Here is a 56,998-nt window from a genome sequence, read left to right as displayed (position 1 = left end):
GGGTCTCGGGTGATGCGCTGGCCTATACGGGCTGGCTGCTGATCGCGGCGGCGGTGTTCTACGTGCCCGTGGCCCTCGGCCTGCGAGGTCGGCAGGTGATTCCGCGCGGAGCGCGGGTCTGGGGGACCGGGTTGATCGCGGGGGCGTTTTCCTTCGCGGCCTACGGGATCGTCGTCTGGGCGCTGGGGCAGGCCCCCATCGCGCTGGTGGCGGCCTTGCGGGAAACCTCGATCCTGTTTGCAGTGGGCCTGGGCATCGTCGTCTTCAAGGAACGCCTGACCCGCGCAAAGCTGTCGGCCGCCGTCCTGATCGTGGCCGGGGTGATCCTGACCCGGATCTAGCGCCGGAAGACGGCAAAGGCGGCAGAGGCGCCCCATCCCGCCGCAATGGCGAGCGCCAAGCTGAGCAGGCCGTAGAACACCGATTGCGTCTGCGACATCTCGTAGAGCCATTGTTCGATCCCGACCTTCTGGACGGGGATCTTGGCGCTCGCCTCGTCGATGGGCCGCCCGTCGCGCGTAAGGAAGATCCGGGCCGTGTAATCGCCCTCGGGTAAGTTGGCAGGCAGTTCGAAGGAGACGCGGAAGAGAGTCTCTTCCTGCAGATCGACGGCTCCGATGCGCGACTGATACAGGTCCTGCCGCTCTTTGATGCGGATCAGCGCCTCGGTGAAGGCGGTGCTGTCCTCCACCCGCGCCCCGACCGAGCGGATCGCGCGGGGTAGGGTGATCGAATTGCGCAGATCCTCGACGTCGCGCAGGACCTCCCGCAGGGGGGCGGAGGTGGCGACGGCGTAGAAGGCGGGGGCGGTGTCGACCTCGACCTCGTCCACGTTGACCCAGATACCCATGCGGCGGGCCTTGCGGTAGACGGTGACCGGCAGATCGGGGCCCTCGACGGTGACGATCACGCCCAGCTCGCCTTCCTCAGCAGGGGCCGGTGCCTCGCGGCTGACGGCGCCGAAGATCAGGATGTCCTGCCCGTCGAAAGTCGCGGTGATCGAGACCTGGTTCTGGCTGAGGCCGAGCACGATGGATTCGGCGCGCGCCGTGCCCGCGGCCAGCAGCAAAAGGAAGATCAAGAGCGCCCTCAATGTCCCGGCCCCGAGATCGAGTAAAGCTCCGACGGGGTGAGCAGCAGATCGAGTGCGAGCTTGCCGCAGACCAGCAGCACGAGTCCTGCCAACAGGATGCGCAACTGCTCTGCCTTCAGTTTCAGCCCGATGACCGTGCCCAGTTGCGCACCGATGACCCCGCCCACGATCAGCAGCAGGGCCAGGACGATATCCACGGTCTGGTTTGTCGTGGCGTGCAGCATCGTCGTATAGGCGGTGACGAAGATGATCTGAAAGAGCGACGTGCCGACGACGACCTTGGTCGGCATGCCCAGCAGGTAGATCATGGCGGGCACCATGATGAACCCGCCGCCGACGCCCATGATCGCCGACAGCACGCCCACCAGCACCCCGACCAGGAACGGCGGCACGACCGAGATGTAGAGGCCCGAGACCCGGAATTTCATCTTGAAGGGCAGGTTGTGGACCCAGTTGTGGTGCCGCCGGGGCTTGCGCTTGCCGGGCGGCAACTTCGCGCGGCGCATGGCGTTCAGGCTTTCCACGAACATCAGCGCCCCGATGACGCCCAGGAAGACCACGTAGAACAGGCTGACGAGCAGATCGACCTGGCCCAGGCTGCGCAGGTAGTTGAACAGGATCAATCCAAGGGACGACCCCACCAGGCCGCCCACCAGCAGCACGGTGCCCATGCGCAAGTCCACCGTCTTGCGCTTGAGGTGCGCCAGCAAGCCGGAGAAGCTTGAGGCCACGATCTGGTTGGTCGAGGTCGCCACCGCGACGGCGGGCGGGATGCCCACGAAGAACAAGAGCGGCGTGATCAGGAAGCCGCCGCCCACGCCGAACATGCCCGACAGGACGCCCACGAGCCCGCCCAACCCGAAGAGCAGGAACGCGTCGACGGAGACCTCGGCGATGGGGAGGTAGATTTGCATGAATCGCGGGCCCGGCGGCAGACGTTTAACCTAACAAACGCCTTATCCGCCGGGGTGTCAAACAGGCCCTAGCGTTCCTTGACGTAGGGTTCTCCGCCTGCGCGGGGCGGGACGGCGCGACCGACGAAACCGGCCAGGATCACGACCGTCAGGATGTAGGGCAGCGCGTCCAGAAGCTGGGACTGGATGTTGAACTGCAACACCCGCTCGATCAGGTCCGACCGCAGGGCGATGGCCTGCAGGAAGCCGAACAGCAGGCAGGCCCACAGGCAGTAGACCGGACGCCACTTGGCGAAGATCAGTGCGGCCAGCGCGATATAGCCGCGGCCCGCGCTCATGTCCTTGGTAAAGCCCGCCTGAAGCGCCGTCGCAAGGTAAGCGCCCGCGATGCCGCAAAGCACGCCGCAGATCGCCACGGCGGCAAAGCGCATGCCCACGACGCTGACGCCCGCGGTGTCGACGGCCGCCGGATTCTCGCCCACGGCGCGCAGGCGCAGGCCGAAGCGGGTGGAGAACAGGACCCAGGCCGTGATCGGCACGACGATCAGGCCAAGGTAGACGATGATCGTGTGGCCCGAAATCAGCTCGTAGTAGATGGGGCCAAGCACGGGCACGTCCCGCAGCGCCTCCGCGCCTGGCAGGGTGACGGGGTTGAAGCGGGCGCCGCCCGACAGTTGCGGCGTCCGTCCCCCTTGCGCGAACCAGCTTTGCGCGATCACGACCGTCAGGCCCGCGGCCAGGAAGTTGATCGCCACGCCGGAGATCAGCTGGTTGCCGCGGAAGGTGATCGAGGCCAGCCCGTGAATGGCCGAAAGCAGGAGCGACGCCCCGATGCCGGCCAGTAGCCCCAGCCAGACGTTGCCGGTCACGTAGGCGACACCGGCCGAGAGGAAGGCCGCGGCGAGCATCTTGCCTTCCAGGCCGATGTCGAAAATCCCGGCACGCTCGGAATAGAGGCCCGCAAGGCAGGCCAAGAGCAGCGGCGTGGCCAGTCGCAGGGTCGAATCAAGCAATTGCAGCAGCGTGATCAGGTCCATCAGCGTGCTCCCTCGGCGCTGGTCGATTTGCGGTCGGGTCCGGGGGGACGGCGGCGCATCAGGAAAAGGTTCTCGAGCGGCATCCGCACCATGTTGTCGAGCGCGCCGGTGAACAGGATCACGAGGGCCTGGATGACCACGATCAGCTCGCGCGGGATCGAGGTCCAGAGCGCAAGCTCCGCCCCGCCCTGGTAGAGGAACCCGAACAGAAGGGCCGCCAGCAAGACGCCGAACGGGTGGCTGCGGCCCATCAGCGCCACGGCGATGCCGATGAAGCCCGCGCCCTCGACGGCGTTGAGCACCAGCCGCTCTGCCTCGCCCTGCACGTTGTTGATCGCCATCATGCCTGCAAGCCCGCCCGAGATCAGCATCGAGATCACGATGATCTTCGTCGGGCTGATGCCGGCATATCGCGCGGCCGATTCCGAGTGTCCGAAGGCGCGCAGCTCATACCCCAGCCGGGTGCGCCAGATCAGCGCCCAGAGTGCGACGCAGGCGGCCAATGCGACGAAGAAGCTGATGTTGGCCGGTGCGCCGCGGAACAGCGTCGCCTCCCCGAAGGAGAACATGTCCTGGAAGCTCGGCAGATGCGTGGTCTCGGGGAAACGCCCCGTGGCGGGTTCCATGCTGCCCGCGGGCTTCAGCGCGCCGACCAGCAGGTAGTTCAGCAAGGCCGCGGCGATGAAGTTGAACATGATCGTCGTGATGACGATGTGGCTGCCGCGCTTGGCCTGCAGGATCGCGGGGATGAAGGCCCAGGCCGCCCCGAAGAGCGCCGCGCCGCAGGCCGAGGCGATGAGTGCCAGCGACCAATGCGGGAAGGGTATGAAGAGGCAGACCAGCGCCACGCCGAGGCCCCCCAGCACCGCCTGTCCTTCGCCGCCGATGTTGAACATCCGTGCGTGAAAGGCGATCGCGACGGCAAGCCCGGTGAAGATGAAGTTCGTCGCGTAATAAAGCGTATATCCCCAGCCGTAGGTCGACCCCAGCGCGCCGTCGACCATCAGCTTCAGCGCCTCCCACGGGCTTTCCCCGATGGCGAGGATCACCAACGCCGACAGGATCGCCGCCAGCAGCAGCGAGATCAGCGGAACGAGGACCACCTCGGCCCATTTCGGCATCGCGTCCATGTCAGTGCCCCGCCTTTGCAAGGTTGTCTTCGATCTCTTCGACCGAGTGGTCGTGATCGGTATCTGTGATCCCGGCCATCAGCAGGCCCAGCTCACGCTCGTCGGTCTGCGACGGGTCGCGGGTGCCCATGATGCGACCGTCGAACATCACGGCGATGCGGTCCGACAGGGCCATGATCTCTTCCAGCTCGACCGAGACGAGCAGGATCGCCTTGCCCTGGTCGCGCAGGGCGATGATCTGCTCGTGGATGAACTCGATCGCGCCGATGTCCACGCCACGGGTCGGCTGGCCGATCAGCAGCAGGTCGGGATTGCGCTCGATCTCGCGGGCCAGGACGATCTTCTGCTGGTTGCCGCCGGAGAAGTTCTTGGCGGCAAGCTTGGGGTCGGGCGGGCGCACGTCGAAGCGTTGCATCTTGTCGGTGGTGTCCGACAGGATCGCGGCGTTGTTCATGAACAGGCCCGAGCGGTACTTGTCGTCGTGGTGATACCCGAATGCGGTGTTTTCCCACGCCGAATAATCCATGATCAGGCCCTCGGCCTGCCGGTCTTCCGGGACGTGGGCGATTCCGCGTCTGCGACGGCTCTGGCCATCGGACTTGGTGCCGGTCAAATCGATGGGCGTGCCGTTCATCGTGACGGTGCCGGTCGCCGTCTCGTAGCCACCGAGGACCTCCAGCAGTTCGCTTTGCCCGTTGCCGGCCACGCCCGCGATGCCGAGCACTTCGCCCGCGCGGACCTCGAAGCTCACGCCCTTCACACGGTGCACGCCCTTGGCGTCGGTCACGTGCAGGTCCTTGACGTCGAGGATCACGGCCCCGGGCGTGGCGGGCTCCTTGTTCACCCGGAGCAGGACCTTGCGACCCACCATCAGCTCGGCCAGTTCGGCGGGGGAGGTCTCTGCCGTTTTCACCGTGGCCGTCATCTCGCCGCGGCGCATGACGCTGACGGTGTCGGTGATCTCCATGATCTCGCGCAGCTTGTGGGTGATCAGGATGATCGTCTTGCCTTCGCGCCGCAGGTTTTCGAGGATCCGGAACAGGTGGTCGGCCTCGGCGGGCGTCAGCACGCCGGTGGGTTCATCCAGGATCAGGATATCGGCCTGCCGGTAGAGCGCTTTCAGGATCTCCACCCGTTGCTGCATGCCGACGCCGATATCCTCGATGATCGCGTCGGGATCGACGTTCAGCTCGTATTCCTCGGCCAGCGCCTTCAGCTCGCGCCGCGCGCGGGCGAGCGAGGGCCGCAGCAGGCCGCTGTCCTCTGCGCCCAGGACGATGTTCTCGAGGACCGTGAAGTTCTCCACCAGCTTGAAGTGCTGGAAGACCATGCCGATCCCCGCCGAGATGGCCGCCTGGCTGTCGGGGATCTCCGTCTTGGTGCCGCCGATGAAGATCTCTCCCCGGTCGGCTTTGTAGAACCCGTAGAGGATCGACATCAGCGTGGACTTGCCTGCGCCGTTCTCGCCGATGATCCCGTGGATCGTGCCGGGCATGACGCGGATGCTGATGTCCTTGTTGGCCTGCACCGGGCCGAACGCCTTGGAGATCCCCTTGAGCTCGATGGCCGGGGCGGTATCGGGGGTCGTCTGGGGGGCAGTCATGCGGGAAGTTCTCCTGCGCCTTTGAAGCCGGTCATCGTCTCGATCCCCCCGCTGCGTTCGAGCGCGAAATAGGTGCCGTGCTGCTGCCAGTCGGGATCGGGGCCGAAGCCCACGAGGATGCGGGCAAAGCCGTCCTTCTCGTCGATGGTCAGAGCCTTGGCGCTCCAGCCGGGGGCCATCTCCGACAGCTTGCCGACGTAGGTGGTCAGCGCGTCCAGGTCGGTGATCGGACCGTCGGTCATCGGATCGGAATAGGTGAAGCTTTCGGCCATGCACCCCTGCAGCGTGGCGCGGCGCACGTCGGCGTCGGCCTGCCCCCAGCTGGCGAAGAAATCGGTAATGCGTTCGGTCAAGGCGTCCCCCTGTATCGCGCGGGGCCGCGCCGATCGGATCGGCGCGGCCCCGAATGTCGTCTTGGGCCGCTCTTTAGAACGACAGCGACGGACAGGATTCGTCGGACATGTAGTCGTGGACTTCGATTTCGCCGTCGATGATCTGCTGGGTCGCCTCCTCGATGGCGGTCATCATCTCGGCGGTGACGAGTTCTTCGTTGTACTCGTCCATCGCGGCGCTCACGCCGTCATCCGCAAGGCCCAGCGAGGCGATGCCGGGCTCGACGGCCTCACCGGCGGTGAAGGCGTCGTAGACGACGTTGTCCACGCGCTTGACCATCGAGGTCAGCACCGAACCGGGGTGCGTGTAGTTCTGGTTGGCATCCACGCCGATCCCCAGCATGTCGTTGTCGGCTGCCGCCTGCAGCACGCCCACGCCGGTGCCGCCAGCGGCGTGGAAGACCACGTCGGACCCCTGGGACTTCTGCGCGAGCACGAGCTCCGTCCCTTTCACCGGGTCGTTCCAGGCGGCGGGGGTGGTGCCGGTCATGTTGGCGATGACCTCGACCTCGGGGTCGGCGGCCATCGCGCCTTGGGCGTAGCCACACCCGAACTTGCGGATCAGGGGGATGTCCATGCCGCCCACGAAGCTGACCGTGCCGGTCTCGGAGGCCATGGCAGCCATCATTCCGACGAGGTAGCTGCCCTGCTCTTCGTTGAAGACCACGGATTTCACGTTCGGCGCCTCGACCACGGCGTCGATGATGACGAACTTGGTGTCAGGGTAGTCTCCGGCGATGTCACCCAGCGGGGTGGCGAAGGAGAAGCCAGCCATGACGATGGGGTTCGCGCCCGATTCGGCGAAGCGGCGCAGGGCCTGCTCGCGCTGGGCGTCGGACTGGAGCTCGACCTCGGCGAAGGTGCCGCCGGTTTCTTCCGCCCAGCGGGTCGCGCCGTTGAAGGCGGATTCGTTGAAGGACTTGTCGAACTTGCCGCCAAGGTCGAACACGATGGCGGGGTCGGCCGCGGCGGCACCGGCGGTCAGAGCCAGTGCGGCGGTCGCGCCGAAGAGTTTGTGCATGATGGACATGGAAGTCTCCCGTTGGTTGACGTGGGGCGTCTGGTGCGCCGGGTACACGTAGGCGCGGGACCGGATCACGGACCGCGCTGCACCGAAGATAAGGCAACGCACACGGACAAGGGTCAACCGCTTCTTTGGGTCAACGATGCATTTTTTGCCATATGGTCAAAAAACGGGCGCCCTGCGGAACGATCACGGGCAGCTTAGCACAAGCGCGTCGATCGCCGCGCCGGTCTCGCGGCGGTAGTAGGCGCGACGGCGGCCGATCTGAGTGAAACCGAGGGCGTGGTACAGCGCGCGTGCGGCGACGTTGTCCTCGGCCACTTCGAGAAAGCAGCGCTCCGCTCCTGCACGCTCGATCAGGGCTGCGACGGCAGCGCGGGAAAGGCCTTGGCGGCGGTGGTCCGGGTGGCAGGCGACGGTCAGCACCTCCAGCTCGCCGGCGATGCACCGGCCCAGGGCGAAGGCCCGTTCGTCTCCGGCCAACAGAGCCCCGGGACTAGAGAGAAGGGCCGTGAATTCCTCCGCGCTCCAGGCGCGATCGGTCGAATTGGCGGCCGCGTGGGTTTGCGCCAGCGTCTCGGGCGTCACGGGACGACGACGGGCGGTGCATCGCGTGGCGGGGCGGCATCGGCGGGGCGCAGGTAGAGCGGCGCGGGCCGTGGCGCCTCGGCGGGGGCGGCTGCGGCGGCGCGCGCCAGCCCCTCTGCGAAGGGCAGGGCGGTGCCCCGATGTCCGAAGCCCGCTTCCACCAGCCGGGCGGCACCGGGGCCGAAGATCACGCAGCCCTTAGGCAGGCGCGGCATGTCCGCCAGGTCAGCACTTACCAGCCGGGGCGCGGGATCGGCGTCTGCCGCGAAGGCCTGCACGTAAAGCTGACCGCGCGGTGCTTCCAGCGCCACGGCGCAGGCCGGCTGGCCGTGCGCGTAGGCCGCGAAGCTGCTGACACCGATCGCCGGACGGTCGAGCCCCAGCGCCAACCCACGCGCGGTCGCTACGGAAATGCGGATACCGGTGAAATTGCCCGGCCCGGTGCCGACACCGATCCGGTCGAGGTCGCGCCACGTCAGGCCTTCGCCTGACAGGATCCCCTCCAGCATCCCGACCAGATGTTCCGCCTGGCCCTTGGCCATGTCGTCGACGCGGGTGACGATCCTGTCGCCCAGGATCAGACCGGCGGCGCAATGGCCGACGGAGGTGTCGAATGCCAACAGGTTCACGTGGTGGAGAAGGTCAGCGGTTTCGTCTTGTGCCGCTGGAGGATGCCCCGCGCCTCAAGGTCGAGCTGCACGCACTTCAGCCACCATCCTGCGGTCTTGCCTTCGGGAAACAGCGCTGCGGGCAGGCGTGGCAGGACACCTTCCTTGATTTGCGCCGCCGTCATCGGGTCGGAAGACATGATGGACAGCATCGCGGTCTTCATCGTCTCGTACTTCGCGCGGTCCACGCGGCTGACGTGGTCCGGCGCGTTGACGTTGCGGACTTCGACCTTGTCGTCCTCGGCCATCAGGCGGCCACGGGGCGAACTTCGGTCACTTCGGGGATGTAGTGCCGCAGCAGGTTCTCGATCCCCATCTTGAGCGTCAGCGTCGAGGACGGGCAGCCCGCACAGGCGCCTTGCATGTGCAGGTAGACGATGCCGCGCTCGAATCCGTGGAAGGTGATGTCGCCACCATCCTGCGCTACGGCGGGGCGGACACGGGTGTCGAGGAGTTCCTTGATCTGGTCGACGATCGCACCGTCTTCACCGTCGTGCGTCGCGTGACCGGAGGCCGGTTGGTGGTCGGCACCCATGACGGGCTGGCCGGACTGGTAGTGCTCCATGATGGCGCCCAGAAGGGCGGGCTTCACGTGGTCCCACTCGACCGCGTCGTCCTTGGTGATCGTGACGAAATCCATGCCGAAGAACACGCCCGTCACGCCGTTCACCGCAAAGAGCCGCTGCGCCAGCGGGGAAGAGCCCGCGGCGTCGGACGACGGGAAGTCTGCAGTTCCCATGTCGAGCACGGATTGGCCGGGCAGGAACTTCAGCGTGGCGGGGTTCGGCGTCGATTCGGTCTGGATGAACATGCGATGTCCTTTCGGGTCAGACTACCGATATGCGCTCGCGACCACGGTGCGTCAAGGTTTGGAACGATTCTAAGTCAGGTAATGGCTTCCAGCTTTTCCTTCGACAGATCGCCCGGCACGACCGTGATCGGAATGTGGAACGTGCCTGCCTGCCGCGACAGGGCGCTGACGAGCGGGCCGGGCCCCTTCTTGTCGGTCCCCGCGCCCAGGACAAGCACGCCGATCTCGGGGTCTTCCGCGATCTGGGCGATGATCTCGCCCACGGCTTCGCCTTCGCGGATCACGAGGACCGGATCCACCCGCTGGCGATCGCGCATCCATTTGGCGAAGACCTCGAAATGGACCTCGATCCGCTCGCGGGCCTCGTCGCGCATGATCTCGCCCACGCCGATCCAGTGGTTGAACTCGTCGGGTGGAATGATCGACAGGACGACCACGCCGCCGCCGGTGCGCGAGGCGCGCATCGCGGCATAGCGCATCGCGTTGAGGCATTCGCGGCTGTCGTCCAGCACGACCATGAATTTGCGCATCGGGACCCTCCAATCGGGACCATCCTGCCCCCGCGCCCGGTCATACGCAACGTATTAGAGCGGCTGGCCGGCCGCCCAGTCCCAGTAGAGATCCCGTGTCCGCCGGGTGACCGGGCCGACGGCATAGGTCGTATTGTCGAAGGCGCTGACGGGCGTGACCTTCATCATGTTGCCAGACAAGAAGACCTCGTCCGCGGCATGGAAATCGGCAAAGGTCAGGACCTTCTCGATAACCTCGACCCCGTCGGCGCGCAGGTTGGCGATATGACGGGCCCGCGTGATGCCCGACAGGAACGTGCCGTTGGGGATCGGTGTGAAGATGGTGCCGTCCTTGACCATGAAGACGTTGGCGGTCGCGGATTCGGCCACGTTTCCCATGGCGTCCGCCACCAGCGCATTGCCGAACCCCTTGGCGCGCGCCTCCGCCAGCATGCGCGCGTTGTTGGGGTAGAGACAGCCCGCCTTGGCATCGACCACCGCGTCCTCGATCACGGGGCGGCGAAAGCGGGTGGTGGTCAGCGTGGTGGTGGCCCCCTCGGGCGCCATCGGGATCGCTTCGAGGCTGACGGCGAAGCCGGTGGCATCCGCGCGCGGGACGATGCCCAGGTCTCCCCCGTCGATCGCCCAGTACATGGGACGGATATAGACAGCCGCACCGGGCGCATAGGCGCGCAACCCTTCCCGGATCAGGGCGACCATGTCCTCGGTCGAAACCGTGGGCGTGATCATCAGCGCCCGCGCCGAGCGGTTGATCCGCGCGCAATGCGCTTCGAGGTCGGGGACCAATCCGTTCACCAGTCGCGCCCCGTCGAACACGGTCGTGCCCAGCCAGGAGCCATGGTCCGCGGCCCGCATGACGGCCAGGTCCGCATCGTGCCACTGGCCGTCGAAATAGGTGCGAATGTCGCTGCCGGTCGCCATGGGATCCTCCTGCGTGCGAATCCGGCCTAGACCCGCCTGCGCGGTCCTGCAAGTCCCCGCCTGGTGCTTAGGCCCGGTCCAGCACGCCGTGAAGAGCAAGACGCCCTCACGTCATGGACTGCCCGCCGCGAGGCCCAACCTTTCGCGAGGTCTTCTTCTGGCCAGAAATATCCCGGGGGAGGTGCGCAGCACCGGGGGCCGAGCCCCCGTCCTCCTCGTGCCGGTAACGCCAACGATTGATCCCGACCGAGAGCAGTGCGGGACAGGATATCCGATCAGCCGCGCAGGCCCACGATTTCGTAGGTGCGCTGCAGGATCGGTGCGGCAAGGGCGGCAGCCCGGTCGGCCCCTTCGGCGAGGATGCGGTCGATTTCGGCGGGGTCGTCCATCAACCGTGTCATCTCATCGGAAATCGGCGCGAGTTTCGCCACGGCGAGGTCCGCCAGGGCAGGCTTGAAGGTACCCCAGCCCGCGCCACCGTGTTCGGCGATGACTGCCTCGGGGGTCGTATCGGACAGGGAGGCGTAGATCTCCACGAGGTTGCGCGCCTCGGGGCGGTCCTTCAGGCTCTCGACCGCCTCGGGCAACGGCTCCGGATCGGTCCGGGCCTTGCGGAACTTCTTGGCGATCTGATCGGCGGTGTCGCGCATGTTGATGCGCTCCATGTCGCTTTCGCCGGATTTGGACATCTTCTTCGTGCCGTCGCGCAGGTTCATCACGCGCGCGGCATGGGTGCCGATGACGGGCTCCGTCAGCGGGAAGAAGTCGACGCCGTAGTCGTGGTTGAACTTCGCCGCGATGTCGCGGGTCAGTTCCACGTGCTGCTTCTGGTCGTCGCCCACGGGGACGTGGGTCGCATGATAGAGCAGGATGTCGGCGGCCATCAGCGAAGGGTAGGCGTAAAGGCCGAGCGACACCTTCTCGGCGTTGGACCCGGCCTTGTCCTTGAACTGGGTCATCCGGTTCATCCAGCCGACGCGGGCCACGCAGTTGAAGATCCAGCCCAGCTCTGCGTGGGCCGAGACGCGGCTTTGGTTGAACAGGATGGATTTCGTGGGATCGAGACCGGCGGCGAGGTAGCCCGCGGCAACTTCCCGCGTGCCATGGGCCAGCTCGACCGGGTCCTGCCAGACGGTGATCGCGTGCAGGTCGACGACGCAGTAGAGCGCCTCCATCTCGCCCTGCATGCCGACGAACCGCTTGATGGCGCCCAGGTAGTTGCCCAGCTGCAACCCGCCGGAAGGCTTGATGCCGGAGAAGACGCGGGGCGTGAAGGTCGTGTCGGTCATGGGCGATCCGGGGGCTGGTGGGCTGCGGGAATTGCGCATACCCATGCCAGAGCCCGCCCGTCTGCGCAACAAGGGGACCGCCATGTCCGACGATCGCCACGTCATCAATGCCCTTCCGCCCGTCGTCACGGCCCTGTGCCTGATCGCCGTGGCGGTGGAACTGGTGCTGTCCGCCGGACAGGCCGGGCTGGTAGGCGGTCCAACGGCCATCGGCTGGCGTCTGTCGGCGATCCAGGATTACGCGATCTCTCCGGCGGTGGTCGATTACGTGCTGGGACGGGGGGATCTTGCGCCGGACCTTCTAAAGCGCTTCGTGACCTACCCGTTCGTCAGCGCGAGCTTCACGCAGGCGCTCTTCGGGGCCGCCCTGCTTCTTGCGCTGGGCAAATTCGTGGGAGAGGTCTTTCATCCGCTGGCAACGGGGGCGGTCTTCGTCGGATCTGGAATCTTCGGCGCGCTGGCCTTCGGGTTGGTCGCGCAAGGATCGCAGCCGCTCATCGGGCTGTTTCCGCCGGTCTACGGGCTGATCGGTGCGTTTACCTATATCCTCTGGGGGCGGTTGGGGGCCTCGGGGCAGAACCAGTTGGCGGCGTTCCGGCTGATCGGTTTCCTGCTGGCGCTGCAGCTTGTCTTCGGCGTGCTCTTCGGCGGCGGGTTGACCTGGGTCGCGGAACTGGCGGCTTTCAGCTTCGGCTTCGCGCTGTCGATCGTCGTGGCCCCGGGCGGGTGGCGCGCCCTGCTGGGACGGTTGCGGCAGCGGTGAGGGCAGGAGCCTCCGGCGGGAGTTTATCGGGCCAGATGAACGAGGGTGCGCCCACGGGCCGGTGGCCGCGCGGGCTGCGCGGGCGGGAGCCTCCGGCGGGAGTATTCTGGAAAAAGCCAGGTCGTGGTGCAATGGGCACCGGTGCCGTGGAGCGGACAGCTCAGCGGCGCAGGGCGCGGCGGAACTCCTGCAGGCGGAAGGCGCCCAGCACCTGGCCGGTGGCGAAATAGGTGACGATGCCCAGGCCCACCAGGACCGCCAGGGCCGCGTAGCGCAGGCCCGCGGTCGCAAGCAGCGGGCCGAGGACGGCACCGGCGCCCCAGAGGATCGCCCCCATCACGACGGAGGCCAGCACGATGCGCCAAAGCCTGCGCTTGAAGCGGTCATCGAGCGTGGCCGCGGCGCCCATCTCGCGCGAGCCGCGCCAGAGCTGCAGGACCATGATCCAGCCGACCGCCGTCGTGCCGAAGGCGGCGGCCGCGAAGCCGATCACCGGCGCAAGCCCGATCGCGATGACGACGTTCAGCACCATCGCCACGACCGCGTAGTTGAACGGGCGCCGTGTGTCCTCGCGCGCGAAGTAGAGCGGTTGCAGCGCCTTTTGCAGCACGAAGGCGGGCAGGCCCAACCCGTAGATCGCGACGGCGATGGCTGTGGACGCGGTGTCGTCGGCGGTAAAGGCGCCGCGCTCGAACAGGACCGAGACCAGGGGGATCGGGATCACCAGCAGCGCCACGGCGGCGGGGATCGTCAGCGCGAGGCTCAGCTCCGCGGCGCGGTTGAAGGCGTCACGCCCCCCGGCCTCGTCCCCGGCGCGCAGACGGCGGGAGAGGTCGGGCAGCAGGACCACGCCGATGGCGATGCCGACGACCCCCAGCGGCAGTTGGTAAAGCCGGTCGGCGTAGGACAGCCAGGCCACGGCGCCGTCGAAGAAGCTGGCGACCTGGCGTCCCACCAGCAGGTTGATCTGCACGACGCCGCCGGCCAGCGCCGCGGGGGCCGCGATCCGTGCGAGACGGCTCAACTCAGGCGTCCAGCGGGGCAGGCGCAGCCGCAGGGGATAGCCCGCCCGCGCCGCCGCCCACCAGACGATGGCCATCTGCAGCGCCCCCGCGATGGGCACCGACAGGGCAAGGCTGTCGCCGATCCGCAAACCCAGCGCCCGGTCGAGCCCGGTGCCCATCAGGGTCTCGGACAGGTCACCGCCGAAGGCCGCGGTGATCAGCATCGCCACGATGAAGACCACATTCAGGATCACCGGCGCGGCGGCGGCGGCAAGAAACCGGCCCGTGGCGTTCAGCACGCCGGACAGCAGCGCCGCGAGCGAAATGAACAGGATGTAGGGAAAGGCCAGCCGACCGTACTGGACGGCCAGATCGAAGCGCGCGTCCTCGCGAAATCCGCTGGCCATGGCGGTCACGAGCCAGGGCATCGCCACGATCCCTAGCACCGTGATGCCGGTCAGCAGGGCCGCCATCGCGATGAAGGCATCCTGCGCGAAGGCTCGGGCGTCTTCCCCCCCTTCGACCTTCTTCGAGAACATCGGCACGAAGGCCATGTTGAAGGCTCCTTCGGCGAAGAACCGGCGGAAGAGGTTGGGCAGCGAGAAGGCCACGATGAAGGCCTGTGCCGCGATCCCCGTGCCGAGGTAGCCCGCGATCAGGATGTCCCGGGCGAAGCCCATCACGCGGGACAGAAGGGTCCAGATGCCCACGGTGAAGAAGCCGGACATCAGACGGATCGGTTGCATGGGGCGGGCTCCTGACAGGCGGCGCTACCCTTGCGCCCGTTCCGCGCCCTGGTCAATGGCCTCGCGCAGGCGGGCGGCGAGACTGGCGCGCTTGCTCTCGGAGTAGAGTTTCAGCCCGGTCAGATCCTTGACGTAGAAGGTGTCCACCGCCTGTTCGCCGTAGGTCGCGATCACGGCGGAGGCGATGTTGACATTGGCATTGGCCAGCGTGCGGGTCAGGTCGTGCAGAAGGCCGGGGCGGTCGCGGGTGTCGACCTCGATGATCGTGTAGATCTCCGAGCCGTCGTTGTCGAAGGTGATGACCGTGGGCACCCGGAAGGCGCGCATCCGCTTCGGCAGCTTGTCGCGGTCGGCCAGCGCGTCGCGGGCCACGACCTCCCCTTTCAGGGTGCGCTCGATCATGCGGCGCAGGCGGGGCAGGCGGTCCTCTTCGTAAGGGTGGCCATCGGCGTCCTGGATCCAGAAGGCGGCCGTGGCGTAGCCGTCCTTGGAGGTATAGGTCCGCGCGTCGACGATATTGGCCCCCACCAAGGCCAGCGCGCCGTTCATCCGGCTGAAGAGCCCGGGATGGTCGACCATGGCAAAACAGGCCCGGGTGGCGTCACGGTCGTGGTCCAGCGTGAGGTCCACGGCAATCTGGTCGTCGTCGAGATCCCGCAAGAGCCGTGCGAAAACCACGTGGGAAGACAGCGGCATCCCTTGCCAGTAGGGCCCGTAGTGCCGGCCGAGTTCGCGCTTGTGATCCGCGGCGTCCCACCCGTCCAGCGCCTCGCGCAGCGCGCGCTTGGCGTCGCGCTCCTGGGTCTCGCGGTTGAGATCCTCCAGCCCGTTCTCCAGCGCGTCGCGGGTGGCGGAATAGAGGTTGCGCAGCAGCACCGCCTTCCAGTTGTTCCAGGTGCCGGGACCCACGCCGCGGATGTCGCAGACGGTCACCAGGAGCAGCAGGTCGAGGCGTTCCTTGGATCTGACCGCCTTCGCAAAGCCCTGCACGGTGCGCGGTTCCGAGATGTCGCGCTTCTGCGCCGTGTCGGACATCAGAAGGTGATGGCGCACCAGCCACTCGACCGTCTCGCAGTCCTTCTTCGACAGGCCCAGGCGGGGCGCCACCTTGCGGGCGATCTGCGCGCCCAGAACCGAGTGATCCTCGGGCCGTCCCTTGCCGATGTCGTGCAACAGCAGCGCGACGTAAAGCGCCTTACGGTTCACGCCTTTCTCGATGATGTGCGAGGCGTAGGGCAGTTCCTCGACCAGTTCCCCACGCTCGATCCGGGCAAGGTGGCCCAGCACCTGGATCGTGTGTTCGTCCACCGTGTAATGGTGGTACATGTTGAACTGCATCATCGCCACGATGGGGGCGAATTCCGGCATGAAGGCCGCGATGACGCCCAGCTCGTTCATCCGGCGCAACCCGCGCTCGGGGGAGGCGTGGTTCAGCATGATCCGCAGGAAGATCTTGTTGGCCTCGCGGTCGCGGCGCATCTCGTCGTCGATCAACGCAAGGTTCGCGGCCACCAGGCGCATGGCGTCGGGATGCAGCAAGGTGCCGGTGCGCATCGCCTCGTCGAAGATGCGCAGCATGTTCAGGGGGTCGTTCAGGAACGCCTTCGCACTGTCGACCACCAGTCGGTTGTTCTTGACCGAGAACGGCGGCTTCGTCTTCGGCTTGCGCTTGAGCAGGCGTTCCAGCATCGGCGCGGCCTTGGCATGGCTGCGTTCCTGCGCGGTCAGGAAGATGCGGGTCAAATCGCCGACCACGGTGGCCTGGCGGAAGTAGTCCTGCATGAAGTGCTCCACCGCGCGACGTCCGCCCCGGTCGGTGTAGCCCATGGCCTCGGCCACGGCGACCTGCATGTCGAAGGTCAGTTGGTCCTGCGCCCGGCCCGCGATCAGGTGCAGGTGACAGCGGACGGCCCAGAGGAATTCGTGCGCGGTGCGGAAGGTACCGTATTCCTCGGCGGTGAAGACCTTGTGCTTGACCAGTTCCGACGCGTCGTGCACCCCGTGGATGTACTTGCCGATCCAGTAGAGCGACTGCAGGTCTCGCAGCCCGCCCTTGCCTTCCTTCACGTTGGGTTCGACCATGTACCGCTGGCCGCCCTGTTTTTCGTGGCGGCGGGTGCGTTCCTCCAGCTTGGCCTCGATGAATTGCGGGGCGGAGGATTTGAACAGATCCGTCCAGAGCCGTTTGCCGAGCCGGTCCGCGAGGTCGGGATCGCCGGTCAGGTAGCGACATTCCACGAGGCTCGTGCGGATTGTGTAATCCTCCGATGCGAGCCGGATGCATTCCTTGATCGTCCGGCTGGCGTGGCCGACCTTCAGCTTGAGGTCCCACAGCATGTAGAGCGAGGATTCGATGACCGCCTCGGCCCAGGGGGTGATCTTGTAGGGGGTGAGGAACAGCAGGTCGACGTCGGAATGGGGCGCCATCTCTCCGCGCCCGTAGCCGCCGACGGCGATGACCGAAAGGCGTTCGCCCTCGGTCGGGTTCGGCAAGGGGTGCAGGCGCGTGCGGGCCACGTCGAGGACCGTTTCCACCAGCCGGTCGGTCAGCCAACTGTAGCTGCGGGTAACGGGATTGGCATCGAAGGGCCGCGCCTCTAAGGCGGCGCGGATCGCGCTCCGTCCCTTTTCCTGGACCTGGCGGAGGATCTCGACCACGGCGGTGCGCAGCGCGCGGTCGTTCTGTGCATTCAAGGCTGCCGCGTCGATCGCGCGGAGGACGCTGACCACGTCGAAAATGTCCTGCGCCGGACGACACAGGTCGTCCGGCGCAGGTTCGATGGGCATCGGGGCGGGTTTAGCTGCCTGCACGGCCGAAGCTGCGCGGTGCTGGGTCGAGGATGACGACGGATCCGTCACGCACGGTGGCCACGGCCAGTGCGCGCTGGCTCAACCCGTCCGGCTGCAGGCGGAACACGCCGGAGGTGCCGTTGAACCCCTGCCGCTGGGTCAGGGCGTTCTTGGTCAGCGCGTCGTTGCGGCCTTGGGCCACCAGCGCGCCGATCGCCGCGATCCCGTCGTAGGCAAGCCCGGCCAGCGGGTGCGGGTCGTTGCCATAGACGCTGGCGTAGCGCGATTCGAAGGCGCGCACGGTGGATTGGTCGGGCACCGCGAAAAGGCCACCTTGCAGACCCGGAAGCTCCAGCGCCTGGGGGGCGGCATCCCAGCGGGTCAGACCGATGAACCGCGTGTCGGCGGGATTCACGCCCGCCTCGGGCAGGGCCGTGGCCAGGATCGGCAGATCGGCGTTGACGCCGGCGGTGGTGAAGATCGCCTCGGCCCCCGCGGCTTTCACGGTCTGCGCGATGCGGCTTGCGGATTCGGTGATGCCCTGCTGGCTGAGCGGGTAGCTGGCGACGCCCGCGACCTGTGCACCGTTGGCCTGCACCGCGCGTGTGATCGCGTCGCGACCGACGGCCCCCTGGGTGTCGTCGGCGTGGACGATGCCGAACCGGCTGATCCCCTGGCGCCCCGCGTATTGCACCAGCCGCGTCGCGGTGTTGTCGAAGGTCGAGCCCAGCACGAAGACGTTGCCGCCCGCGATGGTCGGGTTGTTGGAGAACGCCAGGACGTTCACGTTGCGCGGGGCGACGGCCACGCCCGCGGCATTCGCCGAATCGGCGAAGAGCGGCCCGAGCAGGATCTGCGCGCCCTCGTCGACCGCTTGCGTGGCGACCGTCGCGGCCTGTGCGGAATCGGACCCGCTGTTGTAGACCCGCAGGTCGATGTCCACGCCCTGAAGATCGCCGATGGCAAGCCGGGCCGCGTTCTCGAGGCTGGAGGCAATCGCCTGGTCGCTGCCTGCGGTCGAACCGCCCGGGACCAGCAAGGCCACCTGCACGGGCGCGTTGGCATCGATCATCTGGCCGGTATCCTGGGTCATTCCGACCGAACCCACGGGCGCGCAGGCGGACATCCACATCAATCCGATGAGGGCGGTCAGCCAGGCGGCGGGCCTTGCAAGGGGGCGGGCGAGGGCGGTGGCGGTCATGCTGAGGGTCCTTGTCCGTGACAGGCGGGAGGTCGAGGGGAGGGGCGTCCGCGGCCAGGGGGCGTTGTCCTTCCCCCCGATCCACCGCATGGTCCCGGATCACGACCTATCATAAGGCCGAGAAGGGACGGGTCTAGGGATGAATCATCTGAAAGTCGCACTTCCGCCGGGGTTGTACCTCGTGGCCACGCCGATCGGGACCGCGCGGGACATCACGCTGCGGGCGCTGGACACGCTCGCCAGTTGCACGATGATCGCGGCCGAGGACACGCGTACCGCGCGCAAGCTGATGGATATTCACGGCGTGCCCCTGGACGGACGCCGCCTCGTGGCGTTTCACGACCACAGCGGGCCAGCCGCGGTGGCGGGGCTGGTGAAGGTGATTGCCGAAGGCGGTTCGGTGGCCTGCGTGTCGGAGGCCGGCAGCCCGCTGATCGCCGACCCCGGCTTCGAGCTCGCGCGGGCGGTCCGCGCCGAAGGCCTGCCCGTGATCGCGGTCCCGGGGCCTTCGGCCGTTGTGACGGCATTGAGCGTCGCGGACCTGGCTACCGATCGCTTCGCCTTCTGCGGGTTCTTGCCCGCGGCCCGGGCCGCCCGGACGGCAGCGCTGGCAGAACTGCGCGATATCCCCTTCACCCTCGTGTTCTACGAATCCCCGAAACGCGTTCATGGTTTGTTAACCGACGCGCGCGATATCTTGGGACAAGAACGGCAGGCGCGGGTCTGCCGCGAGTTGACCAAGAAGTTCGAAGAAGTGTCGGCCGGGACGCTCGCCGAACTGGCCCGGGAATTCGACGGACGGTCGGTGAAAGGCGAAATCGTCGTGCTCGTCGGGCGCGGCGGTGCCGATACATTGGACGAGGACGATATCGAGCAGGCCTTGCTGCAGGCGATGCAGACGATGCGTGTCAAGGATGCGGCAACGGCGGTCGCGGGGGCGTTGGGGCTGCCACGGCGGCAGGTCTACCAGACCGCCCTCGACCTGAAGAGGACCGCAGATGACGACGCAACAAGTGACGACGGCACGGCAACATAGGGGACGAAGCAACTATCACGCGGGCGTCGCGGCGGAGGAGATCGTCGCCCGGGCCTATGCCCGCCGTGGCTATGTGCTGGCAGCCCAACGCTGGCGCGGCCAAAGCGGTGAGGTCGACCTGATCCTGAAGGACGGGGACACGGTCGTCTTTGTCGAAGTCAAGAAAAGCCGCACCTTCGATCAGGCCATGGGGCGGATCACGCAGGTCCAGGTCGACCGTATCTGTCGGGCCGCCACCGAATTCGTCGGCAGCGAACCGCGGGGGCAGTTGACGCCGATGCGTTTCGACGTCGGTCTGGTCGACGGTGCGGGCGACGTGGAAATCCGCGAAGGGGTACTCGGCGGCTGGTAGCGCCCCATTGCGGGCAGGGGTCCGCTGGGCCATATCGGTGCAAACCGCCTTACCGGAGCCTGCCCCATGTCGCTGAACGTCGCCTTCCAGATGGACCCGATCGGTCCGATCAACATCGATGCCGACAGCACGTTCCGCATCGCCGAGGAAGCGCAGGCGCGGGGGCATCGGCTGTTCTACTACACGCCCGACAAGCTGTCCTACCACGCCGGCCGCGTCATGGCGCGGGGATGGCCGCTGACCCTGCGGCGAGAGCGGGGCAATCACTTCACGCTGGGCGAAGAGGCGGAGGTCGATCTGTCGACGATGGATGTGGTCTGGCTGCGGCAGGACCCGCCCTTTGACATGTCCTATATCACGACGACGCACCTGCTGGACATGATCCACCCGGGCACGCTGGTGGTCAACGACCCCTTCTGGGTGCGCAACTACCCCGAGAAGCTGCTGGTCCTGAAGTTCCCCGATCTCACACCGCCCACGATGATCGCCCGCGACCTGCAAGCGCTCAGGGAGTTCCGCAAGGAGCACGGCGAGGTCATTCTCAAGCCGCTCTACGGCAATGGCGGGGCCGGGGTCTTCAAGCTTGGCCACTCGGACAGCAATCTTGCATCGCTGCACGAGCTCTTTTCGGGCATCAACCGCGAACCGCTGATCATGCAGAAGTTCCTGCCCGCCGTCTCCAAGGGGGACAAGCGGGTGATCCTGGTCGACGGAGAGCCGGTCGGCGCGATCAACCGTGTCCCCGCCGAGGGCGAGACCCGGTCGAACATGCACGTCGGCGGACGCCCCGAGAAGGTCGCCCTGACCGACCGCGACCGCGAGATCTGCGAACGGATCGGCCCGCTTCTGCGCGAAAAGGGCCAGGTCTTCGTGGGCATCGACGTGATCGGCGATTGGCTGACCGAGATCAACGTGACCTCGCCTACCGGTCTGCAGGAACTCGAACGCTTCGACGGCACCAATGTCACCGCGAAGATCTGGGAGGCGATCGAAGCCCGTCGCGCGGGCTAGGCCGCCGTCACCTTTTGCCTCAGCGCAGGATGGGGGCCGGACCCAGCGGGATCGGTCCCAGCGCCATGCGCCCGTCCGTGAAGACCAGCGGCAGGCGCAACGTCTCCTGCCCGCCCGAGAAGAATGCCACACCGCGTGCGATCGTCGTCGCAAGGTCCTCCGGCACCCAACCGCCGGCTTGCGCGACGGCCAGGACATCGCGCCATTGGACGATTTCCAGATCGATCTGACCTTCGGGAATGCCCTGGGGGTCGACCTGCACCTCGCCCGTTGCGCGCAAGGCAAGCGCACCCCAGCCAAGGTCCAGCGACTGCACGCGCACCCCCTCCAGCAGCGCGGGAGCGGCGAGCGCGGCCCGGTCGAGCGGTCGGTCGAAGGTCGCTTCCGCGTCCAGCGTGAAGGTGCCGTCCCCCTCCGGCGCTCCGGGAAGGTCCGGCTCCATGAGGCGCAGCCCTTCCACCGAAGCGTAGACATCGTAGGCGTTCGCGGCCGGCCCGTCGCGGCGCACCGCCGCGAGCGCGGGACCGGTCGAGATCTGCCACCCCCGGTCTGCGGCGAGGTCCAGCGCGGCGGCTTCCACGGTCAGCGTCTCCAGGCCGAGCGCCGTCGACGGCGCCACGTGCAGGCTGGCCCGCATGGCCTGCGACTCCAATGCCACGGCACGTCCGCCCAAGGTCAGGGCCTGTTCCGGCGGCAGCGTGGCGATGATCCGGTTGGGCCGGTAGGACAGGGCCGCGGTCTGCACCACCGGCGCCTGCCAGCCGAAACCGCCCGCCGGGCTGGCGACCGAAACCTCCCGCGCGGTCACGTCGAAGCGTGACGGAAAGCCCGAGGTGTCGCGCTCCGCGATCTCCACCTGCCAGCCTCGATCCCGGGCCATTTCGACCGCGCGGTCGATGCCGGCATCGAGTCCCCGCACCGTGATCGCCCAGAAGCCCGCGTAGAGGACTGCCAGCACCACGACGATCCACAGTAATACCCGCATTGCCCGCCCTCGCCATTGGATGCCGGCCGGTCTATAGCGGCGCAAAGGAAAGGACCAGCATTCATGAGCCTTTGGGTCTTCGGCTACGGATCGCTTCTTTGGAAAACCGGGTTCACCCCGGCCGAGACACGTCGCGCGGTCCTGCACGATTACTCCCGCAGCTTCTGCATGCTCTCGATCCATCACCGCGGCACGCCCGAAGAACCCGGCCTCGTGCTGGCATTGGAGGAAGCCCCCGGCGAGACCTGCACCGGCATCGCCTTTCGCGCCGAAGACGCGGAGTCCGACGCCGTGCTGGAAATGTTGCGCGCGCGCGAACTGATCTCCTCGGCCTACGTCGAGCACGAGGTGCACCTGCAGACCGAGGCGGGGCCGTTGACGTCCCTGGCCTACGTCATCGACCCCGACCACGCGCAATACGTTCACCTCGACCTCGAAACACAGGCGGGGATGATCGCGCGCTCCACGGGTGGCATGGGGCCGAACCCGGAGTATCTGTTCAATACCGCCCGGCACCTCGACGAGATGGGGATCCGCGATGACGACATGCGCTGGCTCGCGGACCGGGTGCAGGCGCTGATCGAGACGGTGTGACCCGAACCCGACAGGGCAGGGGATTAGGCGTTTGCAGCCACCGCCGCGCCCGCTAGGGTGCGCAAAACGATAAAGGACAGCATCCGTGCCGGATCCCGGGGCCTCAGAGGCCAGACCGCAGTTTTCCCAGCCCGTTCGGCAGATCACCTCGATGCTGGTGGTGCTGGCGCTGGTGGCGGCGGGGCTTTACCTCGGCTTCACGCCGCTGCGCTCGATCTTCCTGTCGAACCCCTGGCTCAACGGGGCCATTCTGGTCGTCTTCCTGATCGGCGTCTATTCGACCTTCGCTCAGGTCTACCAGCTGATGAAGTCGGTGGAATGGATCGAAGGCTTCGCCGCCGGACGGTCGGGGCATCACCTGACCGCGGCACCGTCGCTGCTTGCACCGCTGGCCACGCTGCTGCGGTCGGTGGGCAAGCGGATGCAGATCAACTCGACCTCGGCGCGGTCGATTCAGGACAGTGTGGCCGAACGGATCGACGAAGACCGCGAGATCACGCGCTATATCGGCAACACGTTGATCTTTCTCGGTCTTCTGGGCACGTTCTACGGGCTCGCCACGACGGTCCCCGCGCTGGTGGACACGATCCGGTCACTCTCCCCCGGGGAGGGCGAGAGCGGTGACCAGATCTTCACACGGTTGCAGCAGGGTCTCGAAAGCCAGTTGGGCGGCATGGGCACGGCGTTCTCATCCTCGCTGCTGGGGCTTGCGGGATCGTTGATCGTGGGCCTGTTGGAGCTTTTCGCGGGCCACGGGCAGAACCGTTTCTACCGTGAGCTGGAAGAGTGGTTGTCCACCATCACCCGGCTGGGCTTTGCAACCGGTGACGACGGCGGGCGCGAGGACAGCGCCATGCTTACCGCCTTCGCCGAACACATGGGTCACCAGCTTGATGCCATGGCCGAGATGTTCTCCCGCTCGGACGCCGCCGGTCGCGAAACGGACGAGCATTTGGCGCAGCTGGCCCGCACCATCGACCGGCTGGTCGACAGCCAGCGCGGGCAATCCTCGGACGAGGCCGCCTTGACCCGCATCGCCGAAGGGCAGGAGCGCCTGATCGAGAAGCTCGAAGAGGGCGGTATCGACGGGTTGGACGCGGAAAGCCGGATGCGGTTGCGGTCTCTCGATACGCAGATGCTGCGCGTCACCGAGGAGATCGCCTCCGGCCGGCAGGAGCTGATCGGGGAATTGCGCTCGGAAATGGCGAACCTGATCCGGGCCCTGCGCGCCCGGCAGGGGGGCTGATCCATGGCCTTGTCGCGGCGGCCACAGCGGATGAACTCGACCATCTGGCCCGGCTTCGTGGACGCGATGACGGGCCTTCTTCTGGTGCTGATGTTCGTGCTGACGATCTTCATGGTGATCCAGTTCGTCCTGCGCGAGACGATCAGCGGGCAAGCGACGCAGTTGGACGAACTGGCGGGGCAGGTCGCCTCGCTGACCGATGCGCTTGGGTTGGAACAAAATCTTACGGCGTCGCTGACTGCCGATCTGGATGCCGCCGCCGAGACGACCGACGCGCAGGCGGCCCGGATCGCCACCCTGATCTCGGAGCGCGATACCGCCACCGACGCGCTGGTCGCCGCGCAAAACCGGATCACCGGGTTCGAGGCGCAGGTGGCGGGGCTTCTGTCGCAGCGGGCGGAGCTGACCGGCCAAGTCGAGGGGCTGGAGGCGCGCGAGGCCGAATTGCTGAGCGAACAGGAACAGTTGAACCTCGCACTCGCCACCGCGCGCGACGAGGTGGATGCTCAGACCGAAGCCGCGCGCCTGGCCGCCGCCCGGCGCGAGGCGTTGCAGGCGCTTGTGGCGGACCTCGAACGTGACGCCGAGGCGCAGGCCGACCTCATTGCGGAGCAGGACGCGGAGCTGACCGATCTGGAGGCCGCACAACTGGCCGAGGCCGCGGCGGCCGAAGCCCTGCGTGCACGTCTCGAGGACGCGGATGCGGAACTCACCGCGATGACGCTCGCCTTGGAAGAGCAACGGCAGGAGGCCGAGGACACGCTGACCTTGCTCGCCGCCGCCCGTGCCGCCCGCGAAGAGCTGGACCAGGAACTTTCCGCCGTGCTTGCCGCACAGGACGGCAGCAGCGAACAACTGGCCGAAGCCCGGGCCACCACGCAGGAGCTGACCGCACAGCTTTCCGCCGCACTGGCCGCGCGCGAAGAGGCCGAGGAGGCGGCGAGCGACACGCAATTTGAGACCGAGCGTCAGGAGGCCCTGCTGGCCGAGGCACGGCGCGCCCTTAGCGAAGAGGAGGCGCAGTCCGAAGAGGCGCAGCGCCAAACCGTCCTGCTCAACGAACAGGTGGCGCAACTGCGCGCGCAGGTGGGATCGTTGCAGTCGCTTTTGCAGGTCGCAGAGGACGAGAATGCCGATGCCGACGTGCAGATCGAGAACCTGGGCGCGCGACTGAACACCGCGCTGGCCCGCGTCGCGCAGGAGGCCCGTCGCGCCAGCGCGCTGGAAGAAGCCGAACGAATCCGCCTCGAAGAAGAGGCCGCGCGACTGGCGGCCGAGGCGCAGAACCTCGAACGCTTCCGGTCCGACTTCTTCGGAGAGGTGCGTGCCGCCGTCGAAGGGCTGGACGGCGTGCGGATCGAGGGCGACCGTTTCGTCTTCTCCTCGGAGGTGCTGTTCAATCCCGGCTCGGCCACCCTGTCGCCTCAGGGCCGTAACGAGATCGCCAACGTGGCGGGCCTGTTGCGCCAGATCTCTTCCGAGATCCCGGACGGCATCGACTGGATCATCCGGGTGGACGGCCACACCGACGACATTCCGTTGTCCGGCACGGGTGAATTTGCCGACAACTGGGAGCTCAGCCAGGCGCGCGCCCTGTCGGTCGTGCGCTACATGGAGGATTCGCTGGGGATCCCGCCGACCCGGCTGGCGGCCAACGGCTTTGGCGAATACCAGCCGCTCGACCCGGCCGATACGCCGGAAGCGCGCGCCCAGAACCGCCGGATCGAACTGAAACTGACCGAACGCTAGGCGGCCTGCACCGTCCGATACAGGCCGAGACCGCGGGTGCAGTTTGGCAAGCAGGCAATTAATAAGGCTACGCAAGAAAAATCCCCCGCAGCCGGGCAGGCTGCGGGGGACGATGGCACCATCTGGCGGATGTTTACTCCGCCGTCAGAAGCGGGGGCTTCTTGCCAGAGATCTTGCCGGGACCGGGTTCCTCGAACCGCAGATCCAGTTCTCCGTCCTTGACGCCGACCTTGACGAGACCGCCCTTCACCAGCTTGCCGAAGAGCAGTTCCTCCGCCAGCGGTTTCTTGATGTTCTCCTGAATCACGCGACCCAGGGGGCGGGCGCCCATCTTGGCGTCATAGCCTTTGTCGGCCAGCCATTCGGCGGCTTTCGGCGTCAGCTCGATATGGACGTTGCGATCGATGAGCTGCGCTTCGAGTTGCAGCACGAACTTGTCGACCACCTTCATGATCACCTCTTTCGGCAGCGCGCCGAAGCTGATGATCGCGTCCAGACGGTTGCGGAACTCGGGCGTGAAGATCCGCTCGATGGCGGCGGTATCCTCACCCTCTCGGGACTCCCGTCCGAAGCCCATGGCATTCTTGCCCATCTCGGCGGCTCCGGCGTTGCTGGTCATGATCAGGATCACGTTACGGAAGTCGGTGGTCCGACCGTTGTGATCGGTCAGTTTCCCGTGGTCCATCACCTGCAGCAGGATGTTGTAGACATCCGGGTGCGCCTTTTCCATCTCGTCGAGCAGCAGCACGCAATGCGGGTTCTGATCGACACCGTCGGTCAGCATGCCGCCCTGGTCGAAGCCAACATAGCCCGGAGGGGCACCGATCAGACGGCTGACCGCGTGCTTCTCCATGTATTCGGACATGTCGAAGCGGATCAGCTCGACCCCCAGCGTGTCGGCCAGCTGCTTGGCGACCTCGGTCTTGCCGACGCCGGTCGGCCCCGCGAAGAGGTAGTTGCCGATCGGCTTTTCGGGCTCCCGCAGGCCTGCCCGCGCCAACTTGATCGCCGAGGACAGCGCCGTGATGGCGGTATCCTGGCCGAAGACCACGCGCTTGAGCGAGCCTTCCAGATCCTTGAGCACTTCCGCGTCGTCCTTGGTCACGTTCTTCGGCGGGATGCGGGCGATCTTGGCCACCACGCCCTCGATCTCCTTCACGCCGATGGTCTTGCGGCGCTTGGAATCGGGCAGCAACTGCTGGCTGGCCCCGGCCTCGTCGATCACGTCGATCGCCTTGTCGGGCAGCTTGCGGTCGTTGATGTAGCGCGCCGACAGCTCCACCGCGGTGCGGATCGCATCGGCGGTGTACTTCACCGAGTGGTGCTCTTCGAAGTAGGGCTTGATGCCGCGCAGGATCTTGACCGCATCGTCGACCGAGGGCTCGTTCACGTCGATCTTCTGGAACCGGCGGGACAGGGCGCGGTCCTTCTCGAAGTGCTGGCGGAACTCCTTGTAGGTGGTGGAGCCCATGCAGCGCAGCTTGCCCCCCTGCAGCGCGGGCTTGAGCAGGTTGGAGGCGTCCATCGCCCCGCCGCTCGTGGCACCCGCACCGATCACGGTGTGGATCTCGTCGATGAAAAGCACCGCGTCCTTGTGCTCTTCCATTTCGGTCATGACGGCCTTCAGACGCTCTTCGAAGTCGCCACGGTAGCGGGTGCCGGCCAGCAGCGCGCCCATGTCGAGGCTGTAGATCGTGGCGCCCGACAGAACCTCTGGCACGTCGTCCTGGACGATCTTGAAGGCCAGACCCTCTGCAATCGCGGTCTTGCCCACGCCCGGGTCGCCCACCAGCAGCGGGTTGTTCTTGCGGCGGCGGCACAGCACCTGGATGCAACGCTCGACCTCGTGGTTGCGCCCGATCAGCGGATCGGTGTCGCCCTTGGACGCCTTGGCATTGAGATCCACGCAATACTTGTCGAGCGCCGATTCCTTGCCGTCACCGTCGGTGACGCTTTCGTCTTCGGATTCGACGGACCCGGTCACGGGGCGGGATTCGCCGAAAGCGGGATCCTTGGCCACGCCGTGGGCGATGAAGTTCACCGCGTCATAACGCGTCATGTCCTGCTCCTGCAGGAAGTAGGCGGCGTTGCTCTCGCGCTCCGCGAAGATCGCGACGAGCACGTTGGCGCCCGTCACCTCGGACCGGCCGGAGGATTGCACGTGGATCGCGGCGCGCTGGATTACGCGCTGGAAGGCGGCGGTCGGCACCGCCTCGGAGCCTTCGACATCCGTCTCGAGCGTCGACAGGTCGTCGGAGATGAAGTCTTCCAGATCCTTGCGCAGCTCGTCGAGGTCGACCGAACAGGCCTTCATCACGCGCACGGCGTCAGGCTCGTCGATCAGCGCCAGAAGCAGGTGTTCCAGCGTGGCAAGTTCGTGGCGACGGGCGTTGGCGAGTGCAAGCGCGCCGTGGATGGACTGCTCTAGCGTGGTGGAAAATGATGGCACGGACGTGCTCCTTTTCTCTGGATCGCGCGGGTCGCCCCCGCTTTGCCTTTCCTTCAAGGTCAGTCGGATCTGTCCGACCTTCAAGGATTTTATTGGTCACGTTGGTCACAAAAGTGCTGACGCGGCGTGAAGACGCACCAATTCTTTCGCGGATCGCTCAGACCCGGTCGCGTCGCGATCGGACTTCGCTGAAAATATCGGCGGGATCTGCATCCTCCATCCCAAGCGCCGTTGCGAGGGCGGGGTCATCGGCGCGCAGGAAGGGGTTGGTTTCCCGTTCCAGGCCCAGAAGCGACGGCACGGTCGCGCGGCCGTTTTCACGCGCCTTTTCCGTCGCTTCGAGCCTCGAGATAAGCGCTGGATTTCCCGGTTCAAGTGAGGCGGCGAAGCGGGCGTTCGTCAAGGTGTACTCGTGACCCGAACAGACCTGCGTTTCGGCATGGAAGTCCCGCAGCTTGCGCAGGCTGTCCCACATCTGCGCGGGCTTGCCCTCGAATAGCCGCCCGCAGCCCTGCGCCATGAGGCTGTCGCCCGTGAACAACAGGCGTTCGTGCGGGATGTGGAAGGCGATATGCCCGTTGGTGTGGCCCGAAACATCGTAGATCTCGACGTCGCACCCCAGCACCGTGAGCGCGTCGCCCTCGACCACGGCATCGTCCAGCGGCGGCATCCGGTGCGCATCGGCCTGCGCCCCTATGACGCGGGCATCGCCGCGCAGCTCCGACACGCCCGCCACGTGATCGTCGTGGTGATGGGTGAGCAGGATGTCGGACAGCGTCCAGCCGCGCTCGTCCAGGACCGCCTGGATCGGGGCGGCCTCGGGGGCGTCGACCAGGGCGGTGTCGCCGCTTTCGTCGTCGTGGATCAGGAAGGCGTAGTTGTCGGAAAGACACGGGATCGTCAGCAGTTCCAGGGGCATTGGCGCAGAGCCTTTCGTTCTTGGTATAGGGGAGGCGACCCAATCGGACCGCACCCCATGCATCTCGACGTTCTGGACCTGCGCCGTTTCTATTACCGAAGCGCGCTCGGGCGTGCGGCGCAGAAGGTCATACGGTCCGAACTGGTGCGGATCTGGCCCGAGGCAAAGGGCCAGACGGTCGCGGGTTTCGGCTTCGCGGTGCCCTTGCTGCGGCCCTACCTGGGAGATGCGCGTCGGGTCATCGGGCTGATGCCGGCACCGCAGGGCGTGATGCCCTGGCCCGCGGGCGAGCGGAACGTAAGCGTCCTGTGCGAGGACGCGGCCTGGCCGGTGCCAACGGGGCTGGTCGACAAGCTGGTCGTGTTGCACGGGCTGGAGACCTCCGAGCGCCCTTCGGATGTGCTTGCGGAGTGCCACCGGGTGCTGGGTCCGGGCGGTCGCGCCGTCTTCATCGTGCCGAACCGGGCCGGGCTTTGGGCGCGGTCGGATGCCACGCCCTTCGGCTTCGGACGGCCTTACCTGCCCGGCCAGTTGGAGGATCAACTCGCGGCCCACGGGTTCTGCGTGAAACAGGCGCGCGCGGCGCTCTATCAACCACCGTCGAGCCAGCCTGCTTGGCGCAAGCTTTCGGCCTTCCTCGAACGCGCGGGACACAAGATCCCCATGCTGGCGGGCGGCGGGGTCCTGATCGTGGAGGCGGCCAAGGCCAATGCGCCTGCGCCCGGCGGCGGCACGATGGTGCGCGAACGCCAGCCCGTGCGCAGCCCCGTGCCGCAGACGGTTCCGGCGTAAGTGTCGCGCACCGGCCATTTCCCGGGTCACCGCGGCACTTTCGCCACGCTTGCGCAGTTGCGGGTTTCGCACGGCTCTGTTACATCCGCGTCGAATTTGACGTCCCGCGCCGGTTGCGGGACTTTTTGCAATGCCCACCTCCTCGCGTGGGCCACAGGTCGGAAGGGTGGACGTGTCCGAACCAGCTTCGATTTCACATGGGATCGCCGGGCGCTATGCGCTGGCGGTGTTTGAACTGGCCAAAGACGGCAACGAACTTGAAACGATGGAGCGTGACGTCGACGCCCTGCGTGCTGCCCTGGCGGAAAGCGACGATCTGCGCGATCTGATCCATTCGCCGGTCTACGGCCGTGACAGCCAGTCCGCCGCGATGAACGCCCTTGCGCAGAAGATGGGCCTGTCCGCCACCATGGGCAACACCCTGCGCCTGCTGGCCGACAAGCGTCGCCTCTTCGTGCTGCCCAGCCTGCTTGCGCAGCTCAAGGAAATGTCGGCGGACGCCCGCGGCGAAGTCACGGCGGAGGTCACCTCGGCCAAGGCGCTGACCGAAACGCAGCGCAAGAAGCTTTCGCAGACCCTCACCGACCAGGTCGGCCGCGAGGTCAGCATCGAAGAAACCGTGGACCCTGCCATCCTTGGCGGTCTTATTGTCAAAGTTGGCTCGAAGATGATCGACACCTCGATCCGCTCCAAGCTCAACGCTCTCCAGAACAGCATGAAAGAGGCCGGATAAATGGCGATCCAAGCATCTGAAATCTCTGCGATCCTCAAGGATCAGATCAAGAACTTCGGCCAGGATGCCGAAGTCGCCGAAGTCGGCCGCGTGCTCTCCGTCGGCGACGGGATCGCCCGCGTGCATGGTCTGGACAAGGTCCAGGCCGGCGAGATGGTCGAATTCCCCGGCGGCATCCGCGGCATGGCGCTGAACCTCGAATCCGACAACGTCGGCGTCGTGATCTTCGGCTCCGACCGCGACATCAAGGAAGGCGACACCGTCAAGCGCACGAATTCCATCGTGGACGTGCCCGCAGGCCCCGGCCTGCTGGGCCGCATTGTGGACGGTCTGGGCAACCCGATCGACGGCAAGGGAGAGATCGAGGCCGCCGAGCGTCGCGTGGCCGACGTCAAGGCCCCCGGCATCATCCCGCGCAAGTCGGTGCATGAGCCCATGCCCACGGGCCTGAAGTCCATCGACGCCATGATCCCGATCGGCCGCGGCCAGCGCGAGCTGATCATCGGCGACCGCCAGACCGGCAAGACCGCCGTGGCGCTCGACACGATCCTGAACCAGAAGTCCTACAACGACGCCGCCAAGGACGACTCGGAAAAGCTCTACTGCATCTACGTCGCCGTCGGTCAGAAACGCTCGACCGTGGCCCAGCTGGTCAAGAAGCTCGAAGAGACGGGTGCCATCGAGTACACCACGATCGTCGCCGCGACCGCCTCCGAGCCCGCGCCGATGCAGTACCTCGCCCCCTATTCGGCGACCGCCATGGCGGAATACTTCCGCGACAACGGCAAGCACGCGCTTATCATCTACGACGACCTCTCCAAGCAGGCCGTGTCCTACCGCCAGATGTCGCTGCTGCTGCGCCGTCCGCCGGGGCGTGAAGCCTACCCGGGCGACGTGTTCTACCTCCACTCCCGCCTGCTGGAGCGTTCGGCCAAGTTGAACGAGGACAATGGTGCAGGCTCGCTGACGGCGCTGCCGATCATCGAGACCCAGGGCGGCGACGTGTCGGCGTTCATTCCGACCAACGTGATCTCGATCACCGACGGCCAGATCTTCCTCGAGACGGAACTGTTCTTCCAGGGTATCCGCCCGGCCGTGAACACCGGTCTGTCGGTCAGCCGCGTGGGGTCCGCCGCGCAGACCAACGCGATGAAATCCGTCGCTGGTCCCGTGAAGTTGGAGCTTGCCCAGTACCGCGAGATGGCGGCCTTCGCGCAGTTCGGCTCCGACCTCGACGCCGCGACGCAGAAGCTGCTGAACCGCGGTGCGCGCCTGACGGAACTGATGAAGCAGCCGCAGTACTCGCCGCTGACCAACGCCGAGATCGTGACCGTGATCTACGCGGGCACCAACGGCTTCCTCGACGATCTGTCCGTCGACCAGGTGGGCAAGTTCGAAGCCGGTCTGCTGAACCACATGCGCACCAACCAGCGCGAAGTGCTGGACTGGCTGACCAACGAGGATCCCAAGATCAAGGGCGACGCGGAAACCCGTCTGAAGGATGCGATCGCGTCTTTCGCCAAGGACTTCGCGTAATCAGAGCCCGTTAGAGGAGAACCAGGTTTTGCCTAGTCTCAAGGACCTCAAGAACCGGATCGCGTCGGTCAAGTCGACCCGCAAGATCACCAAGGCCATGCAGATGGTCGCCGCCGCGAAACTGCGCCGGGCGCAGGACGCGGCGGAAGCGGCGCGCCCCTATACGGAACGGTTCAACGCCGTGATGTCGGGGCTTTCCGCGGCGGCGGAGGGGTCCCCCTCCGCGCCGAAACTGCTGGCCGGCACCGGGTCGGACGACACGCATCTGCTGATCGTCATGACCGCGGAGCGCGGGTTGTGCGGCGGGTTCAACGCGAACATCGCCAAGCTTGCACGTCAGCACGCGATGCGCCTGAAGGGCGAAGGCAAGACGGTGAAGATCCTCACCGTCGGCAAGAAGGGCCGCGACAGCATGAAGCGCGACCTGGGCGACATGTTCGTCGGTCACGTCGATCTGTCGGACATCAAGCGGGTCGGCTACGTCGACGCCCAAGGTATCGCGCGTGACGTGCTGAACCGGTTCGAGGCCGGCGAATTCGACATCGCGACGATCTTCTTCGCGCGGTTCGAGAATGTCGTGGCGCAGCACCCGACGGCGCAGCAAATCATCCCCGCCAAGTTCGACGCGGTGGACGGCGCGTCCGAGAGCACCAACACGCTCTACGACTACGAGCCGGACGAAGAGGCGATCCTTGCCGACCTTCTGCCGCGCGGCGTGGCGGTGCAGATCTTCTCGGCGCTGCTGGAAAACGCGGCCTCCGAGCAGGGTGCGCGGATGTCCGCGATGGACAACGCGACCCGCAACGCGGGCGAGATGATCGATGACCTCACGATCGAGTACAACCGCTCGCGCCAGGCCGTCATCACCAACGAGCTGATTGAAATCATTTCCGGCGCCGAAGCGCTGTAACGAACCGGAGTACCGATATGGCTAACGCTAAAGGCAAGATCACGCAGGTCATCGGCGCCGTCGTCGACGTGCAGTTCGAGGATCACCTGCCAGAGATCCTCAACGCCCTGACGACCGACAACAACGGGCAGGAACTGGTGCTGGAAGTGGCCCAGCACCTGGGTGAAAACACCGTCCGCTGCATCGCGATGGACAGCACCGAAGGTCTCGTGCGCGGTCAGCAGGTCGTCGATCAGGACACCACGATCACCGTGCCCGTGGGCGACGCGACCCTGGGTCGGATCATGAACGTCGTCGGCGCCCCCGTCGACGAGAAGGGCCCGATCGAGACGACCGAGCGTCGCTCGATCCACAACGCGGCGCCCACGTTCGAAGCACAGTCCACCACCTCCGAGGTGCTGGTGACCGGCATCAAGGTCATCGACCTGCTCGCACCCTACGCCAAGGGCGGCAAGATCGGCCTGTTCGGCGGTGCCGGCGTGGGCAAGACGGTTCTGATCCAGGAGCTGATCAACAACATCGCCAAGGTGCACTCGGGCTACTCGGTCTTCGCCGGCGTGGGCGAACGGACCCGCGAGGGTAACGACCTCTACTACGAATTCATCGAATCGGGCGTCATCAACGCCGAGGATCTGACGAAGTCCAAGGTGGCTCTCGTCTACGGCCAGATGAACGAGCCGCCGGGTGCCCGCATGCGCGTCGCCCTGTCCGGTCTGACCATGGCCGAGCAGTTCCGCGACCAGTCCGGCACCGACGTTCTGTTCTTCGTGGACAACATCTTCCGCTTCACGCAGGCGGGTTCCGAGGTGTCGGCGCTTCTGGGCCGCATCCCCTCCGCCGTGGGCTACCAGCCGACGCTGGCCACCGACATGGGCGCCATGCAGGAACGGATCACCTCGACCAAGAACGGCTCGATCACCTCCGTGCAGGCCATCTACGTGCCCGCGGACGACCTGACCGACCCCGCGCCGGCCACGTCCTTCGCGCACCTCGACGCGACCACGGTTCTCAACCGTGCGATCTCGGAAAAGGGCATCTACCCGGCCGTCGACCCGCTCGATTCCACCTCGCGTCTGCTCGATCCGGGCATCGTGGGTGAAGAGCACTACAAGGTCGCCTCTGACGTGCAGCAGACGCTGCAGCGCTACAAGTCGCTTCAGGACATCATCGCCATCCTCGGGATGGACGAACTGTCCGAGGACGACAAGCTGGCCGTGGCCCGCGCCCGCAAGATCGAGCGCTTCCTCAGCCAGCCCTTCGACGTGGCTCAGGTCTTCACCGGCTCGCCGGGCGTCCAGGTCGCTCTGGAGGACACGATCGCGTCCTTCAAGGCGGTGGTGAACGGCGAATACGATCACTTGCCCGAGGGCGCCTTCTACATGGTCGGCGGCATCGAGGAAGTGAAAGCCAAGGCCGAGAAAATGCAGGCGAGCGCCGCGTAAGGAGCCCTTATGGCAAACACAGTGCAATTCGACCTCGTCTCGCCCGAACGCCGTCTGGCGTCGGTCGAGGCGACCGAGGTGCGTATCCCCGGTGCCGACGGTGACCTGACCGCGATGCCGGGCCATGCGCCGACGATCACGACCCTGCGCCCCGGTATCATGACCGTGGTGGCAGGCGGGTCCGAGGACGACTACGTGGTGATCGGCGGCTTCGCCGAGATCACCGCCAAATCGGTGTCGGTTCTGGCCGAAAGCGCGCTGCCCCGGTCCGAGATGACGCAAGAGACCTTCGACCGGATGATGGAAGACGCCCGGCGCGAGCTGGAGAAGGCCAAGTCCGACGTCCAGAACGAGCCAGGCCCCGTGGATGACGCGGTGCGCCTCATGGCGGACATGGTTGCGGTCGGCAGCAAGATCGGGCTCGACCCGAAGCAGTCGAACTTCGGCTGATTGCGGGCCAACACCGAAAAACTTGAAGGGGGTCAACGTGGTTGGCCCCCTTTTTGCTGCGCGAACGCTTCAGGCGCGATACAACCGTCGGATTAATGCCTTCGTAATAAGATCGGACGACATTTACAGATGCGCAAATTCGAGGCGACGACAATCGGGATTCAACAAGGGAACAAGGTTCTCTTTTCGGATTTCGAGGATGACGGTGACATGTGGTCCGGTCACGGTCCGCGCCTGATCCGGCAGGCGATCCGGTTCGATACGACCTTCCTTCAGGAACCGGTCGTGCAGGTCAGCCTGACCATGTGGGACATCGCGGCGGATGCGAACAACCGTGCGGATATCTCGGCCGAGCAGATAACGCCGGACGGGTTCAACCTCGTCTTCCGGACCTGGGGCGACACCCGCGTCGCGCGTGTTCGGGCGGGCTGGATCGCCATGGGGCCGGTGCGCGGCGACGACGTCTGGGACGTGTGACCGCGTCCGACCTTTGGCTTAGCCCGCGTAGACGCCTTCGTAGATCGGTTTCAGCGTCTTGTGATTGAACAGGGACGAGACGCTGGTCCCGTTCCAGGTGTTCAGGATTGCCTGCGCGAACATCGGGGCGGAGTTGACGATGCGGATCTGCGGGCAGGCCTGCACGGCCTGGCTTGGCTGGATGGTGTTGGTGATGACGAGGTTCTTCATCACCGACTTGCTCACCCGCTCGACCGCCGGACCCGAGAGCACGCCGTGGGTGATGTAGCTGTGCACTTCCTTCGCCCCGTTGTCCATCAGCACCTGCGCTGCCTTGCAGAGCGTGCCCGCGGTATCGACGATGTCGTCCACGATCAGGCAGACGCGGTCCTTCACCTCGCCGATGACCGTCATCTCGGCCACTTCGCCCGGCTTGCCGCGCCGCTTGTCGACGATGGAGAGTGGCGCGCCCAACCGCTGGGCGAGGTCACGGGCCCGTGCGACGCCGCCGACGTCGGGGCTGACGACCATCAACTCGTCCATGCGGTCCTTGAAGTGGTGCATCGCGTCGAGCGCCCAGATCGGGCTGGCGTAGAGGTTGTCGACGGGAATGTCGAAGAATCCCTGGATCTGGGTCGCGTGCAAGTCCAAGGTCAGGATCCGCTCGATCCCCGCCTCGACAAGCAGGTTCGCCACCAGCTTGGCGGTGATCGGCGTGCGCGCCTTGCTGCGGCGATCCTGACGGGCGTAGCCGAAGTAGGGCATGACGGCCGTGATCCGCTGCGCCGAGGAGCGTCGCAGCGCGTCGGCGATGATCAGAAGCTCCATCAGGTTGTCGTTGGCGGGATTGGAGGTCGGCTGGATGACGAACATGTCCTCGCCGCGGACGTTCTCGAAGACCTCGACGAAGATCTCGCCGTCGTTGAAGCGTTCGACCCGGGCGTCCACCAGCCCGACGTCCATGCCGCGGTGCATGCTCATGCGGCTTGCGATCGCCTCGGCCAACGGTTGGTTGGCATTGCCGGAGATCAGCTTGGGTTCGTGGGAGGTCGGCATGGGGGGTGGGTCCTTCGCGCGGGGCTGGGCGAGATTCGCCGCGTTGACTTGCGGTAGCACAGGGGTAGGGTCGCGGGAATACTCAGGCCGGCAAAGGTGACGGGCATGCCCCATATCGACTACTATTTTACCCCGATCAGCCCCTACACCTATCTTTGCGGCGTCCGTCCGGCGGAAATCGCCGCCTCTCACGGGGCGACGCTGACCTACCGCCCGGCCGACATGATCGCGATCTTTGCCCGCACGGGCGGGCTGCCCTTGGCCGAGCGACACCCCAGCCGACAGGATTACCGCGCGCAGGATCTTCCGCGCCGCGCCATGGTCGCGGGCTTGCCCTTGGTGGCGAAGCCCGCGCATTTCCCGACCAACCCCGCGCCCTCTTCCTACGCGATCCTCGCCGCCCAGGATGCCGGTGGCGGTGATATGGCGGGGCTGGTCTTCGCCCTGGCTCGCGCCTGCTGGGCCGAGCAGCGCGACATCGCCGATGACGACGTGATCCGCGACTGCCTATCCGCGGCGGGCTTCGATGCGGGGTTGGCGGACAAGGGCCTTCTGGCGGGCGCCGAGGCCTACCACCGCAATACCGAAGAGGCGGTGCGCGCTGGCGTCTTCGGCGCCCCCTTCTTCATCACCGACACCGACCAGCGTTTCTGGGGAGAGGATCGGCTGGCCGACCTCGACGCCCATCTCGCCGGTCGCATCTGATGCATGCAGGCCGCACGTCGGAGGCCCCCGACACGCTGATGCTGCACTGCAGCCTCGCCCGGCACGAGGCGCTGTTGCCGCTGGCCCGCGCCGCGGAATTGGAAGCGCTCTTGCCCGATCTGTTGGGCCATGGGCGCAGTCCCGACTGGGACGGGCAGGATGATTACCACAGCGCGAACATCGCCGCACTTCTGCCGCTGATCGACCGCCCGATGCACGTCCTAGGCCATTCCTTCGGCGGAACTCTGGCGCTGCGGCTGGCAGTGGAGCACCCCGAGCGCGTCAGCCGCCTGACGCTGATCGAGCCGGTCTTCTTCGCCGCCGCGCGCGGCACCCCCGCATTCGAGGATCATCTCTCCCTCTTCGCGCCGATCTATGACGCGACCGAGGCGGGGGATCTGATGCAGGCGGCACAGCTTTTCCACGCAGCCTACGGAGCGGGGCGCTGGTCGGACCTGAAGCCGCGTGCGCAAGGCGAATTCGCGGCGCGGATGCCCCTGGTCACCGCATCGGCCCCCGCGATCCAGGAGGATGTCCATGACCTCCTGCCGCGACTGGACCGGATCACCGTTCCGGTGACCCTGATCCGCGGCGCGAAGAGCCAGCCGGTGGTGGTAGAGATTCACGCCCGCCTGCAACGCGTCATTCCGCAGGCGGTCGATCACGCCATAACCGGGGCGGGTCACATGGTGCCCTTGACCCATGTCAGAGAGACGGCCGGGCTTATCTAGCCGCGCAACAGGCCCAACAACTCGTCGACGGCGGCGTCCTCGCATGACCAGTCGCAGACGAGCCGCCCGGTCAGCATTTCGTCGTCGGGGCCATCGTGAGGATCACCGCCCATCACGTAGTAAAGGGCGCCGCCGTCCAGCGCCCGGCGGTGCATGGAACGGGGCGCGTCGAAGAACAGAAGGTTCGCGGGCGGTTCGTGCAGGACCGTCACGTCCGGCATCTGCTGCAATCCGCGCAAGAGGCGTTGGCCCGCAGCATTGGCGCTTCGTGCCATGTCCAGCCACAGATCGTCGGTCAGGTAGGCGTTCATCTGGGCGGAGAGATAACGGTGCTTGGAGAAGAGATGCGCCCCGCGCTTGCGCCGGAACGGGAAGGAGGCCGCGTCCTCCGGGTTGAAGAAGACGCAGGCCTCGACCCCCAGGGCGCCGTTCTTGGTGCCGCCGAAGCTGACCGCGTCTACTCCGGCCTTCCATGTCATCTCTGCCGGGGTGCAATCGAGGGCAACCAGCGCATTGGCAAAGCGCGCGCCGTCGAGGTGCACCTTCAGGCCGTAGTCGCGAGCCACCGCCGACAGCGCCCGGATATCCTCGACCCTATGGACGGTGCCCTTCTCGGTCGCCTGCGTGATGCTGACGGGGCCGCGTTGGGGGCCGTGGACGCCGCGCGTCTCCTCGGCCTCGATCGCGCGGCGCAGGGTGTCGGGCGTCATCCGGGCCTGCTCTGTTTCCACCAGGGTCAGCTTCGCGCCGCCGGTGAAGAACTCGGGCGCGTTGCACTCGTCTTCCTGGATGTGGGACATGGTCGAGCAGAACACCGTCTGCCACGGCTGGCACAGGGTTCCCAGGATCAGCACATTCGCCGCCGTGCCGGTCGCCACGAGGAAGACTTCTGCCTGCGGGGCCTCGAAGACGTCGCGGATCCGGCGGCGCACAGTTTCCATGATCGGATCGGCGCCGTAGGCGCTCGCGTAGCCGGCGTTGGCGTCCAACAGCGCCTGCATCACCTGGGAATGGGCCGGTCCGCCGTTGTCGGAGGCAAAGAACATCAGGTGGGCTCCTCGATGATGTGGTCTTCCCAGTCGTCGTCCGCGACTTCGTATTCGGAAACGGTCTGGCCGCGCAGGGTGACGCCGGCCGCATGCGGCCCCTCGGCATCGCCCGAGATGAGCGGATGCCAGTCGTAAAGTGCCTCTCCCTTGGCGAGCAGGCGGTAGGCGCAGGTCTGGGGGAGCCAGTACATGTTGTCCTGGATCGTCTTCGGCGTGAGCACGATGCATTCCGGCACGAATTGGTGGCGGATCGGGTACTGGCTGCACAGGCAGGTATCGTTGTCCAACAGCCGGCAAGCCACGCGCGTCAGGGCGACCTCGCCGCTGTCTTCGTCTTCCAGCTTGTTCAGGCAACACTTGCCGCAGCCGTCGCAAAGCGCCTCCCATTCCGCGCGGGTCATACGATCCATGGGCACGCGTTCCCAGAAACGGGGACGCAGCCCGGAGCGGTCGATTTCAGACATCGGAGAGGATCTTTCGCGCGCGGTCGCAATCGGCGTCCATCTGGGCGATGAGCGCATCGAGGCTGTCGAACTTCTCCTCACCGCGCAGGTAGTCGATCAGCGCGACCGAGATTTCGGCCCCGTAGAGATCGCCCTTGAAGTCGAAGAGGAAGGTCTCGCAATTGGCGTGGTTTTCCGCGCCGAACATCGGGCGCACCCCGATCGAGGCGGCGCCGCCATAGCGCCCTGCGTGCGGTCCGTCGTGGACGTCGACCGCCACAGCGTAGACCCCGAAGCGGGGCGGGTGCAATCCGTCGATGCTCATGTTCGCGGTGGGATAGCCCAGGTCGCGGCCGCGCTGGTCGCCGCGGATCACCCGACCTACGAGCCGGTGACGGTGGCCCAGCATCGCGGCGGCATCGCGGGGGCGGCCTTCGCTCAGTGCGGCGCGGATCGCGGTCGAGCTGATGCGCCCGTCCTCCGCCTGCACCATCTCGGCCACGGTGACGCCGAACCCCAGCCGCTGCCCGAAGCCACGCAGGTCTTCCGCGTTGCCCGCGCGATCCTTGCCGAAGCAGAAATCCGAACCCACCACGACATGGCGCAGGCCAAGCGCGTCACGGATGATCTCGCGCGCGAAGGCCTCTGGCGCAAGTTGCGTAAGTCCGTCGGTAAAAGGCACCTCGTAGAGGATATCGACACCGATCTTCTGCAAGGCCTCGGCCCGGGCCTCGGCGTTCATCAGGCGGAAGGCGGGGGCGTCGGGGGCGAAGTGCTGGCGGGGATGCGGCTCGAAGGTCATGACGCCCAGCGGCGCGCCGATGTCGCGGCCCGCCTTACGGGCAAGGTCGATGACCGCCTGGTGGCCCAGGTGCACCCCATCGAAGTTACCGATCGCGGCAGAGGCGCCGCGGTCGTCGGGGTCGATGTAGCGGGGATCTCTGACGATACGCATGGGCGTGGCGTAGCCTGCGCCCGCCCCTTGCGCAAGCTAGTCGAACTTGCCCGACGGGGCGAGCACCGTGGCCTCGCCGGCGAGTACCCGCTTGCCGTCGACGAGGCAACGGGTGTCCAGCGTGACGCGCCGCTTGGCGTAGTCGATGGCCAGGACCTCGACCTCTGCCGTGACGCGGTCGCCGGGACGCACGGGGCCGAGGAACTTCAGGCTTTGGCCCAGGTAGACCGTTCCGTGGCCGGGCAGTTGCTCGCCAATCACCGCCGAGACGAGGCCTGCGGTCAGCATCCCGTGCGCGATGCGCCCCGCGAAGATCGTGTCGCGCGCGTAGGCGTCATCCAGATGCACGGGGTTCCGATCGGTGCTGACCTGCGCGAACATCTCGATATCCGCATCGGTCACGACTTTCGACAGGGATCGCGTCATCCCGATTTCCAGATCCTCGATCACGATGGTGCCGCGGGGCATGTTGTCGAGCATGTCTGTCATTCGTCAGGTAATAAATGTCCGATATACGGATTTCACGCGAAACTTCATTGCTTGCCCGGCGTCGCGTGTCAACCGTCGGAAATCAACGCAGGGAACCGATCGTGAAGGTGGGGGCCGCCATCTCGGCCTGCAGGTAGCGTTCCAACGCCTGCGCGTCCGGTGTGCCGTCGCGGGTCTGCGTTTCCTGCGCGGCAAGACCGCCGGAGATGAAGAGCGAGTCCAGATCCTCCTGTTGCGCGCCCAGGATATCGGTCTGGATCCCGTCGCCGATGCACAGGATGCGCCCCTGGTCCGCGCCGTCGTCGACCTTCGTCAGACGCCGCCGGGCGAGGTCGTAGATCGGCGGATGGGGCTTGCCGAAGTAAAGGCTTTCTCCCCCCATCGCGGTATAGAGCTGGGCGAGGGCGCCCGCGCACCATTCGCGCACCTCTCCGCGGTCGACGACGATGTCGGGGTTGGCGCACAGCAGTTTCAGCCCGCGCTGTTTGGCGGCCAGGAACTGCGGGCGGTAGGTGTCGGGGTGGGCCATCGGGTCGGTGGGGCCGCAGCAGACGATACCCTCGGCGGCGTCCAGCGGGACCCGCTCGATCGTGAGCGGATCGTCCAGCAGTTCCATCGGCTCGAAGAAGGTGTGGTCGCGGTCCTCTCCGATGAACCAGACGCGCTGGCCGACCACGCCGCGGAACATCGCCGCCCGCGCAGAATCGCCGGAGGTCGCGATGGCGTCCCAGGCGTCGTCCGGAACGCCCATGCCGGCGATCTGCGTCTGCACCGAGCCCCAGGGGCGTGGCGAGTTGGTCACAAGCACGACGCGCCCGCCCGCACGGCGGTACTGCTGCAGGGCCCCTACCGCGGCCTCGTGGGCGTGAAGCCCATCGTGCACGCAGCCCCACAGGTCGACGAAGGCGGCATCGTAGTCGCCGGCGATATCCAGGAAACTGTCGATGATCTGGGTCATGGTGCACTCCGCGTCAGGGTCGTCCCGATATGCAGGTTCGCGGGCGGAATGGAAAGGCGGGGGCGATCAGGCGAAACCGAGCCTCGGCGCGAGGGTCCGGCAGGCGAGTTCGGTCCGGTTCCTCCCCCGTTCCTTCGCGCGGTAGAGCGCTTCGTCGGCCCGGCTCAGGGCGGTTCCGATATCCTCGAACGGGTCGACGGCGGTCAGACCGATGCTGACCGTGACCTTGACCGGCCCGGCGGAGGTCACGATGGGCGTCTCGCTCAGCGAGGTGCAAATGCGGTTGCTGATCTGCAGGGCCTCCTCCGGTGCGGCATCGACCAGAAGAACCGCGAACTCCTCTCCGCCGAAGCGGCAGAGCAGATCTTCGCCGCGGATCTGCAGCCTGGCACTGTCCGCGACACCGCGCAGGACCTGATCGCCGACCAGGTGCCCGTGGGTGTCGTTGATCCGCTTGAAGTGATCCACATCGATCATGACGATGGCACGGCGGTCCGTGTTGCTGTTGAACCGCTCGTACAGTATCTGGCGCGTCTTCGCCCGTGTCAGGGGGTCGTGCGCCAAGGCCTCGCGCAGGCGGCGCGTCAGATCCTCGTTCGCGATCTCGCGGTGGACGGTCAGGAAACAGACCGGGATCGCCACGACGAGGGGGACCAGGACCAGCAGGGGCAAGAGTTGCAATAGCTTGTCCCAGCCGCTGAAGAGGCCCAGCGCGAGAGAGGACGCGCCCGTGGCGTAGGCGCTGACCAGCAGGAGATAGGCGATCTTGCGCCGGATCGACGTCCCGAACAGATCACGCAGGGCGATCGGGGACTGCTTCTCGCGCATCAAGGCCATTCTGTTCGGCATGCGCCCTTCTAACGGGCGCCGTCCTATCAAATCGTTAACGCGATCCCGAGGCCAGGGCTGAAACGAAAAGGCCCCGCCGCGGGGGCAGGGCCGTCGTGCACCGATCGGGGCCGGATCAGGCCGTCTTGAGGTTCGGGATGATCTGCTTCTTGCGGCTCATCACGCCGGGCAGGACGACGGTGTCGCCCGTGGGCGCGGCGCCGAAGCTGGCGCGGGCGATGGTCTTGCTGAGGTCGTTGGGCAGAAGCATCGTCGCCTCTTCGCGCAGGATGTCCACGACGAAAAGCAACACCTGATCGACGCCGTCTTCCTTGGCGACCGCGGGCATCGCGGCCATGAGCGCGTCCTTGCGGTCCAGCACGGCCTTGGGCGACGTCGTCTCGAGCACGCTGACGCGGAACTTGGTGCCGTCGAGCTCGTATTCCTTGGAATCCAGCCGCAGCAGCTCGGCGTCCGTGAATTCGCTGACATCGGACTTGGCGGCGAACATCTCGTCGGCGTAGTCCGCCATGTCGATGCCCAGGTCCGCGGCAAGGCTCTCCGCCAAGGCCCGGTCGGCGTCGGTGGTCGTCGGCGAGCGGAAGTGCAGCGTGTCGGACAGGATGCAGGACAGAGTCAGGCCCTTCACCCCCTCGGGCATGTCGGCGGCCTTGTCGCCCATCAGCTGGTGCATGATGGTGGCGGTGCAGGCAAGCGGGCGGATGGTGATGTCGATGGGCGCCCGGGTCTTGATTCCGCCGACCAGCAGGTGGTGGTCGATGATGCCTTGAACCTCGGCGTCGTTGATCGAGTCCGGCAGCTCTGCGGGGTTGTTCGTGTCGACGATGATGCAGGGCTGGCCTTCGGTCACGTCCTTGATGACGTCGGGCTGGGCAAAGCCCCAGCGATCGATGACGAAGGCCGCCTCGGAGTTGGGGGTGCCGAGCAGGACCGCCTTGGCATCGACGCCCGCATCCTTGAGGAACCATTCCCAGATCAGGGGCGATCCGGTGGAATCGGTGTCGGGGGACTTGTGGCCGAATATCAGGGTGGTCATGGTGGGTGCCTCGCGCAACGGTGATGTCGCGGCCTTATAGGCGTGCAGTGCCATGGTGTCACGGGGGGCCGGTTGGCAAAGGAAAGCGATCTCTATCCGCCGCTGAAATCCTATTTCGAAGGTTTGGGCTTCGAGGTGAAGGGCGAGGTCGGCCCGGCGGACCTGGTCGCCTGGCGCGGGGAGGAGGTCGTGGTCGTCGAGTTGAAGCTGGGGTTCTCGCTCACCCTGTTTCACCAGGCGATGGACCGGTTGGCCTTGACGGACGACGTCTATGTCGCCGTTCCGGCCGGCGGGCGCGCAAAGGCCTTCGCCGCCAACGTGAAACTGGCGCGCAGGCTGGGGCTGGGCGTGATCTCGGTCCGGACGCGCGACGGTTTCATTGAGGTGCACGCCGACCCGGGCGGCTACGTGCCCCGCAAGAGTCCCAGGAAGATCAAGCGACTGGCGAAAGCCTTCGACCGGTTGCGCGGCGATCCGAATGCGGGCGGTGCGACGCGGCACGGGCTGGTCACGGGCTACCGCCAGGACGCACTGACCTGTGCGCGGTTCCTGGCGGTGCACGGCGCGGCGAGCGGTGCGCGAATCAAGGCCTGGGCGGAGGTGCCGGACGCGACCGCCATCATGGCCGCGAACCACTACGGCTGGTTCACGCGCCTGTCACGCGGGATCTACGACCTCACCCCCGAAGGACGCCGCGCCTTGGCCGACTGGGGCACGGACTAGCGATCACGCGAGGTCCTGGCGAGGCGGGTGAGGTGCGATCATGCGCCGTCCTGCACGGATCAGAAGCAATCCCAGCCGGGCCCGCACCCCGCGCGGCGGCGGCACGAGCCAGACGATCCGCGCGGGATCGGGCCGGAGGGTCGGCACGGCGGCCGCGAACGGTACGGGTGGCCAGTTGGCCGACACGGGACGCAGGTCCAGCCGCGCGGGAGCGCTGCGGCGGGGCGGGGTGGGGGCGTGGCTGGGCGCGCCGACGCGATGGTCGACGATATAGAACGGGGGATGCATGGAATGGCCTATGGCGTGTCGAACGAAAAGAAGGGGGTGCGCGGTCGGACCGCGCGTCATGCACGGTCACCAGTTGGTGAGGTTGAATCCTGAGTGCATGACATTTCCTTTCGAATCGCCCGAAGGCCACTAGTCCGAAGACATGGGCGGAGGCTTACGCCAGCCCCTCGAGCGCTCCAAAGTCTTTTCCTCACGCAGTGGGTCAACGGGGCGAGAGTGTTGCTCTCACGCGACGGTATCTCCCGCGCGGCAGGAGTCGTTGGGAAAAGCGTTTCGCAGGGACGCGACCAAGTGGTGAACGAAAGAAAGGAGCGGCCGGTGAAGCGGCGGCCTGACCACAACCATCCCCGCGCGGACAATCTGCCGCGCGACCGGGTCTGCCGGGTTGGCTCATTCGGGCGGCCTTCGATTTGCAAAAGCCGCCCGTCCGTCGCGTCGCCCGGCCATTGGCGCCGCCGCTACCCGAAGACGGCGCTGTTCCCGAGGCCGCGTCATGCGCGCTCCTTCGCCGCTGCCGTCGATAATCGTTTACGAAGTTAACAGTTTCGCGTATAGGTACTCCGAACATGGGGGAGGACCGCATGACATTCCCGATCGATTCCGCGAAGGGCGAATTACGGACCCCTCGTCCGTCTGGCCTCGTGTGTCGCGGGACGGGCCGGGTGTGCCTGCGCCGTCCGTCGGTCCTCCGGAACGCCGACTGAAACACCAAGGAGCAGCTATGCAGGACTGGACCGGATACGGCGCGATCGTCACGGGCGGGGCTTCTGGCCTTGGGGCGGCAACCGCCGAAGCCTTGGCCCAGGCGGGGCTGAAGGTGACCATTTTCGACCGCAACACCGCAGCGGGCGAAGCACAGGCGAGCAGGATCGGTGCGACCTTCGTCGAGGTGGACGTCTCCGACCCGGCCTCGGTCACCGCGGGAATCGAATTGGCGGAGGCCCTGAACGGCGCGCCCCGCGTTCTGGTGAACTGTGCGGGCATCGGTGGGGCGGCGAAGACCGTCTCTCGCGGTGCGCCCCACGATGCGGCGGCCTTCGAGCGGGTGCTGCGGGTCAACCTGATGGGCACGTTCAACTGCGCCTCCCAAGTGGCGGCCCGGATGGTGGCCGCCGATCCCGTGGACGATGACGGCGCGCGGGGCGTGATCGTGAACACCGCCTCGGTCGCGGCCTTCGACGGCCAGATCGGGCAGGTGGCCTATTCCGCCTCGAAGGGCGGGATCGTGGGGATGACCTTGCCGATGGCACGCGACTTGGCGGACAAGGGGATCCGGGTCTGCACCCTGGCCCCGGGGCTGTTCCTGACGCCGCTGATGGATGAACTGCCCGATGACGTGCAGACCGCGCTTGGCGCGCAGGTGCCGTTCCCGTCCCGCCTCGGCGCGCCGCAGGAGTACGCCGACACCGTCCTGCACATCACGCGCAACGCGATGCTCAATGGCGAGGTGATCCGGCTGGACGGTGCCATCCGCATGGCGCCGCGCTAGGGCACCACGGGGGAGGAGACGTAATGACGACGATCGCGAATACACCAAGGCGCACCGAGGCGCCCGCGTTTTGGGAACCCACATTCGACTACGAGCACCGCGCGGACGGCACCGTCCTGATGCGGCAGACCGGCGATCTGCCGGATCATCTGCCGACGCTGGCCGACTCGCTCGACCACTGGGCGGAGTGCGCGCTCGACCGGATCTGGCTGGCGCGCCGGGGCGATGACGGCGCATGGCAGCGTATCACCTACGCGCAAGGCCGCGACAGTGCCCGACGGCTCGGGGCGGCCCTGCTGGGCATGGGGCTGGGGGCGGAGCGTCCCTTGCTGGTGCTGTCCGGCAACTCGCTGGAGCACGCGCTGCTGGGGGCCGCCTGCTTCTACACCGGCATTCCCTACGCCCCGGTGTCGCCGGCCTATTCGCTGGTCTCGCAGGATCATGCCAAGCTGCGCGATATCGCGGCGACGTTGCAGCCCGGCGCGCTCTTCGTCGAGAACGCGGATGACTTCGCCCCCGCGCTTGCCGCCATCGCCGACGCGGAACGGCAGGTCATCGCGCTCGATCCCGCGGGCACCGACGCCCTGCGCTACGACGCCTTGCTCGACACCGATCCTGCCCTCGCCGACGCCGCCCGCGCCGATGTCTCCCCCGATACGGTGGTCAAGTATCTCTTCACCTCCGGCTCGACCGGCGCGCCCAAGGCGGTGATCAACACCAACCGCATGATCTGCACGATGCAGGCGATGGTCCGCGACTGTTACCGCTTCCTTGAGGACACGCCGCCCGTGGTGCTGGACTGGGCGCCGTGGAACCATACGGCGGCGGGCAACAAGGTGTTCTTCCTGGTGATGACCAACGGCGGCACCTACTACATCGACGACGGCAAGCCCGCGCGCGGCAAGATGGAGGAGACGCTGCGCAACCTGTCCGAGATCTCGTGCACGTGGTATTTCAATGTGCCCGTAGGCTGGGACCTGCTGGTCGATGCGCTCGAAGACGACCCCGCGTTGGCGGAAACCTTCTTCGCGCGCCTGTCGATGATGTTCTACGCGGGGGCGGGGATGGCGCAGCACACCTGGGACCGGCTGCGGACCATCGCGCGGCGGACCACGGGGCGCGAGGTGCTGCTGTCCTCCAGCCTCGGCGCGACCGAGACCGCGCCCTTTGCGCTCGCCTGCACCGACCACCAGGAGAAATCCGGCAACGTGGGCGTGCCCGCCAAGGGATTGACGATGAAGCTGGTCCCCAACGGCGGCAAGCTGGAACTGCGCCTGAAGGGGCCCACGATCACGCCGGGCTACTATGGCGATCCGGCAAAGACCGCCGAGGCCTTCGACGAGGAAGGCTTCTACTGCATGGGCGATGCCCTGCGGCCCGCGGACCCGGAGGATTTCTCCAAGGGGTTCTTCTTCGACGGGCGGGTGGCCGAGAACTTCAAGTTGAACACCGGCACGTGGGTCGCCGTTGGATCGGTCCGCGCGTCCCTGGTGGACGCCATGGGCGGGCTCGTCCGCGACGCCGTGATCGTGGGCGAGAACGAGGCCGAGCTGGGCGCCTTGCTTCTGCTCTCCGACACGGCGGCGGCGATGGACGACGCGGCGCGCGATGCGGCCTTGCGGGCCGCGCTGGGCGAGGCGGCTGGCCGGGCCACGGGGTCGGCCACGCGGATCCGCCGGGCGGCCGTGCTTCACGACGATCCCGTCTTCGACAAGGGAGAGGTGACCGAGAAAGGCTCGCTGAACCAGCGCGCGCTGCGGGCCAACCGGGCCGAGGCGATCGCGGATCTCTACGCCGGGCGCGGCAGCGTCCTGACGCCCGCCCGCTAGGGGCGGACCCATTCACGCCGGGGCCGGACCGTTTGAGCGTCTCGGCCCCGGGCCCCGCCGCCGGTTCTGGCCGGCGGCACCGACACTTGAATACGTGCGTCGCATCAGGGACCCGGTGTGGCGCGAAAAGGAGCACATGTCATGGTCGACTTCGCAAAGGTCAAAGCCATCGATTTCCACACCCACGCGGAAGAGCCGTGCCAGCACCCGCGCGACGACGGTTACGACGAGTTCCAGGAAGGCATGGCGGCCTACTTCAAGAACCCCGCCGGCGCCGACGGCATGCTGCCCACCGTGCAAGAGACGGCTGCCTACTACCGCGAGCGCAACATTGCCGCCGTGATCTTTCCCGTCGATGCGGAGCGCAACACGGGCTTTCGCCGCTACTCCAACGAGGACGTGGCCAAGCTGTGCGCGGAAAACGACGACATCCTGATCCCCTTCGCCTCGATCGACCCGCACAAGGGCCGCGCGGGCGCGCGCGAGGTCCGGCGCCTGGTGCGCGACTTCGGCGTGCGCGGATTCAAGTTCCACCCCACGATGCAGGGCTTCTATCCCAACGACCGCGAGACGGCCTACGCAGTGCTGGAAGCCTGCGCCGAGGAGGGCGTCATCACCCTGTTCCACACCGGGCAGACCGGGGTCGGCTCGGGGATGCGTGGCGGCATGGGCATGCGGCTGAAGTATTCGAACCCGATGCATCTCGACGACGTGGCCGTCGATTTCCCGGACATGCCGATCATCCTTGCACACCCCAGCTTTCCCTGGACCGAGGAAGGTCTTGCCGTGGCCCAGCACAAGCCCAACGTCTATTTCGACATGTCCGGCTGGTCGCCGAAGTACTTCCCCGAGATCTTCATCAAGTACGCCAACTCGATTCTGAAGAAGAAGATGCTGTTCGGGTCGGACTGGCCCGCGATCACGCCGGACCGCTGGCTGGCGGACTTCGAAAACGCCCCGTTCAAGGACGAGGTGCGACCGCTCATCCTGAAGGAGAACGCCCTGCGGCTGCTGGGCGAGGCCTGACACCACGACCCGAAGAGGGGTCGACCATGAAAACCGGGAGGACATGACATGAGACCGATCACATTGGGCCTGACGGCCTGCCTGCTGGGCACCGCCGCTCAGGCGCAGATGGCCTGCGAGGATGCAACGACCGAAGCCCTGGGGCTGTCGGACGCACGGGTTACCTCTGCCGAGGCGGTTCCGGCGGGTGAAGGGTCGCCGGCCCATTGCCTCGTGAACGGGGTGATGGCGGAACGGACCGGCATGGACGGGCGCGATTACGCACTGCGCTTTGCGCTGGCCTTGCCCGACGATTGGAACGGACGCTTCGTCCACCAGTTCAACGGCGGCAGCGACGGCGAGGTGAAGGCCCCCACCGGCGCCATGGGATCGGGCACCGGTGAGACGACGCCGCTGGAGCGTGGCTATGCGGTGGTTTCCTCCGACGCGGGCCACGACGGCGCGGCGGTCGATGACGCGGGCCTTGCGGGCGGTACCCGCTTCGGTTTCGATTTCGAGGCGCGGCGCATGTACGGCTACGGCGCGGTGGAGACACTGGATCCGGTGGCCCGCGACATGATCGAGGCATTCTACGCTGCACCGATCGAATACGCCTACGGCGTCGGCTGCTCCAACGGAGGGCGGCACGCGATGGTCGCCGCTTCGCGCATGCCCGAGGCCTTCGACGGCATCCTCGCCACGGCCCCGGGATACCTGCTGCCGAAAGCGGCCCTCCAGCACGCGGTCGACGTGCAGGCCCTGTCGGCACCCACCGGCGATCTGGCATCCTCGTTCCCGGCCGAGGATCTGGCCCTGGTGGCGACGGGCGTTCGCGCGGCCTGTGACGCGCTCGACGGGCTCGAAGACGGGATGGTGCAGGACGTCGAAGCCTGTCAGTCCGCCTTCGACATCGGCGCGCTGCAGTGCACGGATGGTCAGAACGACGACTGCCTGTCGGAGGCGCAGGTCACGGCGCTGAGCCAGAGCGTCGCGGGATCGCTCGACGGCAGCGATCCGGTCTACAGCGACTGGTACTGGGACACCGGGATCGAAAGCGGCAACTGGCGCTTCTGGAAGCTCGAAAGCCAGATCCCGCCCTGGGGCAACTTGCCGCTGATCGCGGTGATGGGTTCGGCCTCGCTCGCGCAGGTCTTCACGACGCCGCCGACGCAAGTGGCAGGCGACCCCGACAGCCTGCTGGCCTTCGTGTCCGACTTCGATTTGTCCGCGCGGGCCGACGCGATCGACGCCACCACGGAGGACTTTCCCGAAAGCGCGATGGAAGTCATGACACCGCCCGGTTGGGATGACCCCCAGTTGGCCGGACTGCGGGACGCGGGCGGCAAGCTGATCGTCGCGCATGGCACGTCCGACCCGGTTTTCTCCGCTCGCGACACCGCGGACTGGTATCAGAAACTCGACGCCAACAATGGCGACAACGCCGAGGATTTCGCGCTATACTATCCCGTGCCCGGGATGGCGCATTGTTCCGGCGGTCCGACGCTCGACGGCTATGACCTCTTTGCCGAACTGGTGGACTGGGTCGAGAACGACAGTGCGCCCGAAGCGGTGACCGTGGCCGCACGGCCCGGCAACGACGAAACGCCAGCCGAGCTTGCAGGGGCCACGCGACCGCTTTGCCCCGCCCCCACGGTGGCACGCTACACCGGGGAAGACCCGCAATCGGCGGACAGCTTCACCTGCGAATGACACCTACGTCGCGGGGGGCCGCCCGGCCCCCCTTTCGATACCCAGGAGATCCCATGGCAGACCTCGCCCCGATCAACGACCACATCACCCTCGACCAGCTGGATGTGGATCCCTTCCCGATCTACCGCCGGCTGCGGGCCGAAAGCCCCGTTGTCCGCGTCACCTCCGTCGGCCGCACGCTGCTGACGAAAGCGGCGGACACGAAGTACGTGAAGGACAACCCAGAGCTTTTCAGCTCGGACGATCCCAATACGCCGATGAAGCGTGCCTTCTGGGCGCATACGCTCATGCGCAAGGACGGCGAGGCGCACAAGCGTGAGCGCATGGCGATGGCGCCCGCCTTCGCCCCCAAGGTCATCACGAACGAATGGATGCCGCGCTACGCCAAGATCGCCGAGGAATACGTGGCGCGCCTTCCGAAGGGCGAGGTGGTCGACCTCTTTCACATTCTGTCGGGCGCCTATGCCTCACGCGGGCTGGCGATCCTTCTGGGGATGGAAGAGGCCTCTGACGAGGACATGATGGAATGGTCCCAGGCCCTGATCGAAGGGGCAGGCAACTTCGGCTGGCGCGACGCGCCCTTCGAGCGGGCCGACAGGGCCAACGAAGGCATTCACGCCCTGCTGGACCGGATCCGCGACCGCCATCGGGCCGACCCGAATCCGTCTGCCTTCTCGGTCATGCTGAATGCGGAGGATCCCATCCCCGACGAACAGATCTACTCCAACATCAAGATCGCGATCGGGGGCGGCATCAACGAACCGCGCGACGCGCTCAACACCACGCTCTACGGCTTGCTCACGAACCCCGATCAGCTGGAGGAGGTCAAACGCAACGACGACTGGGTGAAGGCCTTCGAGGAAGGGGTGCGCTGGGTCGCGCCGATCTCGGCCTCCTCGCGGCTCGTGACCGAGGACACCGAGATCGGCGGCTTCGCCATTCCCAAGGGCGATACGGTGATGACGATCCAGGCCAGTTCGAACCGCGACGAGGATGTCGTGAAGAACGGCGAGGTCTTCGACGTCTACCGTGACGACTGCAATCACCAGTCCTTCGGCAACGGGCCGCACTTCTGCCAGGGGACCCATGTGGCGCGCCGTGCGGTGGGGCACATCATGTTGCCCGCCCTGTTCGACCGGTTCCCGAACATGACGATCCCAGACACCGACGCCGTGATCTGGCGCGGCTTCGGTTTCCGCGGCCCGATCGAGATTCCGGTCCTGCTGCAGTAGATCCCGCCGCGCACGGCACCACGAAAGAAGGGCCGACACGCAAGTGTCGGCCCTTTTGCCATTCCCGAAACCGCAGCCTGTGTGGCGGGCCGTCGCCTCAGGCGGGTTGCGATCCTTCCGACACGGCCGGCGCCGTCGGCTGCCCCCGGGTCGTGCGCTTTTCGCGCAGGAGCAGCATCGCGGGGGTGACGATCAGGGTCAGGATCGTCGCCACGATCAGCCCGCCCGCGATGGCGCTCGACAGTTCCGTCCAGTACTGCGTGGAGGGCGCGCCGTAGACGATGTTGCGGTTGAAGAAGTCGATGTTCAGCCCGATCACCATCGGCAAAAGCCCCAGTGCGGTCGTGACCGAGGTCAGAACGACGGGCCGCAGGCGCTGCGCGCCGGTGCGCAGGGCGGCTTCCAAGGGCGATTGGCCGGTCTTGCGCAGATCGTTGTAGGTGTCGATCAGAACGATGTTGTTGTTCACGACGATCCCCGCCAGCGCGATCACGCCCACGCCCCCCATGACAACGCCGAAGGGACGGCCCGTGACCACAAGCCCCAGCAGCACGCCCGCGACCGAAAAGACGATCGCGCTCATCACCACCAGCGACTGGTAGAAGCTGTTGAACTGGATGAGCAGGATCACGAACATCAGTACGATGGCCGCGGCGAAGGCGCTGGCCAGGAAGACCATGGATTCCTGCTGATCCTCCGCCTCCCCGGCGAAGGTATAGGTGGAATCCTCCGGCAGGTCGGCGTTCGACAGGGCCGTATTCAGCTCCGCGATCAGGTCGTTGACCAGCAGGCCGGGGGCCACGTTCGCCTCGATCGTGGTGACGCGCTGCTCGTCGATGCGGCGGATCACACCGACCCGTTCCACCGGCGAGAAGGACACGAAGTTCGAAATCGGCACCAGGCCGCTGGAGGTCGGCACCCGCAGGTTGTTGAGCTGCGCCAACGACCGGTCGTCGGACGGGAAACGCACGCGCACGTCCAGCTCCCCGTCGGCGTCCGAGGGGCGGTAGTCGGTAACGGTGATCCCTTGCGTCAGAAGCTGGATCGCCTGGCCCAGAAGGCTGACGTCGGCGCCGAAGCGCGCGGCTTCGGCGCGGTCGACGGTGATCGCGACCTCGACTCCGGGCAGGGGGCGCGTGTCGGTGACGTCGGTGAAGCCGCCGATGCGCTCCATCTCTTCGAGCACCTGTTCGACCGCCTGGGTCTGCAACTCCGGCGTGCGGCCCGTGACCTGCAGGTTCAGCGGCTTGCCGGAGGTCGGCCCACCGCTTTCGGTCTGCACCTGCACGTCGATCCCGCCGATATCGGCCATCGTCTCGCGGATGTCCTCGCCGATGCTGGCGGCGGTCGGCCGCCGATCCCAGTCCACGAGGTCCAGCTGGATGGTGCCGATGACCTCTTCGTCGCCCTGGCCACCGCCGATGGAAGAGCGCGCATAGACGCTCGCGACACCCTCCTGGTCCAGCAGACGCTCCTCGACCCGGCGGACCAGCGCGTCGCGCTCGAAGATCGAGAGGTTGTCACGGGCGCGCACCTCGACCTGCATGAATTCGGGCTCGATCTCGGGGAAGAAGGAAATGCCGCGACCGAATTCGCCGTAGACCGCAAACCCGCCGAACAGCAGCGCCACCGCGAGGATGACGGTCGTGGCGGGGCGCAGAATGGCCTTCTCGAGCAGACGGACATAGACCCCCGTGAAGCCGCCGATGCGACGCGGATCGCCGGCTTCGGCCGCGTGAAGGGCCTTTTTTGCGCGCGCCGTCTGCGGTTGCCGCTTGCCGATCAACCCACCGATCACGGGGATGAAGATGAGCGCCATGAAAAGCGAGGCGAAGAGCGTCAGGATCACGGTGATCGGCAGGTATTTCATGAACTCGCCGATCAGGCCGGTCCAGAACAGCAACGGGAAGAACACGCTGAGCGTCGTCGCGGTCGAGGCGATAATCGGCCAGGCCATGCGCTTGGCGGCGTGCGCGTAGGCGGTCTTGGGATCGTCGCCTTCCTCGAGCCTGCGGTCGGCCAGTTCGACCGTGACGATCGCGCCGTCGACCAGCATGCCCACCACCAGGATCAACGAGAAGAGCACCACGATGTTCATCGTGAACCCCATCATCCAGATCGCCGTGACCCCGGCCAGGAAGGCCCCGGGGATCGACAGGCCGACGAGGATCGCCGACCGCGTGCCGAGTGCGAAGATGATGACGATCATCACGAGCATGATCGCCGCAATGACGTTGGATTCAAGGTCCGACAGCAGCGTCTTCACCTGCTCGCTCTGGTCCTGCAGGTAAGTCACGTTGACCGTTTCCGGCCAGTCCGCCCGCATCGCCTCGATGGTCGCCTGGGTCTCGGCCACCGTGTCGATGATGTTCGCGCCAGAACGCTTCTTGACCTCGAGCGCGAGGGCAGGTTGGCCGTCGATGCGCGCGAAGCCCGTGGGATCCTCGAACGAGCGGCGGACGGTGGCCACGTCCCCGAAGGTCACGACGGTTGAGCCGTTGACCTTGACCGGCATCGCCATCACGTCGTCGATGTCCTCGATCAGGCCCGGCACCTTGAGCGAGATGCGCCCGCCGCCGGTCTCGATGGCGCCGGCCGCGATCAGGCGGTTGTTGCGCTGCAACTGGTTGGTCAGCTCGTCGAAGGACAGGTTGTAGGTCTGGAAGACCGTGGGGTCAATCAGAACTTCGAGGAACTCGTCCCGCGCGCCGCCGATATCGACCTCCAGAACGCCCTGGAGGCCTTCGACCGCTTCCTGCACGTCGTCGGCTAGATCGTTGAGCGTGCGTTCCGGCACGGGGCCCGAGAGGATCGCGGTAATGATGGGAAAGAGGGCCGTGTTGATCTCCGTGACGGTCAGATCGTAGGCGTCGTCCGGCAGGTCGCCCTCGACGTTGTCGACGGCCTCGCGCACCTTGTCGAGCGCTTCGTCGATGTCACCGCCGGCGGCGAATTCAAGCTGGACGCTGGCAAAGCCCTCCGCCGATTCGCTCGACATCTTTTCCAGCCCCTCGATGGTGCCGAACTCGGCCTCCATCGGCTCCAGCAGCAGGCGTTCGGCGTCGGCGGGACTGATGCCGTCGATCCCGGTCGAGACGTAGACCAGCGGCAGGGGAACTTCCGGGTTGGCTTCCTTCGGGATCGAGATGTAGGCGATGGCTCCCAGCGCCAGGATCATCGACAGCGCCAGCACCATCACCCGGCTGCGCGAGAAGGCGGCGTCGATCAACCCGTTCATTGGTCGTCGTCCCCGGCCAGCTCCGATGCCGCGTCAGAGGCGACTTCCGCCAGCTCGGGTTCGGATTCGGAGGCGGTCTGAACGCGCACGCGCTCACCCTCTTGCACGAACCCCTGGCCGATCGTGATGATCGGGGCCGTCTCGGGCAGGCCGGTGGCCCAGACGCCGCTCAGCTCTGCCTTGACGATCTCGATGGGATAGAAGCGCACGATCTCGTCCTCGACCGTCTTCACGCCGATCTCGCCTTGCGGGTCGAGCGACACGATCGAGGGCGAGAGGAACTGAGCCTGCGCGGTGCCGGTCGGAATCACCACCTCGGCGGAGATACCGGCGGGAATCGCGCCGTCTTCGTTGGCGACCTCGATCTCGGCCAGGAAGGTCCGCGTCTCGGCGGCAGCGGAGGTGCCGACGAAGGTCACGGTGCCTTCACGGGTTTCGCCGGTGATGAACTGGACCTCGGCACTCTGGCCGGTCTCGATCCGGTTGAGAACCTGCTGCGGCACCTGGATGGCCACGGTCAGCGGACGGTTGTCGACGATGCGCCCGACCTCCTCACCGGCAGAGACGAAGCCGCCTTCGTCGAGCGACAGGGTTTCCACGCGCCCGCCGAAGGGCGCGACGATGTTGAGGTCGGCCAGCGCCTCGCGTGCGTTGGCGACCTGTGCCTGTGCCGTGGCCAGCGTCGCACGCGCGTCGGCCACCCGATCGGCGGTGCCCACGCCGCGGTCGAGCAGGGCCTGCGCGCTGTCGATCTCGCGTTGGGCGCGGGCCTGATCCTCTTCGGCGCGGGCGATGTCGGCCCGGGCGCGGGTGTCGGACAGGCGGGCCAGGACATCGCCGGTTTCGACGATAGCACCTTTCTCGATCAGGACTTCGGCGACATCCCCGGTGGCCGAGGCGCGCAGCGACGTGTCGCGGTCGGGTTGGGCCTGGCCTTCGGCCTGGAAGGTGAGGGTGACGTCCTCGGCCGTCACGGTCTGGACCACGACGGAGGCAGGCAGTGCCTCGGCGGTTTCGGTCGCTTCCGGTTCCGCCTCCGTCTCGGCGGGGGCCACGAAACCGCTGCCCATCCAGCCCACGATACCCACGAGGATGGCGGCGGCGATCCAGACCGATCGCGACGCCCCGCGGTCGGTTTCGAACGTCAGAGCACCCGGTGCCGCATCCTTCGTGTCAGTCATTTCGGGACCTTTTGAGACTTCTGCGCGGGCAAGATGCAGCCGCGGGGACTTAGCCTAGATGCCGATGCGCGGGGATTATTCAACCCTGTGACGCGCAATAACCGTACGTGCGCGCGGCTTTTGCACGTCTGAGGGGCCGGCGGAGGCGGATAGCTACAGCTTCGAGCAGCGAATGAGAAGGTAAAGCCCGGCCGTTCGCGTTCACGTCTTGCGACGCAAGGTGTCCTTCGAATCCCACCCACAGGAAGGGGTTTTCCGGGCCGCCGGGCCGCTACATGTCGTTTCTGCGAGGGTCTGTGTCGCCTGTCGTGCGCCCGAAAATCTGGGCGTGCTACCGTGCGGCTCGACGGCGTGACCAAAATCGCGCATGGAACGGTGCGAAAACGCGCAATGGTCGCGCGGGTCTGGGAGAGGATCGCATGCCTGATACGGGACATCTTGTCACGGGTGGCAACGGCGCGGCGTACGCGGCGGCGACTGCTGGCCGCCCGGGAATCCTGCTGAGTGCGCTGATGGAATACGGTTCCGTGCGGCGCGCTCGAGGATTACGCTACGCGCCCGGAGCGTCTGGTCCCCAGCGGTCGGCCCGTGTCGGTCGGTTTCCACTGCCGCTTCGATTCCTAATTCCCCGCTTTGAAGGCTGCTCTTTTGGCCGAAGCGATCGCTCTCCCCTCCCGTCGCGGGGATCCGCTTCACGCGTCCGACGTCCAAATCCATTTCCACCCCAGCAAGGCCCTCACCCATGAGCAAATTCGCCATTCGCGTCCAATGCCCCTCCCGTCGCGGGATCGTCGCCGCCATCGCCGTGTTCCTGGCCGACCAGGGCTGCAACATCACCGATGCCTCGCAGTTCGACGACCTGGAGACC

At 66.6% G+C, this 56,998-nt stretch carries 55 protein-coding genes (1 of these 55 cut by a window edge); 24 read left to right on the top strand and 31 right to left on the bottom strand.

Annotated features, from left to right (window positions below; translation table 11 throughout):
• A protein-coding gene (locus EU805_RS00275; RefSeq protein ID WP_129761947.1) for a DMT family transporter crosses the window boundary here: on the top strand, positions 1-341 show its end. Its footprint begins 496 nt before the window's first position; 341 of the gene's 837 nt are visible here — the last part of the coding sequence; the start codon falls outside the window, past its left edge; its stop codon occupies positions 339-341.
• Here EU805_RS00275 and EU805_RS00270 read toward each other — a convergent pair.
• The 14 genes from EU805_RS00270 to trpS form a co-directional block, all read right to left on the bottom strand.
• Positions 338-1,081 (bottom strand): TIGR02186 family protein, encoded by a 744-nt coding sequence (locus EU805_RS00270; RefSeq protein ID WP_242494011.1) that lies wholly within the window; start codon positions 1,079-1,081, stop codon positions 338-340. The two genes, EU805_RS00275 and EU805_RS00270, sit on opposite strands and share 4 nt — an antisense overlap.
• Positions 1,082-1,089: 8 nt before the next feature.
• Entirely contained in the window at positions 1,090-2,007 is a 918-nt protein-coding gene (locus EU805_RS00265; RefSeq protein ID WP_129761945.1) for a sulfite exporter TauE/SafE family protein, read from the bottom strand.
• Between the two features lie 68 nt (positions 2,008-2,075).
• Positions 2,076-3,044 carry an ABC transporter permease gene (locus EU805_RS00260; RefSeq protein ID WP_129761944.1) on the bottom strand — a complete coding sequence of 323 codons (969 nt, stop codon included), beginning with the start codon at positions 3,042-3,044 and terminating at the stop codon, positions 2,076-2,078.
• The gene (locus EU805_RS00255) at positions 3,044-4,174 is read right to left on the bottom strand and encodes an ABC transporter permease (RefSeq protein ID WP_129761943.1); all 1,131 of its coding nucleotides are present in this window, start codon (positions 4,172-4,174) and stop codon (positions 3,044-3,046) included. Before EU805_RS00255 ends, EU805_RS00260 begins: the two co-directional genes overlap by 1 nt.
• Before the next feature lies 1 nt (position 4,175).
• The gene (locus EU805_RS00250; protein ID WP_129761942.1) at positions 4,176-5,777 is read right to left on the bottom strand and encodes an ABC transporter ATP-binding protein; all 1,602 of its coding nucleotides are present in this window, start codon (positions 5,775-5,777) and stop codon (positions 4,176-4,178) included.
• Positions 5,774-6,130 carry a hypothetical protein gene (locus EU805_RS00245; RefSeq protein WP_129761941.1) on the bottom strand — a complete coding sequence of 119 codons (357 nt, stop codon included), beginning with the start codon at positions 6,128-6,130 and terminating at the stop codon, positions 5,774-5,776. The genes EU805_RS00250 and EU805_RS00245 overlap by 4 nt, the downstream gene beginning before the upstream one ends.
• Before the next feature lie 73 nt (positions 6,131-6,203).
• A complete protein-coding gene (locus tag EU805_RS00240) occupies positions 6,204-7,199 on the bottom strand; it encodes a BMP family protein (protein ID WP_129761940.1) in 996 nt (331 codons plus the stop codon).
• Positions 7,200-7,382: 183 nt separating this feature from the next.
• Complete coding sequence (locus EU805_RS00235; RefSeq protein ID WP_129761939.1) at positions 7,383-7,781, bottom strand: GNAT family N-acetyltransferase; 399 nt, start codon at positions 7,779-7,781, stop codon at positions 7,383-7,385.
• Complete coding sequence (gene tsaB, locus EU805_RS00230; RefSeq protein ID WP_370318146.1) at positions 7,778-8,410, bottom strand: tRNA (adenosine(37)-N6)-threonylcarbamoyltransferase complex dimerization subunit type 1 TsaB; 633 nt, start codon at positions 8,408-8,410, stop codon at positions 7,778-7,780. The genes EU805_RS00235 and tsaB overlap by 4 nt, the downstream gene beginning before the upstream one ends.
• On the bottom strand, positions 8,407-8,697 hold the full coding sequence (locus tag EU805_RS00225; protein ID WP_129761937.1) for a hypothetical protein: 291 nt from the start codon (positions 8,695-8,697) through the stop codon (positions 8,407-8,409). The genes tsaB and EU805_RS00225 overlap by 4 nt, the downstream gene beginning before the upstream one ends.
• Complete coding sequence (locus EU805_RS00220; protein ID WP_129761936.1) at positions 8,697-9,260, bottom strand: NifU family protein; 564 nt, start codon at positions 9,258-9,260, stop codon at positions 8,697-8,699. The genes EU805_RS00225 and EU805_RS00220 overlap by 1 nt, the downstream gene beginning before the upstream one ends.
• A 74-nt stretch (positions 9,261-9,334) precedes the next feature.
• Positions 9,335-9,790 (bottom strand): universal stress protein, encoded by a 456-nt coding sequence (locus EU805_RS00215; protein ID WP_129761935.1) that lies wholly within the window; start codon positions 9,788-9,790, stop codon positions 9,335-9,337.
• A 54-nt stretch (positions 9,791-9,844) separates the two neighbouring features.
• Positions 9,845-10,711: a branched-chain amino acid aminotransferase gene (locus EU805_RS00210; protein ID WP_129761934.1), complete on the bottom strand. Its 867-nt coding sequence runs from the start codon at positions 10,709-10,711 to the stop codon at positions 9,845-9,847.
• 275 nt (positions 10,712-10,986) lie between these two features.
• Complete coding sequence (trpS, locus tag EU805_RS00205; RefSeq protein ID WP_129761933.1) at positions 10,987-12,000, bottom strand: tryptophan--tRNA ligase; 1,014 nt, start codon at positions 11,998-12,000, stop codon at positions 10,987-10,989.
• Here trpS and EU805_RS00200 point away from each other — a divergent pair.
• Complete coding sequence (locus tag EU805_RS00200; protein WP_165351852.1) at positions 11,960-12,763, top strand: rhomboid family intramembrane serine protease; 804 nt, start codon at positions 11,960-11,962, stop codon at positions 12,761-12,763. The genes trpS and EU805_RS00200 overlap by 41 nt on opposite strands.
• Positions 12,764-12,923: 160 nt before the next feature.
• On the opposite strand, the gene murJ is transcribed toward EU805_RS00200, so the two are convergent.
• The 3 genes from murJ to EU805_RS00185 are packed head-to-tail and all read right to left on the bottom strand — an operon-like array spanning position 12,924 to position 18,504.
• Complete coding sequence (gene murJ / locus EU805_RS00195; RefSeq protein WP_129761932.1) at positions 12,924-14,513, bottom strand: murein biosynthesis integral membrane protein MurJ; 1,590 nt, start codon at positions 14,511-14,513, stop codon at positions 12,924-12,926.
• A gap of 24 nt (positions 14,514-14,537) precedes the next feature.
• On the bottom strand, positions 14,538-17,300 hold the full coding sequence (locus tag EU805_RS00190) for a [protein-PII] uridylyltransferase (protein WP_129761931.1): 2,763 nt from the start codon (positions 17,298-17,300) through the stop codon (positions 14,538-14,540).
• A 10-nt stretch (positions 17,301-17,310) separates the two neighbouring features.
• Positions 17,311-18,504, bottom strand: a complete 1,194-nt coding sequence (locus EU805_RS00185; RefSeq protein WP_129761930.1) for a penicillin-binding protein activator — start codon at positions 18,502-18,504, stop codon at positions 17,311-17,313.
• A gap of 139 nt (positions 18,505-18,643) precedes the next feature.
• On the opposite strand from EU805_RS00185, the gene rsmI reads away from it, so the two are divergent.
• The 3 genes from rsmI (at position 18,644) to gshB (ending at position 20,903) form a co-directional block, all read left to right on the top strand.
• The gene (gene rsmI / locus EU805_RS00180) at positions 18,644-19,540 is read left to right on the top strand and encodes a 16S rRNA (cytidine(1402)-2'-O)-methyltransferase (RefSeq protein WP_129761929.1); all 897 of its coding nucleotides are present in this window, start codon (positions 18,644-18,646) and stop codon (positions 19,538-19,540) included.
• On the top strand, positions 19,503-19,892 hold the full coding sequence (locus EU805_RS00175; protein ID WP_129761928.1) for a YraN family protein: 390 nt from the start codon (positions 19,503-19,505) through the stop codon (positions 19,890-19,892). Before rsmI ends, EU805_RS00175 begins: the two co-directional genes overlap by 38 nt.
• Positions 19,893-19,958: 66 nt before the next feature.
• On the top strand, positions 19,959-20,903 hold the full coding sequence (gshB, locus tag EU805_RS00170) for a glutathione synthase (protein ID WP_129761927.1): 945 nt from the start codon (positions 19,959-19,961) through the stop codon (positions 20,901-20,903).
• Positions 20,904-20,922: 19 nt separating this feature from the next.
• On the opposite strand, the gene EU805_RS00165 is transcribed toward gshB, so the two are convergent.
• Positions 20,923-21,888: a DUF2125 domain-containing protein gene (locus tag EU805_RS00165; RefSeq protein ID WP_129761926.1), complete on the bottom strand. Its 966-nt coding sequence runs from the start codon at positions 21,886-21,888 to the stop codon at positions 20,923-20,925.
• 63 nt (positions 21,889-21,951) lie between these two features.
• On the opposite strand from EU805_RS00165, the gene EU805_RS00160 reads away from it, so the two are divergent.
• From EU805_RS00160 to EU805_RS00150, 3 genes are all read left to right on the top strand, one after another.
• Positions 21,952-22,482, top strand: a complete 531-nt coding sequence (locus tag EU805_RS00160) for a gamma-glutamylcyclotransferase (RefSeq protein WP_129761925.1) — start codon at positions 21,952-21,954, stop codon at positions 22,480-22,482.
• 151 nt (positions 22,483-22,633) lie between these two features.
• On the top strand, positions 22,634-23,728 hold the full coding sequence (locus EU805_RS00155; RefSeq protein WP_129762689.1) for a biopolymer transporter ExbB: 1,095 nt from the start codon (positions 22,634-22,636) through the stop codon (positions 23,726-23,728).
• Between the two features lie 3 nt (positions 23,729-23,731).
• A complete protein-coding gene (locus EU805_RS00150; protein ID WP_129761924.1) occupies positions 23,732-25,477 on the top strand; it encodes a peptidoglycan -binding protein in 1,746 nt (581 codons plus the stop codon).
• A 133-nt stretch (positions 25,478-25,610) separates the two neighbouring features.
• Here the strand turns inward: EU805_RS00150 and clpA are convergent, their stop codons facing one another.
• Together clpA and gloB are read right to left on the bottom strand one after the other, a co-directional pair.
• The gene (gene clpA / locus EU805_RS00145) at positions 25,611-27,926 is read right to left on the bottom strand and encodes an ATP-dependent Clp protease ATP-binding subunit ClpA (RefSeq protein WP_129761923.1); all 2,316 of its coding nucleotides are present in this window, start codon (positions 27,924-27,926) and stop codon (positions 25,611-25,613) included.
• Between the two features lie 157 nt (positions 27,927-28,083).
• A complete protein-coding gene (gene gloB / locus EU805_RS00140) occupies positions 28,084-28,845 on the bottom strand; it encodes a hydroxyacylglutathione hydrolase (RefSeq protein ID WP_129761922.1) in 762 nt (253 codons plus the stop codon).
• A 57-nt stretch (positions 28,846-28,902) separates the two neighbouring features.
• On the opposite strand from gloB, the gene EU805_RS00135 reads away from it, so the two are divergent.
• From EU805_RS00135 to EU805_RS00105, 7 genes are all read left to right on the top strand, one after another.
• Positions 28,903-29,637 (top strand): class I SAM-dependent methyltransferase, encoded by a 735-nt coding sequence (locus EU805_RS00135; protein ID WP_129761921.1) that lies wholly within the window; start codon positions 28,903-28,905, stop codon positions 29,635-29,637.
• A gap of 166 nt (positions 29,638-29,803) precedes the next feature.
• Positions 29,804-30,370, top strand: coding sequence for a F0F1 ATP synthase subunit delta (locus tag EU805_RS00130; RefSeq protein ID WP_129761920.1), 567 nt, complete (start codon positions 29,804-29,806; stop codon positions 30,368-30,370).
• Positions 30,371-31,906: a F0F1 ATP synthase subunit alpha gene (atpA, locus tag EU805_RS00125; protein WP_129761919.1), complete on the top strand. Its 1,536-nt coding sequence runs from the start codon at positions 30,371-30,373 to the stop codon at positions 31,904-31,906.
• 28 nt (positions 31,907-31,934) lie between these two features.
• Positions 31,935-32,816, top strand: a complete 882-nt coding sequence (locus EU805_RS00120; protein WP_129761918.1) for a F0F1 ATP synthase subunit gamma — start codon at positions 31,935-31,937, stop codon at positions 32,814-32,816.
• A 17-nt stretch (positions 32,817-32,833) separates the two neighbouring features.
• Positions 32,834-34,258, top strand: a complete 1,425-nt coding sequence (gene atpD / locus EU805_RS00115; protein WP_129761917.1) for a F0F1 ATP synthase subunit beta — start codon at positions 32,834-32,836, stop codon at positions 34,256-34,258.
• A 9-nt stretch (positions 34,259-34,267) separates the two neighbouring features.
• Complete coding sequence (locus EU805_RS00110) at positions 34,268-34,708, top strand: F0F1 ATP synthase subunit epsilon (RefSeq protein ID WP_129761916.1); 441 nt, start codon at positions 34,268-34,270, stop codon at positions 34,706-34,708.
• Positions 34,709-34,837: 129 nt separating this feature from the next.
• The gene (locus EU805_RS00105; protein ID WP_129761915.1) at positions 34,838-35,185 is read left to right on the top strand and encodes an H-type lectin domain-containing protein; all 348 of its coding nucleotides are present in this window, start codon (positions 34,838-34,840) and stop codon (positions 35,183-35,185) included.
• A gap of 18 nt (positions 35,186-35,203) precedes the next feature.
• On the opposite strand, the gene EU805_RS00100 is transcribed toward EU805_RS00105, so the two are convergent.
• Complete coding sequence (locus EU805_RS00100) at positions 35,204-36,220, bottom strand: ribose-phosphate pyrophosphokinase (RefSeq protein WP_129761914.1); 1,017 nt, start codon at positions 36,218-36,220, stop codon at positions 35,204-35,206.
• Between the two features lie 105 nt (positions 36,221-36,325).
• Between EU805_RS00100 and EU805_RS00095 the strand changes: the two genes are divergently transcribed.
• On the top strand, positions 36,326-36,925 hold the full coding sequence (locus EU805_RS00095) for a 2-hydroxychromene-2-carboxylate isomerase (RefSeq protein ID WP_129761913.1): 600 nt from the start codon (positions 36,326-36,328) through the stop codon (positions 36,923-36,925).
• Positions 36,925-37,656 (top strand): alpha/beta fold hydrolase, encoded by a 732-nt coding sequence (locus tag EU805_RS00090; protein ID WP_129761912.1) that lies wholly within the window; start codon positions 36,925-36,927, stop codon positions 37,654-37,656. Before EU805_RS00095 ends, EU805_RS00090 begins: the two co-directional genes overlap by 1 nt.
• On the opposite strand, the gene EU805_RS00085 is transcribed toward EU805_RS00090, so the two are convergent.
• The 7 genes from EU805_RS00085 to EU805_RS00055 form a co-directional block, all read right to left on the bottom strand.
• Positions 37,653-38,702, bottom strand: a complete 1,050-nt coding sequence (locus EU805_RS00085; protein WP_129761911.1) for a low specificity L-threonine aldolase — start codon at positions 38,700-38,702, stop codon at positions 37,653-37,655. The two genes, EU805_RS00090 and EU805_RS00085, sit on opposite strands and share 4 nt — an antisense overlap.
• A complete protein-coding gene (locus EU805_RS00080) occupies positions 38,702-39,169 on the bottom strand; it encodes a YcgN family cysteine cluster protein (protein WP_129761910.1) in 468 nt (155 codons plus the stop codon). The genes EU805_RS00085 and EU805_RS00080 overlap by 1 nt, the downstream gene beginning before the upstream one ends.
• Entirely contained in the window at positions 39,162-40,103 is a 942-nt protein-coding gene (locus EU805_RS00075) for a bifunctional riboflavin kinase/FAD synthetase (protein ID WP_129761909.1), read from the bottom strand. The genes EU805_RS00080 and EU805_RS00075 overlap by 8 nt, the downstream gene beginning before the upstream one ends.
• 36 nt (positions 40,104-40,139) lie before the next feature.
• Positions 40,140-40,583: a MaoC family dehydratase gene (locus EU805_RS00070; protein ID WP_129761908.1), complete on the bottom strand. Its 444-nt coding sequence runs from the start codon at positions 40,581-40,583 to the stop codon at positions 40,140-40,142.
• A gap of 91 nt (positions 40,584-40,674) precedes the next feature.
• Complete coding sequence (locus EU805_RS00065) at positions 40,675-41,550, bottom strand: TIGR01459 family HAD-type hydrolase (RefSeq protein ID WP_129761907.1); 876 nt, start codon at positions 41,548-41,550, stop codon at positions 40,675-40,677.
• A gap of 66 nt (positions 41,551-41,616) precedes the next feature.
• On the bottom strand, positions 41,617-42,399 hold the full coding sequence (locus EU805_RS00060) for a GGDEF domain-containing protein (protein ID WP_129761906.1): 783 nt from the start codon (positions 42,397-42,399) through the stop codon (positions 41,617-41,619).
• A 115-nt stretch (positions 42,400-42,514) separates the two neighbouring features.
• Entirely contained in the window at positions 42,515-43,435 is a 921-nt protein-coding gene (locus EU805_RS00055; protein ID WP_129761905.1) for a manganese-dependent inorganic pyrophosphatase, read from the bottom strand.
• Between the two features lie 72 nt (positions 43,436-43,507).
• On the opposite strand from EU805_RS00055, the gene EU805_RS00050 reads away from it, so the two are divergent.
• On the top strand, positions 43,508-44,158 hold the full coding sequence (locus EU805_RS00050) for a DUF2161 domain-containing phosphodiesterase (RefSeq protein WP_129761904.1): 651 nt from the start codon (positions 43,508-43,510) through the stop codon (positions 44,156-44,158).
• Between the two features lie 3 nt (positions 44,159-44,161).
• Here the strand turns inward: EU805_RS00050 and EU805_RS00045 are convergent, their stop codons facing one another.
• Entirely contained in the window at positions 44,162-44,446 is a 285-nt protein-coding gene (locus EU805_RS00045) for a hypothetical protein (RefSeq protein ID WP_129761903.1), read from the bottom strand.
• A 721-nt stretch (positions 44,447-45,167) separates the two neighbouring features.
• Between EU805_RS00045 and EU805_RS00040 the strand changes: the two genes are divergently transcribed.
• From EU805_RS00040 to EU805_RS00020, 5 genes are all read left to right on the top strand, one after another.
• A complete protein-coding gene (locus EU805_RS00040; protein WP_129761902.1) occupies positions 45,168-45,935 on the top strand; it encodes an SDR family NAD(P)-dependent oxidoreductase in 768 nt (255 codons plus the stop codon).
• Positions 45,936-45,958: 23 nt separating this feature from the next.
• Entirely contained in the window at positions 45,959-47,764 is a 1,806-nt protein-coding gene (locus EU805_RS00035; protein ID WP_129761901.1) for a feruloyl-CoA synthase, read from the top strand.
• A 141-nt stretch (positions 47,765-47,905) separates the two neighbouring features.
• Entirely contained in the window at positions 47,906-48,790 is an 885-nt protein-coding gene (locus tag EU805_RS00030) for an amidohydrolase family protein (protein WP_129761900.1), read from the top strand.
• Between the two features lie 48 nt (positions 48,791-48,838).
• Positions 48,839-50,479: a tannase/feruloyl esterase family alpha/beta hydrolase gene (locus tag EU805_RS00025; RefSeq protein ID WP_129761899.1), complete on the top strand. Its 1,641-nt coding sequence runs from the start codon at positions 48,839-48,841 to the stop codon at positions 50,477-50,479.
• 53 nt (positions 50,480-50,532) lie between these two features.
• Positions 50,533-51,711, top strand: coding sequence for a cytochrome P450 (locus EU805_RS00020; protein WP_129761898.1), 1,179 nt, complete (start codon positions 50,533-50,535; stop codon positions 51,709-51,711).
• 97 nt (positions 51,712-51,808) lie between these two features.
• Here the strand turns inward: EU805_RS00020 and EU805_RS00015 are convergent, their stop codons facing one another.
• Both EU805_RS00015 and EU805_RS00010 read right to left on the bottom strand, forming a co-directional pair.
• On the bottom strand, positions 51,809-54,949 hold the full coding sequence (locus tag EU805_RS00015; RefSeq protein ID WP_129761897.1) for an efflux RND transporter permease subunit: 3,141 nt from the start codon (positions 54,947-54,949) through the stop codon (positions 51,809-51,811).
• A complete protein-coding gene (locus tag EU805_RS00010) occupies positions 54,946-56,130 on the bottom strand; it encodes an efflux RND transporter periplasmic adaptor subunit (RefSeq protein ID WP_129761896.1) in 1,185 nt (394 codons plus the stop codon). The genes EU805_RS00015 and EU805_RS00010 overlap by 4 nt, the downstream gene beginning before the upstream one ends.
• A 742-nt stretch (positions 56,131-56,872) precedes the next feature.
• On the opposite strand from EU805_RS00010, the gene EU805_RS00005 reads away from it, so the two are divergent.
• Positions 56,873-56,998: ACT domain-containing protein (locus tag EU805_RS00005; protein ID WP_129761895.1), on the top strand; the 126-nt coding region annotated here is incomplete at its 3' end.

Origin of the sequence: Salipiger sp. IMCC34102 (genome assembly GCF_004145405.1) — a bacterium.
Lineage (GTDB): Bacteria > Pseudomonadota > Alphaproteobacteria > Rhodobacterales > Rhodobacteraceae > Loktanella.
Note: the sequence above shows the minus strand (reverse complement) of the source record. Positions and strands in the feature narration are given on the sequence as shown.

Coding starts and splice junctions, on each gene's coding strand:
- EU805_RS00250 (WP_129761942.1), bottom strand. CDS start 5,777: ATGACTGCCCCCCAGACGACCCCCGATACCGCCCCGGCCATCGAGCTC.
- EU805_RS00215 (WP_129761935.1), bottom strand. CDS start 9,790: ATGCGCAAATTCATGGTCGTGCTGGACGACAGCCGCGAATGCCTCAAC.
- EU805_RS00265 (WP_129761945.1), bottom strand. CDS start 2,007: ATGCAAATCTACCTCCCCATCGCCGAGGTCTCCGTCGACGCGTTCCTG.
- gloB (WP_129761922.1), bottom strand. CDS start 28,845: ATGCCCCTGGAACTGCTGACGATCCCGTGTCTTTCCGACAACTACGCC.
- EU805_RS00240 (WP_129761940.1), bottom strand. CDS start 7,199: ATGTCCATCATGCACAAACTCTTCGGCGCGACCGCCGCACTGGCTCTG.
- gshB (WP_129761927.1), top strand. CDS start 19,959: ATGTCGCTGAACGTCGCCTTCCAGATGGACCCGATCGGTCCGATCAAC.
- EU805_RS00030 (WP_129761900.1), top strand. CDS start 47,906: ATGGTCGACTTCGCAAAGGTCAAAGCCATCGATTTCCACACCCACGCG.
- trpS (WP_129761933.1), bottom strand. CDS start 12,000: ATGACCGACACGACCTTCACGCCCCGCGTCTTCTCCGGCATCAAGCCT.
- atpA (WP_129761919.1), top strand. CDS start 30,371: ATGGCGATCCAAGCATCTGAAATCTCTGCGATCCTCAAGGATCAGATC.
- EU805_RS00065 (WP_129761907.1), bottom strand. CDS start 41,550: ATGACCCAGATCATCGACAGTTTCCTGGATATCGCCGGCGACTACGAT.
- EU805_RS00260 (WP_129761944.1), bottom strand. CDS start 3,044: ATGGACCTGATCACGCTGCTGCAATTGCTTGATTCGACCCTGCGACTG.
- EU805_RS00100 (WP_129761914.1), bottom strand. CDS start 36,220: ATGCCGACCTCCCACGAACCCAAGCTGATCTCCGGCAATGCCAACCAA.
- EU805_RS00165 (WP_129761926.1), bottom strand. CDS start 21,888: ATGCGGGTATTACTGTGGATCGTCGTGGTGCTGGCAGTCCTCTACGCG.
- EU805_RS00225 (WP_129761937.1), bottom strand. CDS start 8,697: ATGGCCGAGGACGACAAGGTCGAAGTCCGCAACGTCAACGCGCCGGAC.
- EU805_RS00020 (WP_129761898.1), top strand. CDS start 50,533: ATGGCAGACCTCGCCCCGATCAACGACCACATCACCCTCGACCAGCTG.
- EU805_RS00060 (WP_129761906.1), bottom strand. CDS start 42,399: ATGCCGAACAGAATGGCCTTGATGCGCGAGAAGCAGTCCCCGATCGCC.
- EU805_RS00105 (WP_129761915.1), top strand. CDS start 34,838: ATGCGCAAATTCGAGGCGACGACAATCGGGATTCAACAAGGGAACAAG.
- EU805_RS00220 (WP_129761936.1), bottom strand. CDS start 9,260: ATGTTCATCCAGACCGAATCGACGCCGAACCCCGCCACGCTGAAGTTC.
- EU805_RS00075 (WP_129761909.1), bottom strand. CDS start 40,103: ATGCGTATCGTCAGAGATCCCCGCTACATCGACCCCGACGACCGCGGC.
- rsmI (WP_129761929.1), top strand. CDS start 18,644: ATGAATCATCTGAAAGTCGCACTTCCGCCGGGGTTGTACCTCGTGGCC.
- EU805_RS00095 (WP_129761913.1), top strand. CDS start 36,326: ATGCCCCATATCGACTACTATTTTACCCCGATCAGCCCCTACACCTAT.
- EU805_RS00090 (WP_129761912.1), top strand. CDS start 36,925: ATGCATGCAGGCCGCACGTCGGAGGCCCCCGACACGCTGATGCTGCAC.
- EU805_RS00210 (WP_129761934.1), bottom strand. CDS start 10,711: ATGGCGACCGGCAGCGACATTCGCACCTATTTCGACGGCCAGTGGCAC.
- EU805_RS00055 (WP_129761905.1), bottom strand. CDS start 43,435: ATGACCACCCTGATATTCGGCCACAAGTCCCCCGACACCGATTCCACC.
- EU805_RS00150 (WP_129761924.1), top strand. CDS start 23,732: ATGGCCTTGTCGCGGCGGCCACAGCGGATGAACTCGACCATCTGGCCC.
- EU805_RS00025 (WP_129761899.1), top strand. CDS start 48,839: ATGAGACCGATCACATTGGGCCTGACGGCCTGCCTGCTGGGCACCGCC.
- EU805_RS00015 (WP_129761897.1), bottom strand. CDS start 54,949: ATGAACGGGTTGATCGACGCCGCCTTCTCGCGCAGCCGGGTGATGGTG.
- EU805_RS00190 (WP_129761931.1), bottom strand. CDS start 17,300: ATGCCCATCGAACCTGCGCCGGACGACCTGTGTCGTCCGGCGCAGGAC.
- EU805_RS00185 (WP_129761930.1), bottom strand. CDS start 18,504: ATGACCGCCACCGCCCTCGCCCGCCCCCTTGCAAGGCCCGCCGCCTGG.
- EU805_RS00160 (WP_129761925.1), top strand. CDS start 21,952: ATGAGCCTTTGGGTCTTCGGCTACGGATCGCTTCTTTGGAAAACCGGG.
- EU805_RS00080 (WP_129761910.1), bottom strand. CDS start 39,169: ATGTCTGAAATCGACCGCTCCGGGCTGCGTCCCCGTTTCTGGGAACGC.
- atpD (WP_129761917.1), top strand. CDS start 32,834: ATGGCTAACGCTAAAGGCAAGATCACGCAGGTCATCGGCGCCGTCGTC.
- EU805_RS00175 (WP_129761928.1), top strand. CDS start 19,503: ATGACGACGCAACAAGTGACGACGGCACGGCAACATAGGGGACGAAGC.
- EU805_RS00155 (WP_129762689.1), top strand. CDS start 22,634: ATGCTGGTGGTGCTGGCGCTGGTGGCGGCGGGGCTTTACCTCGGCTTC.
- EU805_RS00255 (WP_129761943.1), bottom strand. CDS start 4,174: ATGGACGCGATGCCGAAATGGGCCGAGGTGGTCCTCGTTCCGCTGATC.
- EU805_RS00135 (WP_129761921.1), top strand. CDS start 28,903: ATGCATCTCGACGTTCTGGACCTGCGCCGTTTCTATTACCGAAGCGCG.
- EU805_RS00045 (WP_129761903.1), bottom strand. CDS start 44,446: ATGCATCCCCCGTTCTATATCGTCGACCATCGCGTCGGCGCGCCCAGC.
- EU805_RS00200 (WP_165351852.1), top strand. CDS start 11,960: ATGCCGGAGAAGACGCGGGGCGTGAAGGTCGTGTCGGTCATGGGCGAT.
- EU805_RS00040 (WP_129761902.1), top strand. CDS start 45,168: ATGCAGGACTGGACCGGATACGGCGCGATCGTCACGGGCGGGGCTTCT.
- EU805_RS00110 (WP_129761916.1), top strand. CDS start 34,268: ATGGCAAACACAGTGCAATTCGACCTCGTCTCGCCCGAACGCCGTCTG.
- EU805_RS00070 (WP_129761908.1), bottom strand. CDS start 40,583: ATGCTCGACAACATGCCCCGCGGCACCATCGTGATCGAGGATCTGGAA.
- EU805_RS00085 (WP_129761911.1), bottom strand. CDS start 38,702: ATGTTCTTTGCCTCCGACAACGGCGGACCGGCCCATTCCCAGGTGATG.
- EU805_RS00010 (WP_129761896.1), bottom strand. CDS start 56,130: ATGACTGACACGAAGGATGCGGCACCGGGTGCTCTGACGTTCGAAACC.
- EU805_RS00035 (WP_129761901.1), top strand. CDS start 45,959: ATGACGACGATCGCGAATACACCAAGGCGCACCGAGGCGCCCGCGTTT.
- murJ (WP_129761932.1), bottom strand. CDS start 14,513: ATGCAACCGATCCGTCTGATGTCCGGCTTCTTCACCGTGGGCATCTGG.